Source organism: Ramlibacter ginsenosidimutans, assembly GCF_016654015.1.
Classification (GTDB): Bacteria; Pseudomonadota; Gammaproteobacteria; order Burkholderiales; family Burkholderiaceae_C; genus Ramlibacter; species Ramlibacter ginsenosidimutans.
This window is the reverse complement of record NZ_JAEPWM010000005.1, coordinates 167,474-222,130: the sequence shown is the minus strand read 5'-3', so window position 1 is coordinate 222,130 and position 54,657 is coordinate 167,474. Positions and strand designations below refer to the sequence as shown.

The 54,657-nt window shown below is 67.2% G+C and carries 56 protein-coding genes and 1 pseudogene (2 of these 57 only partly in view); 20 read left to right on the top strand and 37 right to left on the bottom strand.

The genetic code is table 11. From position 1 onward, the window contains the following. From JJB11_RS14120 to JJB11_RS14105, 4 genes are all read right to left on the bottom strand, one after another. Positions 1 to 318, bottom strand: the beginning of a protein-coding gene (locus JJB11_RS14120; RefSeq protein ID WP_201172172.1) for an SDR family NAD(P)-dependent oxidoreductase. It extends 402 nt beyond the left edge of the window; only the first 318 of its 720 coding nucleotides appear in the window; it begins with the start codon at positions 316 to 318; its stop codon lies beyond the left edge, outside the window. 10 nt (positions 319 to 328) lie between these two features. Next, on the bottom strand, positions 329 to 1,300 hold the full coding sequence (locus JJB11_RS14115) for a Bug family tripartite tricarboxylate transporter substrate binding protein (protein ID WP_201172169.1): 972 nt from the start codon (positions 1,298 to 1,300) through the stop codon (positions 329 to 331). A gap of 107 nt (positions 1,301 to 1,407) precedes the next feature. Then, positions 1,408 to 1,935, bottom strand: a complete 528-nt coding sequence (locus tag JJB11_RS14110) for a 2,4'-dihydroxyacetophenone dioxygenase family protein (protein WP_201172167.1) — start codon at positions 1,933 to 1,935, stop codon at positions 1,408 to 1,410. Between the two features lie 123 nt (positions 1,936 to 2,058). Further along, positions 2,059 to 2,958 (bottom strand): LysR family transcriptional regulator, encoded by a 900-nt coding sequence (locus JJB11_RS14105; RefSeq protein WP_201172164.1) that lies wholly within the window; start codon positions 2,956 to 2,958, stop codon positions 2,059 to 2,061. 113 nt (positions 2,959 to 3,071) lie between these two features. Between JJB11_RS14105 and JJB11_RS14100 the strand changes: the two genes are divergently transcribed. Continuing rightward, positions 3,072 to 4,208, top strand: coding sequence for a TauD/TfdA family dioxygenase (locus JJB11_RS14100; RefSeq protein WP_201172162.1), 1,137 nt, complete (start codon positions 3,072 to 3,074; stop codon positions 4,206 to 4,208). Between the two features lie 98 nt (positions 4,209 to 4,306). Here JJB11_RS14100 and JJB11_RS14095 read toward each other — a convergent pair whose 3' ends face one another. From JJB11_RS14095 to JJB11_RS14085, 3 genes are all read right to left on the bottom strand, one after another. Continuing rightward, positions 4,307 to 5,464, bottom strand: a complete 1,158-nt coding sequence (locus tag JJB11_RS14095; protein ID WP_201172159.1) for a CaiB/BaiF CoA transferase family protein — start codon at positions 5,462 to 5,464, stop codon at positions 4,307 to 4,309. After that, on the bottom strand, positions 5,461 to 6,441 hold the full coding sequence (locus JJB11_RS14090; protein ID WP_201172157.1) for a tripartite tricarboxylate transporter substrate binding protein: 981 nt from the start codon (positions 6,439 to 6,441) through the stop codon (positions 5,461 to 5,463). Before JJB11_RS14090 ends, JJB11_RS14095 begins: the two co-directional genes overlap by 4 nt. A 66-nt stretch (positions 6,442 to 6,507) precedes the next feature. After that, positions 6,508 to 7,371: an HpcH/HpaI aldolase/citrate lyase family protein gene (locus tag JJB11_RS14085; protein ID WP_201172155.1), complete on the bottom strand. Its 864-nt coding sequence runs from the start codon at positions 7,369 to 7,371 to the stop codon at positions 6,508 to 6,510. Positions 7,372 to 7,449: 78 nt separating this feature from the next. On the opposite strand from JJB11_RS14085, the gene JJB11_RS14080 reads away from it, so the two are divergent. The 4 genes from JJB11_RS14080 to JJB11_RS14065 all read left to right on the top strand — a co-directional run bounded on the left by JJB11_RS14080 (position 7,450) and on the right by JJB11_RS14065 (position 11,316). After that, positions 7,450 to 8,331, top strand: coding sequence for a LysR family transcriptional regulator (locus JJB11_RS14080; protein ID WP_201172153.1), 882 nt, complete (start codon positions 7,450 to 7,452; stop codon positions 8,329 to 8,331). Between the two features lie 207 nt (positions 8,332 to 8,538). Further along, positions 8,539 to 9,474 (top strand): tripartite tricarboxylate transporter substrate-binding protein, encoded by a 936-nt coding sequence (locus JJB11_RS14075; RefSeq protein WP_201172152.1) that lies wholly within the window; start codon positions 8,539 to 8,541, stop codon positions 9,472 to 9,474. After that, entirely contained in the window at positions 9,471 to 10,355 is an 885-nt protein-coding gene (locus JJB11_RS14070) for an isocitrate lyase/PEP mutase family protein (protein ID WP_201172151.1), read from the top strand. The genes JJB11_RS14075 and JJB11_RS14070 overlap by 4 nt, the downstream gene beginning before the upstream one ends. 100 nt (positions 10,356 to 10,455) lie before the next feature. Further along, positions 10,456 to 11,316: a helix-turn-helix domain-containing protein gene (locus JJB11_RS14065; protein ID WP_201964845.1), complete on the top strand. Its 861-nt coding sequence runs from the start codon at positions 10,456 to 10,458 to the stop codon at positions 11,314 to 11,316. A gap of 143 nt (positions 11,317 to 11,459) precedes the next feature. Here the strand turns inward: JJB11_RS14065 and JJB11_RS14060 are convergent, their stop codons facing one another. From JJB11_RS14060 to JJB11_RS26575, 8 genes and pseudogenes are all read right to left on the bottom strand, one after another. Continuing rightward, the gene (locus JJB11_RS14060) at positions 11,460 to 12,836 is read right to left on the bottom strand and encodes a TAXI family TRAP transporter solute-binding subunit (RefSeq protein ID WP_201172149.1); all 1,377 of its coding nucleotides are present in this window, start codon (positions 12,834 to 12,836) and stop codon (positions 11,460 to 11,462) included. A 346-nt stretch (positions 12,837 to 13,182) separates the two neighbouring features. After that, entirely contained in the window at positions 13,183 to 13,788 is a 606-nt protein-coding gene (locus tag JJB11_RS14055) for a nucleotidyltransferase family protein (protein WP_201172147.1), read from the bottom strand. 57 nt (positions 13,789 to 13,845) lie between these two features. Further along, positions 13,846 to 14,679, bottom strand: a complete 834-nt coding sequence (locus JJB11_RS14050) for a VOC family protein (RefSeq protein WP_201172145.1) — start codon at positions 14,677 to 14,679, stop codon at positions 13,846 to 13,848. Further along, positions 14,664 to 15,566, bottom strand: a complete 903-nt coding sequence (locus JJB11_RS14045) for an SMP-30/gluconolactonase/LRE family protein (RefSeq protein WP_201172144.1) — start codon at positions 15,564 to 15,566, stop codon at positions 14,664 to 14,666. Before JJB11_RS14045 ends, JJB11_RS14050 begins: the two co-directional genes overlap by 16 nt. A gap of 4 nt (positions 15,567 to 15,570) precedes the next feature. Continuing rightward, complete coding sequence (locus JJB11_RS14040) at positions 15,571 to 16,017, bottom strand: cupin domain-containing protein (protein ID WP_201172142.1); 447 nt, start codon at positions 16,015 to 16,017, stop codon at positions 15,571 to 15,573. Continuing rightward, complete coding sequence (locus JJB11_RS14035; protein ID WP_201172140.1) at positions 16,014 to 16,487, bottom strand: DoxX family membrane protein; 474 nt, start codon at positions 16,485 to 16,487, stop codon at positions 16,014 to 16,016. The genes JJB11_RS14040 and JJB11_RS14035 overlap by 4 nt, the downstream gene beginning before the upstream one ends. Further along, positions 16,484 to 17,728 (bottom strand): GMC oxidoreductase, encoded by a 1,245-nt coding sequence (locus JJB11_RS26025; RefSeq protein ID WP_201964843.1) that lies wholly within the window; start codon positions 17,726 to 17,728, stop codon positions 16,484 to 16,486. Before JJB11_RS26025 ends, JJB11_RS14035 begins: the two co-directional genes overlap by 4 nt. A 216-nt stretch (positions 17,729 to 17,944) precedes the next feature. After that, a pseudogene (locus JJB11_RS26575) lies at positions 17,945 to 18,019 on the bottom strand (NAD(P)-binding protein); the annotation flags it as partial. Between the two features lie 281 nt (positions 18,020 to 18,300). Between JJB11_RS26575 and JJB11_RS14025 the strand changes: the two are divergent. Beyond that, positions 18,301 to 18,816, top strand: coding sequence for a porin family protein (locus tag JJB11_RS14025; RefSeq protein ID WP_201172138.1), 516 nt, complete (start codon positions 18,301 to 18,303; stop codon positions 18,814 to 18,816). Positions 18,817 to 18,907: 91 nt separating this feature from the next. Here JJB11_RS14025 and JJB11_RS14020 read toward each other — a convergent pair whose 3' ends face one another. Continuing rightward, positions 18,908 to 20,524: an MFS transporter gene (locus tag JJB11_RS14020; RefSeq protein ID WP_377371079.1), complete on the bottom strand. Its 1,617-nt coding sequence runs from the start codon at positions 20,522 to 20,524 to the stop codon at positions 18,908 to 18,910. A gap of 279 nt (positions 20,525 to 20,803) precedes the next feature. Between JJB11_RS14020 and pal the strand changes: the two genes are divergently transcribed. Beyond that, complete coding sequence (gene pal / locus JJB11_RS14015; RefSeq protein WP_201964842.1) at positions 20,804 to 21,328, top strand: peptidoglycan-associated lipoprotein Pal; 525 nt, start codon at positions 20,804 to 20,806, stop codon at positions 21,326 to 21,328. Between the two features lie 112 nt (positions 21,329 to 21,440). On the opposite strand, the gene JJB11_RS14010 is transcribed toward pal, so the two are convergent. Further along, positions 21,441 to 22,142, bottom strand: coding sequence for a phosphatase PAP2 family protein (locus tag JJB11_RS14010; protein WP_201964841.1), 702 nt, complete (start codon positions 22,140 to 22,142; stop codon positions 21,441 to 21,443). 91 nt (positions 22,143 to 22,233) lie between these two features. Continuing rightward, on the bottom strand, positions 22,234 to 24,504 hold the full coding sequence (locus tag JJB11_RS14005; protein ID WP_201172135.1) for an ATP-dependent DNA helicase: 2,271 nt from the start codon (positions 24,502 to 24,504) through the stop codon (positions 22,234 to 22,236). A gap of 155 nt (positions 24,505 to 24,659) precedes the next feature. Here JJB11_RS14005 and JJB11_RS14000 point away from each other — a divergent pair, with 155 nt between their 5' ends. Both JJB11_RS14000 and JJB11_RS13995 read left to right on the top strand, forming a co-directional pair. Beyond that, positions 24,660 to 25,583 (top strand): Tim44 domain-containing protein, encoded by a 924-nt coding sequence (locus tag JJB11_RS14000; RefSeq protein ID WP_201172133.1) that lies wholly within the window; start codon positions 24,660 to 24,662, stop codon positions 25,581 to 25,583. Between the two features lie 66 nt (positions 25,584 to 25,649). Then, on the top strand, positions 25,650 to 26,543 hold the full coding sequence (locus JJB11_RS13995; RefSeq protein ID WP_201172132.1) for a LysR family transcriptional regulator: 894 nt from the start codon (positions 25,650 to 25,652) through the stop codon (positions 26,541 to 26,543). Between the two features lie 104 nt (positions 26,544 to 26,647). On the opposite strand, the gene JJB11_RS13990 is transcribed toward JJB11_RS13995, so the two are convergent. Beyond that, the gene (locus JJB11_RS13990; protein ID WP_201172131.1) at positions 26,648 to 26,854 is read right to left on the bottom strand and encodes a dodecin; all 207 of its coding nucleotides are present in this window, start codon (positions 26,852 to 26,854) and stop codon (positions 26,648 to 26,650) included. A 145-nt stretch (positions 26,855 to 26,999) separates the two neighbouring features. Then, positions 27,000 to 27,830: a mandelate racemase/muconate lactonizing enzyme family protein gene (locus JJB11_RS13985; RefSeq protein WP_277988827.1), complete on the bottom strand. Its 831-nt coding sequence runs from the start codon at positions 27,828 to 27,830 to the stop codon at positions 27,000 to 27,002. Between the two features lie 210 nt (positions 27,831 to 28,040). On the opposite strand from JJB11_RS13985, the gene JJB11_RS13980 reads away from it, so the two are divergent. Genes JJB11_RS13980 through JJB11_RS13970 form a run of 3 tightly spaced genes read left to right on the top strand, consistent with a single transcriptional unit; the run spans position 28,041 to position 29,779 of the window. Continuing rightward, positions 28,041 to 28,304, top strand: a complete 264-nt coding sequence (locus JJB11_RS13980) for a hypothetical protein (protein WP_207190009.1) — start codon at positions 28,041 to 28,043, stop codon at positions 28,302 to 28,304. 33 nt (positions 28,305 to 28,337) lie between these two features. Further along, positions 28,338 to 29,225 carry an MbnB/TglH/ChrH family RiPP precursor modification enzyme gene (locus JJB11_RS13975; protein WP_340643153.1) on the top strand — a complete coding sequence of 296 codons (888 nt, stop codon included), beginning with the start codon at positions 28,338 to 28,340 and terminating at the stop codon, positions 29,223 to 29,225. 14 nt (positions 29,226 to 29,239) lie between these two features. Further along, positions 29,240 to 29,779 carry a hypothetical protein gene (locus JJB11_RS13970; protein ID WP_201172128.1) on the top strand — a complete coding sequence of 180 codons (540 nt, stop codon included), beginning with the start codon at positions 29,240 to 29,242 and terminating at the stop codon, positions 29,777 to 29,779. A gap of 223 nt (positions 29,780 to 30,002) precedes the next feature. Here the strand turns inward: JJB11_RS13970 and JJB11_RS13965 are convergent, their stop codons facing one another. From JJB11_RS13965 to JJB11_RS13955, 3 genes are read right to left on the bottom strand one after another with little or no spacing between them, the layout of a single operon-like run. Continuing rightward, positions 30,003 to 31,871 carry a hypothetical protein gene (locus JJB11_RS13965; RefSeq protein ID WP_201172127.1) on the bottom strand — a complete coding sequence of 623 codons (1,869 nt, stop codon included), beginning with the start codon at positions 31,869 to 31,871 and terminating at the stop codon, positions 30,003 to 30,005. Then, positions 31,868 to 32,383, bottom strand: coding sequence for an ABC-three component system middle component 2 (locus JJB11_RS13960; protein ID WP_201172124.1), 516 nt, complete (start codon positions 32,381 to 32,383; stop codon positions 31,868 to 31,870). Before JJB11_RS13960 ends, JJB11_RS13965 begins: the two co-directional genes overlap by 4 nt. After that, positions 32,371 to 33,372: an ABC-three component system protein gene (locus JJB11_RS13955; protein ID WP_201172122.1), complete on the bottom strand. Its 1,002-nt coding sequence runs from the start codon at positions 33,370 to 33,372 to the stop codon at positions 32,371 to 32,373. Before JJB11_RS13955 ends, JJB11_RS13960 begins: the two co-directional genes overlap by 13 nt. A gap of 369 nt (positions 33,373 to 33,741) precedes the next feature. Here JJB11_RS13955 and JJB11_RS13950 point away from each other — a divergent pair, with 369 nt between their 5' ends. From JJB11_RS13950 to JJB11_RS13940, 3 genes are all read left to right on the top strand, one after another. Next, complete coding sequence (locus tag JJB11_RS13950) at positions 33,742 to 34,455, top strand: hypothetical protein (RefSeq protein ID WP_201172706.1); 714 nt, start codon at positions 33,742 to 33,744, stop codon at positions 34,453 to 34,455. 508 nt (positions 34,456 to 34,963) lie between these two features. Continuing rightward, positions 34,964 to 36,679 carry a dihydroxy-acid dehydratase gene (ilvD, locus tag JJB11_RS13945; RefSeq protein WP_201172120.1) on the top strand — a complete coding sequence of 572 codons (1,716 nt, stop codon included), beginning with the start codon at positions 34,964 to 34,966 and terminating at the stop codon, positions 36,677 to 36,679. Positions 36,680 to 36,704: 25 nt separating this feature from the next. Further along, on the top strand, positions 36,705 to 37,694 hold the full coding sequence (locus JJB11_RS13940) for a Bug family tripartite tricarboxylate transporter substrate binding protein (RefSeq protein WP_201172118.1): 990 nt from the start codon (positions 36,705 to 36,707) through the stop codon (positions 37,692 to 37,694). A 50-nt stretch (positions 37,695 to 37,744) separates the two neighbouring features. Here JJB11_RS13940 and JJB11_RS13935 read toward each other — a convergent pair whose 3' ends face one another. After that, a complete protein-coding gene (locus JJB11_RS13935) occupies positions 37,745 to 38,719 on the bottom strand; it encodes an SDR family oxidoreductase (RefSeq protein WP_201964838.1) in 975 nt (324 codons plus the stop codon). Between the two features lie 96 nt (positions 38,720 to 38,815). Here JJB11_RS13935 and JJB11_RS13930 point away from each other — a divergent pair, with 96 nt between their 5' ends. Further along, positions 38,816 to 39,037, top strand: a complete 222-nt coding sequence (locus tag JJB11_RS13930; protein WP_201172117.1) for a pentapeptide repeat-containing protein — start codon at positions 38,816 to 38,818, stop codon at positions 39,035 to 39,037. Positions 39,038 to 39,123: 86 nt separating this feature from the next. Next, entirely contained in the window at positions 39,124 to 39,948 is an 825-nt protein-coding gene (locus tag JJB11_RS13925; RefSeq protein ID WP_201172116.1) for an alpha/beta fold hydrolase, read from the top strand. A 109-nt stretch (positions 39,949 to 40,057) separates the two neighbouring features. On the opposite strand, the gene JJB11_RS13920 is transcribed toward JJB11_RS13925, so the two are convergent. The 3 genes from JJB11_RS13920 to JJB11_RS13910 are packed head-to-tail and all read right to left on the bottom strand — an operon-like array spanning position 40,058 to position 42,789. Then, positions 40,058 to 40,804, bottom strand: coding sequence for a class II aldolase/adducin family protein (locus tag JJB11_RS13920; protein WP_201172114.1), 747 nt, complete (start codon positions 40,802 to 40,804; stop codon positions 40,058 to 40,060). Positions 40,805 to 40,825: 21 nt separating this feature from the next. Beyond that, a complete protein-coding gene (locus JJB11_RS13915; protein WP_201172112.1) occupies positions 40,826 to 41,983 on the bottom strand; it encodes a M20 family metallopeptidase in 1,158 nt (385 codons plus the stop codon). Then, positions 41,980 to 42,789 carry a Bug family tripartite tricarboxylate transporter substrate binding protein gene (locus tag JJB11_RS13910; RefSeq protein ID WP_201172110.1) on the bottom strand — a complete coding sequence of 270 codons (810 nt, stop codon included), beginning with the start codon at positions 42,787 to 42,789 and terminating at the stop codon, positions 41,980 to 41,982. The genes JJB11_RS13915 and JJB11_RS13910 overlap by 4 nt, the downstream gene beginning before the upstream one ends. A 378-nt stretch (positions 42,790 to 43,167) precedes the next feature. Between JJB11_RS13910 and JJB11_RS13905 the strand changes: the two genes are divergently transcribed. Then, entirely contained in the window at positions 43,168 to 43,815 is a 648-nt protein-coding gene (locus JJB11_RS13905; protein WP_201172098.1) for a phosphatase PAP2 family protein, read from the top strand. Positions 43,816 to 43,896: 81 nt separating this feature from the next. Here the strand turns inward: JJB11_RS13905 and JJB11_RS26570 are convergent, their stop codons facing one another. Further along, the gene (locus JJB11_RS26570; RefSeq protein ID WP_201172094.1) at positions 43,897 to 44,958 is read right to left on the bottom strand and encodes a helicase C-terminal domain-containing protein; all 1,062 of its coding nucleotides are present in this window, start codon (positions 44,956 to 44,958) and stop codon (positions 43,897 to 43,899) included. Positions 44,959 to 45,322: 364 nt separating this feature from the next. Here JJB11_RS26570 and JJB11_RS13895 point away from each other — a divergent pair, with 364 nt between their 5' ends. Further along, entirely contained in the window at positions 45,323 to 45,634 is a 312-nt protein-coding gene (locus JJB11_RS13895; protein ID WP_201172092.1) for a hypothetical protein, read from the top strand. A 550-nt stretch (positions 45,635 to 46,184) separates the two neighbouring features. Here JJB11_RS13895 and JJB11_RS13890 read toward each other — a convergent pair. From JJB11_RS13890 to JJB11_RS13850, 9 genes are all read right to left on the bottom strand, one after another. Next, positions 46,185 to 47,468, bottom strand: coding sequence for a TRAP transporter large permease (locus tag JJB11_RS13890; protein ID WP_201172090.1), 1,284 nt, complete (start codon positions 47,466 to 47,468; stop codon positions 46,185 to 46,187). Further along, positions 47,465 to 47,914, bottom strand: coding sequence for a TRAP transporter small permease (locus JJB11_RS13885; RefSeq protein WP_201172087.1), 450 nt, complete (start codon positions 47,912 to 47,914; stop codon positions 47,465 to 47,467). Before JJB11_RS13885 ends, JJB11_RS13890 begins: the two co-directional genes overlap by 4 nt. A gap of 50 nt (positions 47,915 to 47,964) precedes the next feature. Further along, entirely contained in the window at positions 47,965 to 48,939 is a 975-nt protein-coding gene (locus tag JJB11_RS13880) for a TRAP transporter substrate-binding protein (RefSeq protein ID WP_201172084.1), read from the bottom strand. Between the two features lie 41 nt (positions 48,940 to 48,980). Then, entirely contained in the window at positions 48,981 to 49,958 is a 978-nt protein-coding gene (locus JJB11_RS13875) for an amidohydrolase family protein (protein WP_201964837.1), read from the bottom strand. Then, positions 49,955 to 50,722: an SDR family NAD(P)-dependent oxidoreductase gene (locus tag JJB11_RS13870; protein WP_201172082.1), complete on the bottom strand. Its 768-nt coding sequence runs from the start codon at positions 50,720 to 50,722 to the stop codon at positions 49,955 to 49,957. Before JJB11_RS13870 ends, JJB11_RS13875 begins: the two co-directional genes overlap by 4 nt. A gap of 16 nt (positions 50,723 to 50,738) precedes the next feature. Then, positions 50,739 to 51,245 (bottom strand): TRAP transporter small permease, encoded by a 507-nt coding sequence (locus JJB11_RS13865; RefSeq protein ID WP_201172079.1) that lies wholly within the window; start codon positions 51,243 to 51,245, stop codon positions 50,739 to 50,741. After that, on the bottom strand, positions 51,242 to 52,582 hold the full coding sequence (locus tag JJB11_RS13860) for a TRAP transporter large permease (RefSeq protein ID WP_201172076.1): 1,341 nt from the start codon (positions 52,580 to 52,582) through the stop codon (positions 51,242 to 51,244). The genes JJB11_RS13865 and JJB11_RS13860 overlap by 4 nt, the downstream gene beginning before the upstream one ends. After that, positions 52,540 to 53,541 carry a TRAP transporter substrate-binding protein gene (locus tag JJB11_RS13855; protein WP_201172074.1) on the bottom strand — a complete coding sequence of 334 codons (1,002 nt, stop codon included), beginning with the start codon at positions 53,539 to 53,541 and terminating at the stop codon, positions 52,540 to 52,542. Before JJB11_RS13855 ends, JJB11_RS13860 begins: the two co-directional genes overlap by 43 nt. Positions 53,542 to 53,645: 104 nt before the next feature. Then, positions 53,646 to 54,473, bottom strand: coding sequence for an FCD domain-containing protein (locus tag JJB11_RS13850; RefSeq protein ID WP_201172071.1), 828 nt, complete (start codon positions 54,471 to 54,473; stop codon positions 53,646 to 53,648). On the opposite strand from JJB11_RS13850, the gene JJB11_RS13845 reads away from it, so the two are divergent. After that, positions 54,450 to 54,657, top strand: the start of a protein-coding gene (locus tag JJB11_RS13845) for a hypothetical protein (protein ID WP_201172068.1). 1,172 nt of this gene lie beyond the right edge of the window; the window shows 208 of its 1,380 coding nt (coding positions 1-208); the start codon lies at positions 54,450 to 54,452; its stop codon lies beyond the right edge, outside the window. The genes JJB11_RS13850 and JJB11_RS13845 overlap by 24 nt on opposite strands.

Below are 54,657 nucleotides of genomic sequence, written 5' to 3'. Positions count from 1 at the left end.
GGTGAGGTTCACCTCCAGCACGCGGGCGAATACTTCGGGGTCGTGCTCGGCGCCGCGCTGGATGATGCCGGCGCAGTTGAACACGATGTCCAGGTCCCCTACGTCGGCCAGCGCGGCGGTCAGGCTCGCCGCGGAAGTCACGTCGGCCTGCCTGACCTCCACCGCATCGTGCAGCGTGCCATCGCCGGCACCGAGCCCGAGTGCCGTCACCCCGGCCCCAAGGGCCGCCAGGTGATTGGCGATGGTCGCGCCTATGCCCTGGGTCGCCCCGGCGACGATGGCTCGCTTGCCTGCGAACAGGCCGCTCTGGTACGTCATCGCCGCTCTCTCAGTTCGCCTTGATGCCCAGCTTCTCGACCAGGGCCTTGAAGGACGCGTTGTCCTTCGCGATGGCAGCCTTGAAGGCCACATCGTCGGCAAACGCGTAACCCAGGTTCTGCTTGTCCAGCATCTCGCGGAAGGCCGGCTCGTTGCCCGCTTCCTGCGCCACCTTCTTGAGGTACGCGATCACCTCCGGCGGGGTGTTCTTCGGCGCGGCCAGTCCGCGCCAGGTGCCGATGGACAGGTCGATGTTGCGCTCCTTCAGCGTGGGCACCTTCTCGAAGTTCTTCACGCGCTGGTCGGCCATCACGGCAAGCATCTTCAGCTTGCCGGCCTGCACATAGGTCGCCACTTCGGCGGGACTCACGGTGGCCGCGTCGATGTGTCCGCCGAGCAGGGCCAATACCGCCGGCGCGGCACCCTGGAAGGGCACGTGGCTGAATTTCGTCCCGGTCTTCTCCTCCAGCGCCGCCGCGGCGAGGTGCCAGATCGAGCCGGGGCCGGCGTTGCCCACGCCCAGCTTGCCGGGCTCCTTGCGCGCGGCGGCGAGGAATTCCTCCACCGTGTTCCACGGCGCGTCGCCGCGCACGGTGATCGCCGACGGATCGGCATTCAGGCGCGCGATCGGCTGCAGGTCGCTGGGGCTGAACTTCGCGACGCCGAGGTGCGGCAGGATCGCCATCTCCACGGTCACCACCGCGAGGCGGTAGCCGTCGGGCTTCGAATTGATCACGTCCTGCCAGCCGACGGCGCCGCTCGCACCGGCCTTGTTCAAGACGACGATGGGCTGGGGCATGTGCTTGCGGGCGGCCTCGGCGAACGAGCGCGCCAGCGCGTCGGTGCCGCCGCCGGCCTGGAAGGGCACGACGAGTTCGACCGGGTGGCTGGGATAAGCGGACTGCGCCTGCGCGGCGCCGATGCCGAGCGCGAGCAGCGCGCCGAATGCGGCCATGCCGCGACGGGTGATTCGAATGGACATGTTGTCTCCTCTGGGGTGTTTGGGGGAATCTGTGATCGCGCAGCACTGCGGACAGGCGCGGGAGCGCCGTGACGATGGCGATGCGCCCGGCGAAGCCGGGACGCGGGTCAGCGGATGAACTGCTTGACGAAGTCTTCGCCGAGGCCCACTTCCTTGAAGTGGCGGCGGCACATGTCGATCTTCGTGAACACGTCCTCGTAGCCCATGCCCTTGCCCCAGGGGTCGGTGTAGTACATGACACCGTTCACCTGGAAGTACGTGATCATCTCCTCGACGTCCTCGGGCACGTACAAGGTGTGCGTCTCACCCGGAGGCTCGAAGACGTAGCTGCCCTCGGTCGCCTCCCAGTCGTGCTCCAGGTACTTCCAGCGGCCCTTCAGCACGAAGCCATGGACCGCCTGCGGGTGACGGTGGCGGCTCAGGACCCCCGACTTGCGCACCTTCAGCAGGTTCATCCAGTAGCCCTGGCTGGCATTGAGGCACAACGGGCGGAACCACACGTTCTCCGCCTGCGGCACCCACAGGCGTTCATCGGTCGGGATCGCGTGCGGCACGACGATCTCGGGCAGCGCCTCCGGCGGATTGGGGTACTGGTAGGGCTGCAGCGGGTCGGTGTCAGGGCGATCTACGGGCATTTGCTTTGGCTCGTCCATAATGTGGACGCATGTCCATATTGTGATCGATCAAGGTTCGTTCGCGTTTCAGGGGAAACCCGATGGCCTTCCAGTTGGGTGAGCTCGATAGCGGTTCGCTTCGGCTCACCTTCCCGCGAGGTTGCGAAGCCGCAAGGTATTGGCGAGCACGGACGTCATCGCATCGCCCACTGCACGCAGCGGGCGGCTGTCGGCATCGGCCTTGCGGGTTGCGAGCGACAGCTGGATGGCCGGCGCGCCGCGGCCCACCCGGACGAAACGCACCGGGTACGACTGGCAGAGACCCGCATCGACCAGGTGCACGAGCGCGATCCCGAGCCCGGCGCTGACCATCGCGACGATGGCGGGAATGCTGTCGAGTTCGAGCGCACCATGCCGGGTGCGCACCTGGCCGCTGACGTAGCGCGCGGCCAGCATGCCTGAAGTCGTGTGCCGGTCGTAGCGGATCCAGTCGTATTGCTTGAAGAGCGCCGGCACCGAGGTCTCGGCCGCGTCCGGCGGCACGATCAGGCGCATCTCGCTGCGCAGCAACGGGCGCCAGTTCATGCGGGCGGAGCCGCCCCCTTCGGGCTCGGCGACCACCGCCGCATCGAGGTCGCCCGATTTCACCGCGTCGGTCAGGCCGATGCTTCGTCCGCGCATAGGGCGCAGGTCGAGCCGCGGGAAGCGCGCGCGCAGCTCCGTCACAGTGCCGGGCAGCAGCGACGGCAGCATCGATTCGATGATGCCCAAGCGCACGATGCCTCCGACCTCGACAGCGGTGCGACGGCGCAGCGACTGCAGGTGCTCCAGTCCGTCGCGCATGGAGGCGGCCACCTCGTGCGCCACCGCGGTCGGCCGGATGGCGTGGCCGGAGCGGTCGAACAGCGGCTGTCCCAGGTAGGCCTCGATCTGCTTCATCTGCATGCTCACGGCGCTTGCCGTGAGGTTCATCTCGCTTGCGGCGGCCGCCAGCGAGCCGCCGCGCAGGACGGCTTCGAGGGTTTGGAACATTTCGATCTTCATCAGATTTCCTTGAACTGCAAGCCAAATCTAGTCGCTTTTTCTTGGGGACCGGCCTGCCTAGACTCTCACCTACCCGCGAAACACTCAGTCAAGCCCCACTGGAGAGCAACCCGATGAACGACAACCAACCCCGCGCCTGGACCGCCGACGATGCGCAGCGCGACACGTCCTGGATCCAGCGCCTGAATGCCGAGGAGGTCGCCGGCTTCGACGCGGCGCTCGCCCATGCGAAGGCCGCAGGCAAGCCCTGGCTGCAGATGACCGCCGAGGACTTTCCCCTGCCCGAGCCGGCGTGCGCGGCTCTCAAGCGCGCCTTCGCGACGGCCCAGGGCCGCTGGGGCCTCTGCCTGCTCAAGGGCTTCCCGGTCGACCGCTGGAGCGAGGACGACACCAAGCTCGCCTACTGGGGCATGGGCCTGCACACCGGCGTCGCCCGCACGCAGAACCCCAAGAGCCAGTACATGAACGACGTGCGCGACGAGGGCGCGGTCTACAAGGCGGCCAATGGGCAGAGCCGCGGCTACAACACGAAGGCCGGCCTGGACTTCCACATGGACTCGGGCGACATCGTCGGGCTGCTGTGCCGGCGCACCGCGATGAACGGCGGCGAGAGCCTGGTCGCGAGCACCATTGCCGTTGCCGAGGAACTGGGGCGGCGGCGTCCCGACCTGCTGGAAGTGCTGAAGCAGCCCTTCTACCATCACTACCAGGGCTCGCAGGATCCGCTGCAGCCGCCCTACTACGCCTGCCCGATCATCGGCAGCGACCCCGCGCACTTCACGATGCGCGTGAACCGCAAGAACATCGTCGCCGCGCAGCGCGATTTCCCCGAGCTGCCGCGCGTGACCGAGCAGCAATGGGAGGCGATCGACCTGCTCGAGCAGATCATGGCCGATCCGCGCTGGAGCTATCGCATGCAGCTCGAACAGGGCGACCTCCAGCTGGTCAACAACTACGTGATCGTGCACTCGCGCACCCCCTTCGAGGATTTCCCGGAGGCTGACCGCAAGCGCCACCTGCTGCGCCTGTGGCTCGCCGTACCCGACTCGCAGCCGCTGCCTGCTGACTGGGCCGAATACTTCATCGACACGCGGCCCGGCTCGGTGCGCGGCGGCCTGCGCGGCTCGCAGTCGACCGCGGAATTCGCCGCCTACGAGCAGCGCCAGGCTGCGGCGCTGGGCATGGCCTGGCGCCCGTGGGCGCCGGTGAAGCGCCGCGCCGATGCGCCCGCCGCGATGCAGGCTGCCTGAGCGAGGTGCCTCGTGCGGCCTCCGTGCCGCACGAGGCACGAAGAATGAAGAAGGCCCGCGGTCGTCCCGCGGGCCTTTTTCCATGGGCCGACCGCGCTTCAGCGACCCGCCACCTCGCGGCGCACGTCGCCGTCATGCTGCCCGAGCGTGGGCGCGGCGAACGGCGCCGGGCCGGGCGTGCGGCCATACACCCACGGGTGGGTGAAGCCGCGGTAACTGCCGAGCGTGGGATGCGTCAGCGTCGCCACCATGTTCTCGGCCTGCACCTGCGGATCGTCGAACATGTCGGCGACGGTGCGCGCTGCGGCGCACGGCACGCTTTCCCCGAACTCCGCCTCCCACTCGAGCGCGGTGCGTTGCGCCAGGGCCGCGCGCAGGCGCGGCACGATCTCGTCGCGGTGTTCGGCCCGCTTCTTCACGCTGTCGTAGCGCGGATCGTCGTGCAGGGCCATGAGGCCGGTCTTCTCGCACAGCGCGCGCCAGAAATGCGGCGTGTTCGCCGAGAGGTAAAGGTAGCCCTCGCGGGTGGGGTGCAGGCCGGTGATGCCGCCCGAGCGCATGTCGCGCGGGACGTCGCGCGGCTCCCCCTCGGCCCAGACCAGGCGCGCCGACTGCATGGTCAGCGCTGCCCGCAGCAGCGACACGCCCACCTCTTGGCCGCGCCCGCTCTTCTCGCGCTCGTACAGGGCGGAGGCGACCCCACCCGCGACCAGCGACGACGCAAAGTAATCCACCACCGATCCGTAGAGGATCTCGGGCGGGCCGCCGCGCTGTCCCTGCTCGTCGCACATGCCGCTGTAGGTCTGCAGCACCTGGTCATAGCCGGCCTTGTCCTTGAGCGGGCCCGTCTCGCCGAAGCCGGTCACCGCGCAATAGATCAGGCGATCGTTCAGCGGCTGCAGCTGCCCGTACGCGATGCCCAGTCGCTCGGGCACGCCCGGGCGGAAGTTGTGCACCAGCACGTCCGCGCCGCGCACCAGCTGCAGCAGCACCTCGCGGTCGGCATCCTGCTTGAGGTCCAGGACCACGCCGCGCTTGCTGCGGTTGACGCCGAGGAAGGCCCGGCTCTCCCCCGGCAGCGTGGACGGGTAGTTGCGCAGGTTGTCGCCCGTGGGCGGCTCGATCTTCAGCACCTCGGCGCCCTGGTCGGCGAGCAGGGTGCAGCCGTAGGGACCGGCGATATAGGCGCTCAGGTCGAGCACGCGGACGCCGGACAGCGGCCCGCGCGCTGCGGGGGCGGGGTTGGCAGCGCTCATTCCGGCTTGATGTTCTGCTGCTGCGCCAGCTTCTTCCAGCGCGGGATGTCGGAGGCGATGGTCGCCGCGAACTGCGCCGGCGTCGTGGGCGCCGGCAGCGCGCCTTCCTTGAGCAGGTACTCCTTGTACTCCGGCGTCGCCAGGATCTTGTTCACCTCGGTGTTCAGCCGCGCGACGATCTCCGGCGGCGTGCCGGCCGGCGCCAGCAGGCCCCACCACGCTTCGAAGTTGTAGCCCGGCACCGCGCTCGACATCGCGGGGAGCTCCGGCGCGATCGGGCTCGGCTGGGCGCTGGTCACGGCGATGCCGCGCAGGCGTCCGCTGCGCACGAACGGCATGATCGACGGCCCGCTGGAAATCAGCACCTGCACCTGGTTGCCGATCAGGTCGGTGACCGCGGGGCCGATGCCCCGGTAAGGCACGTGCAGCAGGTAGGTGCCGCTCAACGCCTTGAGCTGCTCGGTCGCGAACTGGTTGGTGCTGGCGATGCCCGAGCTGGCATAGGCGTACTTGCCGGGAGCGGCCTTGAGCGCGGCGACCAGCTCCTTGGGCGTGTGCGCGGGGAACTGGTTGTTGACGGCGACGATGAAGGGTCCCTTGGCGAGCATCGCGATCGGGGCCAGGTCTTTCGCGGCGTCGAACGGCAGATGGGTCTGGATCGCGGCGTTGGTCACCAGGCTGGAGGACACGACCAGCAGCGTGTAGCCGTCGGGCGGGGCCTTGGCCACGAACGCCGTGCCCAGGTTGCCGCTGGCGCCCGGGCGGTTGTCGACGACCACAGGCTGGCCGAGGGCGGTACTCAGGCCCCTCCCCAGCACGCGCGCGAAGTTGTCGTTGGACCCGCCGGGCGCATAAGGCACGACGATGGTGATGGGCCTGGACGGGTAGTGGTCCTGGGCCTGCGCCAAGGGCGCGACTAGGGCGCAGATCGCGGCTGCAGCCAGCAAGCGACGGCGTGAGAAGGATGACTGGATCATTGGAACTCGGGTCCTCTTCGAAGTAATCCGGCGTCGAGGCCGGACGGGGTTGAAAGGGGCGCGGGCTCAGCCGATGCCCAGGCGTCTTGCAGTGGCGAGCACGGCGCGCGCGCGCTGGACGAAGGGCGCGTCCACCATCTGCCCGTCGACGGTGTAAGCGCCGATCCCCCGCGCCTCCGCCTCGGTGGCGGCCTCGTCCACCCGACGGGCATGCGCGATCTCCGCCTCGGTCGGCCGGAACACCTCGTTCGCGTACGCCACCTGGCTCGGATGGATGCAGCTCTTGCCGATGTAGCCCAGGCGCCGCGCGAGGGCGGCCTCCGCGCGGAAACCCTCCACGTCGCTGAAGCGGGCGTAAGCGGCGTCATAGGCGAACACGCCTGCTTCGCCAGCCGCGAGGCGCATCTGCAGCATCACCGCATGCAGTGCGGCCGGCTCGTGCCGCGCGATCTGCAACGGCTCGAACAAATCTCCCAGGCCCAGCTGCAGTCCCGCCACGCGCGCATGCGCTGAGGCCAGCTCGTGCGCCCGCCGCAAGCCGCGTGGCGACTCGATGTTGAGCAGCAGCCCTACCAGCTCGGTCACCCCGTTGGCGCGCTCGGCTGCTTCCACCGCGTCCACCGCGGCGAGCACTTCTTCCGGGGACTCCACCTTGGGCAGGTTCAGCAGCGCGAGCCCGGGGCGCACCACGGCGCGCACGTCGGCGTCGAAGTGTTCCGAGCCGAAGGGATTCACGCGCACGATCAAGGTCTTGCCGCTGTCGCGCGCGGCCGGGCCGGACAGCAGGTCCTGCAGCGCGGCGCGCGCTTCGACCTTGCGCTGCGGACTGACCGAATCCTCGAGGTCGAAGGACAATGCATCGGCCTCGCCTCGCAGGGCCTTGTCGAAGAGTTCGGGTCGCGATCCGGGAACAAACAGCTTGCTGCGCATAGGCTGGCAAGTGTGAGGCCGATGACCGCCTAGAAAAAGCACCAGAATCTTTGATCAGATCAAAGAAAATCTTGCTTCATGGAAACCGGCTACCTGCGCTCGTTCATGGTGGTGCTCGAGTCGGGCTCGATGTCCGAGGCGGCCCGCCAGCTCGACCTGACCCCCGCCGCTGTCGCCCAGCAGATGCGGGTGCTCGAACGCGAGTTCGGTGTGCCGCTGCTGCGGCGTGCCGGGCGCACCGTCGCCCCGACGGAAGCTGGCCACCGGCTGGCAGGGCGCGCCCAGTCCATGCTCGGCGAACTCGCCACGATGCGCACCATCGTTGCCGACGACGGTCGCTCCCTGGAACTGAGCGTCGGCGCGACCAACACCATGTTGAACGGGCCGCTGCCGATCGTGCTCGAAGCCGTGGTGCAGGCGCATCCGGCCGCGCGCATCAGCGTACGCACGGGCCTTACCTCCGAACTCTATGACATGGTCCTGCACGGCCGGCTGGACGCCGCGATCTGCCTGCACCCGACCTTCGTACTGCCCAAGACCTTGCACTGGGTGCCCTTGCGCGAGGAGCGGCTGGTGCTCCTGGCGCCGGAATCCTGGGCCCACCGCGAGCCGCACGAGATGCTGCGGACCGAGCCACTCATCCGCTATGACCGCAAGCTCGGCGGAGGCCAGGCGGCCGACCGCTACCTGCGGCGCGCCGGCATCGCGCCGCACGAGCGGTTCGAGATCAGTTCGCTGGCGGCGATCGCGATGCTGGTGGCGCGCGGCGTGGGGGTTTCGGTGGCGCCGGACGCCGCGACCGCCTGGTGGCCCACGCTGCCCGTGGTGCGGCTCACCCTGCCCAACCCCTCGCAAGCGCGGTGCTTCGGCATGGTGTGGCGGCGCGCGTCGCCGCGGGCGAGCGCCATCGAGGTGCTCGCGGATCACGCACGGCGGGTGATGGCGGAACACGCGGCCTGAGCGCGAGGCCGGTGCGGAGCCGTGGTCGGCTGCCGTGGTGCGTCGGCAGCGTCCGCACACCTGGGCCTTCGTCAAAAAGTCTTGAATCGCGAACGAAATGTTTGCGCTATTCCTGCACCTGGGTCGAGCCTAGACTCCGCCCCTCGCGCCGCCGTGCGGCGCTCCATCAATACGGCCGCCCCAGTGGCAGGCCCAGGAGACAAGACCATGCAACGACGCCACTTCCTGGCGGCCTCCGCCCTGCCCTTGCTGGCCGGGCGCGTGCTCGCTGCCGATTCCGCGCTGCGCATCCTGGTGGGCGCGCCCCCGGGCGGCGGAACGGACCTGGTCGCGCGCGCGGCGGCGCAGGAGCTGAGCGGGCGGCTGCATCGCACCATCACCGTCGAGAACCGGCCCGGCGCGGCCGGCAACATCGCGGCAGCCCAGGTGGCGAAGGACCCGGATGCGCTCCTGCTTTGCTACACCAGCCACGTCATCAACCCGTCGCTGTTCGCCTCCCTGCCCTTCGACCCGATCAAGGACTTCACGCCATTGAGCCTGGTCGCGCGATCGCCGCTGCTGCTGGTGGCCCGGCCCGACTTCCCGGCGTCGACCTTCCCCGAGCTGCAAGCGCTCGCGAAGAAGCGCTCGGTGAGCATCGGCATCGCCGGCATCGGCAGCGCCAACCACCTCGCCAGCGAGATGCTGAGGAAGCAGGGCGGCATGGAGCTGCTGTCCGTCTCGTACAAGGGTGCGGTGCCCGCGCTCACCGACGCGATGGGTGGCCAGATCGACCTTGTCCTGAGCAACGTCGCGTCGGCGCAGACGTTCGTCGCCGCCAGGAAATTGAAGGTGCTGGCCGTCAGCACGGCGCAGCGCGTGGCCGCCTACCCGGACGCGGCCCCCATCGCGGACGTCCTGCCCGGGTTCGACTACAGCTCGTGGTACGGCTTGCTCGGCGCCGCAGGCATGAAGCCGCAGGACGTCGAGGCCATCGGCGCGGCAACTGCGCTGGCCGTGCGCAGCGAAGCGATGCGCAGGCACCTGCAGTCCGAGGGGCTGGAGCCGGTCGGCAGCACGCCGGCGGAATTCGCGCGCTTCCTGCAGCAGGAGGTGGAGCGCTGGCGCAAGGTCGTGGCCCTCACCGGGACCAAGGTCGCATGACCGGCGTCGCCGTCCCGTCGCTGCGCGAGCGCCTCGCGCAACCCTGCCCCGTGCTGGCGCCGGGCGTGTACGACGCACTGACCGCACTGCTGGCCGAACAGGCCGGCTTCGAGGCGCTGTACCTCTCCGGCGGGGCTGTGGCGTACACGCTGCTGGGGCGCCCGGACATCGGCCTCACGAGCGCCAAGGAGGCAGTGGACGTGCTCGCGCGCATCACGGACCGGGTGCGCACGCCTGTGATCGTCGATGGCGACACCGGTTTCGGCAACGCGCTGAATGTGCAGCGCACGGTGCGCGACTTCGAGCGTGCAGGCGCCGCGATGATCCAGCTGGAGGACCAGGCCTTCCCGAAGCGCTGCGGCCACCTGGAAGGCAAGGCGCTGGTGTCCACCGCGGAAATGTGCGGCAAGGTCCGCGCCGCCGTCGATGCGCGACACAGTCCCGACACGCTGATCCTCGCGCGAACCGACGCCGTGGCAGTGGAGGGACTGGACGCCGCTATCGAGCGCGCCGAGCGCTACCTCGAATGCGGCGCCGACGCGCTCTTCATCGAGGCCGTGCGCTCGGCCGCCGACATGGACCGTGTCTGCGGCATCTTCGCCGGTCGCGCGCCGATGCTGGCCAACATGGTGGAAGGCGGCAAGACGCCCGTGCAGTCCGCGCAGGAACTGGGCGAGCGCGGCTACCGCATCGTGATCTTCCCCGGCGGCACCGCCCGCTTCGTCGCGCACCAGCTCGCCGGCTACTTCCAGAGCCTCAGGCAACACGGCACGACCGCCCCGCGCAAGGCCGACATGTTCGATTTCGACCAGCTCAATGGCCTGATCGGCACGCCCGGCATGCTGGAACTCGGACGCCAGTACGCGAGCAACGAAGGCTGAAGGCGGCGGACGCGCCGCTTCGGCCGCGAGGGCAATGGGCGCTCCTGGCCGGAAGCGGCCGTTTCAGTGCCCGCGAACCTGAGCCTACGCCCAAGGTCCAATGCGCGTCATCGCTCCCGCGGCTATCTTCTCGCCGCCAGTACCTCGCGTTTGCGGGGACGAAGGGGATGCCATGACAGCCGAGACGGAAGCGCCCTGCGGGCAGCATCGCCGCGGGAGCCGATCTGTGGAAGGGCACGATGTGCCGTCAGCAGAACACGCCCGGATTCGCCTTGCACAGTGTTCGCCCCTCCACGTGCGGGAGTCCTGCCTTGCCGGGGGCCTTTCGCAGCAGGACCTGGAGGCCCTGGATCGTCTGACGTTTTCGCGCAGGCGCGCGCACCTCGGGGAACCGCTCTACGAAGCCGGCCAGGCGTTCGGGCAACTGTATGCGGTGGGCAGCGGCACCTTCAAGTCCTGCGTGACCCTCGCGGATGGCCGGCAGCAGGTGACCGGATTCCACTTGCCCGGCGAGCTGCTGGGCCTGGACGGAGTCGGCACCGGCACTTACGCGAGCGGCGCCATCGCGTTGGAAGACAGTGAGGTCTGCGTCATTCCCTATGCGAACCTGCGGGATGCCTCCTCCGCCGGCGCGGAGGTGCAGGGCGCCATCGCCCGCCTCATGAGTCGCGAAATCGTGCGGGCGCACAGCCTCATGCTGATGCTCGGCAGCATGAACGCGGAGGAGCGCCTCGCCGCGTTCCTCCTGAGCTTCTCCAGCCGCATGAAGGCACGCGGCTTCTCGCCGACGGAGTTCCACCTGCGCATGTCGCGCGAGGAGATCGGCAGCTTCCTGGGCATGAAGCTGGAGACAGTGAGCCGAACTTTTTCCTCCTTGGTGCAGAAGCGCTTGCTCGATGTGAACAAGCGGCACGTGCGCATCGTCGACCTGCAGCAACTCCAGTCCGCGTTGGCGCGCTAGGGGACGCTACGCGCAGCCGCATTACCGGCACCAATGGGCTGGGAATTCGGCCGGGGGGCGGGAGCCGTTCTCGCGTCTGCGAGCGGCGCGTTCGTTGACGTGAACGCCGCATGCTGGCCCGAGGCATCGCCGCAGCGCGCGAGCTATGCCATCGGCAGCGCCTGCGAGGACTCGTGAGCGATCGCCATTCGCGCGCGCCGGCGCACGGCATCGATATTGTTGCGTAGATCGTAGAGCTCGTCGGCGTACGACAGCGGGACGGCAATGCGGTCGACTCGCTCGTCCAGTGCATCGAGTTCGCGCAGGACCTCCGGCGCGCGGCCGGGCTGTTCCTGCAGCGTCCTCTCAAGCTGGCGCAGGCGACCGTACCAGCGGAACACGCGCGAACGGACATGGAAGCGGTACAGCGGCGGGACGATGCGGGTGAAGGGAAGCACCAGCGCCAGCACGAGGCCCGCCACCACCCACATGCGCCCGACCAGGTTGGCGATCCAGAACGGCATCCAGCGCTGCAGGAAGGGCTGGCCCGTCCGGTAGGTGCGCTCCGCCTCCTGTGAAACCGGATAACCGCTGCGCTGGATGGCGGGGAACGCGCCGGCGCGGTGGAACCAGCCCGCATCGCCATGGATGTCCACGGCGGCTTGCGCGAACAGTTCCTGCAGCGCGGGATGCGTATCCTCGCGTGCAAGCAGCTCGGTCGTGGTCGCGACCAGCCGCACATCGGCGGGCGGCTGGCCAGACGCGAGGTCCACTACGCCTTGCGGCAGGACCACGGGCGTGAGGAAGGGAAAGCGGCGCGAGTAGGCTTCGCTTTCGCCGAAGTCCATCAGGCGGATGCCGGGCGTGGCCAGCAGCATCTGCACCATCAGGGCTTCGGGCGCCGAGGCGAACACCAGCGCATCGAGCTGTCCGTCCAGCAAGGCGGCCGTAGCGGGCGTTTCCTCGAGGCGTGTGATCTGGAGCGTCGCCGCATCCATGCGATTCGCCTCGAACAGCTTCTGCATCAGCACGGGCAGGCCCGACCCCGCATTGCCCACGTTGACGGCGAGTCCCTGCAGCTGCGGCAGGGAGGAGAGCTGCCGCAACCCGGGCGTGCGCTCCACTTCGTCCGGATAGACATCCTCGCGGTAGAACAGCCACAAGGGTTCGACGAACAGGCTGCCGAGCGTGACGAGTTCCTGCGCATCGCCCGGCTGCGGAGTGCCGATGCCGCCTTGCACGAAGGCCACGTCCGCACGGCCTTCGCGCAGGAGCTGCAGGTTTTCCAGCGAGCCTTGCGTGGGCCGCAGCGTCACGTCGATGCCGTAGCGGGCCAGCGCTGCGCGGTAACGCTGGCCGAAGGTATCGTAGGCGCTGCGCGCCGGCCCGGTGGCAAGCACGACGTGCTTCGGCGGGCTGGGGTCGAGCCACCAGTACGCCAGCACCAGCCCGCCGACCGCGAGCAGGACGAGCGGAACGGCGGGCAACAGCACTTCGCGCAGGGTGGCCAGGTGACCGTGCACCGCTTCGGCTGGCTTCATGCGCGCGATTTTCGCGCGCCGACGAACTGCCAGGTCTGGGATGCCCCGGCGGCAGGCGCAAGTCCCGCGGACGCAACGCACATCGTCCAGGCGAGACGGGAAAGGCTTCGCATGGTTTCCTCCCTGCAGATGCGTCATGCTTGCCGCTACCGCGAATCGCCGCCATTGGGGAAACGTGCAAGCGGCCGGGCACACGGTCGCGTCACTCTGGCACGAAGCCGATCGAACGCAGCCCCTTCACGTTTCCCTCCGGCCCTGCGCATGTCCAGCCAGAGGTCCTCGCTTCCAGGAGGCAGCGCGGCCTCGAGGCCCAGCTCCGCCCAGTGCGCCTGCGTTGATGCAGCCCTCACGCCGCTTCACGAACCTGCAGCCAGTTCCAGCGGCTTTGATAAGACGCGGCCTTTTCCCGAAAGAGCGTCAGATGGGGCGTCAGCGGATTGGGCGTGATGAGCCCGGCGTACAGGATCTCCAGTCCGTTGGGTGCGTAGAGCTCGTGACCGCTGGCCGTGCGACGCACGCCGACACAGGTCGAGGGAATCAGGAACCGGTCGATTCCCTCCCTCGCGGTGGCGAGCTGCGGATAAGGATGGCCGAAGTGCTCCTCGTACCAAAGGTGCACCCGCGCCTGGTTCTTGACCTCGATGGGAACACCGAGGAAACCGAGCAGCCGCTCGACGCGCGCCTGCACGCGCGCCTCGCCGGCCGCCGAAAAATCGTCCGCGTCGAAGTAGAAGATGTCGTAATCCTTGATCCCTTCGTGCGGCAAGCGGCCGGACTGGAGGTTCCACACGGTCTGGAAGAGGCATCCGGCCACCAGCCAACCGTCCGGCAATGCGAGATCGCTCCACGCATCCAGGATGGCGCGGTTGAAACGGTTACGGACGATCTCGGAAACGAAGCGTTCCGCTTGAAGGGATAGGGGACTCACTGCCGGATTAAGCCACGGCGCCATTGTTCGGATGCAGCAGCGCTGGCCGCCGATGGCAACGCTCAGCGGGTCACGTTGATCTCAGCCAGGAGGCGATCCTTTGTCAACTCTGGTGAGCAGATGGAGATGGCCATCGGGGTCGCGCAGCAATCCGTCGCGGTCAGCGCTCCACACGACGCGGGTGGCTGCCACGTCGTTCGCAGCCAGGTGCCCTGCCCTTCGAGGGGATGGCGAGCGGTAGCCGAGCAGCTCGAGGTGCGGCGTCCCGATCGCAGGCATCAGCGGCACGACATCCACTTCGGCGCCGGCGAGTGCATCGAGTGCGGCCTGGGTCGGACCGTGGTTCAGCATTCGACCTTGCGTGGACAGGCCCAGCGCTTCGTAGAAAGCGCGGGAGGCCTCCACGTCGGCGACCGAAATGGCGCTGTGATCGATGCCAAGCAGGCCGGCCTTGCGCGGTGAGCCGGCGAACTGCAGCAGCTCCAGCGGATGTCCCTCCGGATCGCGGAACTTGACGGCGGTCACGCCGCCCGAGGACTCCGGCAATGTCACGGGCCCGCCGACGGAAATCGTCGCTGCGCCCAGCGCGCGAGCGCGCGACCAGGCGGCGGCCGCATCGTCGGTGACGAGTGCCAGATGCTGGAAGCGGCTGTCCGCGCCCGTGACGTTCGACGGATAAGGCTGCCCCGGCGGGTCGAAATGATCCAGCTCGATGCGCTGATCGCCAAGCGACAGGGTTCGCCGCCAGCCGACGCCCTGCAACCCGAGCAGCGTCATTTCCGCGGCGGGGATCGCTTGCGGCTCGCCCGCGGCGAAACCGAGTCCCGTATAGAAGGCCACGAGCCGCGCCGGCTCGCGGGTCACCAGCCGGAACGCGAGGATGGCCGTGAGACTGGCCGTCACGGGCGAACGCATCCGCGCGCGTTGGTGTAGATCGCCATCAGCGTGTGCGAGGCGCAGACGAACAGGCGCGACCGGTTGCGGCCGCCGAAGCACACGTTGGCCACCGGCGATGGTGTGAGGATCTTGCCGAGCAACTCGCCCTGCGGGCTGATGCAGTGGACGCCATCGCCCGCGCTCGACCAGAGATTGCCCTGCTCGTCGACACGAAAGCCGTCGGCAGCGCCCGGCGTGACGCTGTAAAAACGTTCGCCGCCCGAAAGCTTGCCGTCTTCGCCAACTGCGAAGCGGCGGATGCAGCGCGGCGCTGCGTCGTCGAACTGGTCGCCGGTCTCGGCGACATAAAGCCAGCGCTCGTCCGGCGAGAAGGCCAGTCCGTTCGGGTTGACGAAATCGGCCGTAGCGATGCGCAGCTCTCCGCTGGCCGGATCGAGCCGGTAGAGCGTCGGCGGCAATTCCTGCTGCTGCTTGCCGCCTTCGTAGTCGGTGCTGATACCGTAGATCGGGTCGCTGAACCAGATCGTCCCGTCCGACTTGCAGACGATGTCATTGGGCGAATTGAGGCGCCTGCCGTCGCGATGGCTGGCGAGCACGGTCACGGTTCCATCGAACTCGATGCGCGTGACGTTGCGGTGGCGGTGCGAGCAGGTGAGCAGGCGTCCCTGGCGGTCGCGCGCGTGGCCGTTGGCGAAGCCGGAGGGCTGGCGGAATACCGAGATGCCGCCGTGTTCGCTCCAGCGCAGCACGCGGTCGTTGGGCAGGTCGCTGACGTACAGGCAGTCATGGTCCGCGAACCACACCGGTCCTTCCAGCCAGCGATAGCCGGTGCCGAGTGTCTCCAGCGGCGCATTGGCCAGCACCAGTGCGCGAAAACGCGGATCGCAGATCTCGATGCTGTCCATGCCGCTACCTCACGTGGCAAGGTGCGCGCACAGGATCGACATGGAGCTGCACCGTCATCAGACAGCACGGCTCGTTGCCGACGGTGCCGGAGCGGTGGCCCTTCCTGCCGCCCTGCTCGACGCAACCCTGGTCTTCGCCGAGCGAGAACTCGCCCGGCCCCTGCTCGATGCGCGTGCCATCCATGCTCTCGATGAACCAGCGTCCCGACAGGACCACGATCCATTGCGGCGCCGGATTCTCGTGCCACTCGCCCACCCAGCCGACCGGCTGGACGGTGAAGACGACGCTGGCCTCGGAGCGCGGCTGGGGATTGTTCCACTGTGCATCCGCATCGCCAACGCGGTGCGGACCGTAGTGGTCGAGACGGCACTGGCGCTGGTGGCTGACGCCTTCCTCGTCGACCCACAGATGCCAGTACGGAACGCTGGGGCGGGGACCGAGATCGCTCATGGCTTCTCCATGCGTGCGGCGTAGGGATGGCTGGATGCCAGCGGATGCGCGAGGAAAACGGCCAGCCCCGATCCGTCGGTGCCGACGGTCAGGAGCAGGAACCCGGCGGCGAGCGACAGGTTCTTCAGGAAATCCCAGAACAGCGTCCGGCCCCGGCCGCCTGCGTCGGACCAGAAGTCGCCCTGGGCCCAGAAGCGTTTCCACAGGATCGCGGTCGCGGCGCAATACGCCGCCATCGCCAGCGCACACGCCCGGTCCGCGACACCGGTGACGATGCCGAGCGACATGAACACTTCGATGCCGAGCCCGCAAAGGATCGCGGCGATCGCGAGTGGGCGCCAGGGGAACGTCTCGCTCGCCTGGCGGACCGCGCCCTCGAAGTTCAGCACCTTGTCCAGGGCGCTGAAGGGCAGGAACAGCAGGACCAGCCCACAGCGCACGGCCAAGGCCGCCATCGCAGCACTGCTCACAGCCGCTCCCTGATGCGGTCGGCGACCCGAAGTGCGTTGGCGATGATGGTCAGCGTGGGGTTCACCGCGCCGATCGACGGAAAGAAACTGGCATCGGCCAGGTACAGGTTGTCGACCTCGTGGGCGCGGCAGTCGAGGTCGAGCACCGACGTGGCGGGATCGGTTCCGAAGCGCGCCGTACCCGCCTGGTGGGCGGTGCCGTCCAGCAGGATGTCCTTGCCGAAATAGAGACTGCGTTCCAGCAGCACGTGCGGATGGCCGGCCTCGGTGAGCACCTGCTTGAGTTTGCGCTTGAGATGGTGCAGCGCCTGGGGATTGGTCTCGTGCTGATCCAGGTGGACCATGCCGTCCTTGTAGTAGATACGGTTGTCCGGATGCGGCAGGTCTTCGGCCTGCAGCCAGAAATCCATCGAGTGGCGCGCGATCTGTTCGAAGGGCATCCGGGGCAGCCATTCCAGCCATTCGGGCAGCACCTCGCCCCGGATCTGCGGAGCATGGCTGGTGGCGCACATCTGCACGAGTCCGAGCGGATGCGGCCAGTCGTCCGCGCCGAAATAGAAATCGCTGAACGCAAGCGTCTTCTGGAACACCGTGTCGTTGGCCTGCGGCATGACCGCCATCAGCACGCTCATGTGATGGCGCATGTAGTTGCGTCCCACCTGGCCAGAGCCGTTGGCAAGGCCGTCGGGATGCTGATCGTTGGCCGATCGCAGCAGCAGCAGCGCCGAGGAGAGCGCACCGCAGGCGACCACGACGATGTCGGCCGAATAGATCTCCTCGCCACCGTTGCGCGTCACATGCACGGCGTCGACCCGGCGGCCGGAAGCATCGGTGCCGAGGCGGGACACATAGGCGTTGGTCATCAAGGTGACGTTGTCGTGGGCGGCCAGCATCGGGTCCACGCAGATGACCTGGGCGTCCGCCTTGCCATTGAGCAGGCACGGGAAGCCGTCGAAGAAGCTGCAGCGCATGCAGACGCTGGTGGGCGTCGGAGTTCCATCGGGCTTCTCATCGAGAAGGATGCCAAGCGGCAGATGGAACGGGTGCAGCCCGATAGCACGCAGGTCCGCGTCCAGCTGGGCGATCCTGGGCTCGTGGCTCACCGGCGGGTGCGGATAAGGCGTGCTCGCCCACGGTTCGAGCGGATCCTCCCCGCGCTGCCCGTGGACGTGAAAGAGCCGCTCGGCCTGCGCGTAGTACGGCTCGAACACCGCGTAGTCCAGCGGCCACGCGGGAGACACCCCACCGGCGTGCAGAACCTCCCCGAAGTCGCGCTCGCGCAGGCGCAGGAGCGCACCGCCGTAGACCTTGCTGTTACCACCGACGAAGTAATGCAGGGCGGGGCTGAACGTCTTGCCCGTGGCGTTGGTCCAGGTCTCCCGCGCCTGATAGATGCCGTCGACGAAGACCGCCTGGCTGCTCCAGTTCTTTTCCGAGCGCGGCAGGTAATCGCCCCGTTCCAGGATCAGGATGCGCTTGCCCGTCGGTGCGAGGCGCTGCGCGAGCGATGCGCCACCCGGCCCGCTGCCGATGACGATCAGATCGTAGTGGTCGTGGATCAGACTGAGAACTCCCGCGGACGGACCCGAGCCCCTCCGGTTGCTTCGTCCATGATGGCACCGATCTGCCGCGCCGGGAGGCGAGATCCATGGCCAGGAGCGGCTCAGGAGTTACACGCGCGGCCTTCCGCTTGCACGCTGCACATGCTCTTTACCGGCGCTACATCCGCCGGTACCGAGCGGACAAGTGCGCCATGCAAACTGGCGCGGCCCGCAGCTGATGCGGGTCTTAGAACCAAAGTGAAAGAAGCAAGATGAAAGTTATCGCGATCGCGACTGCTGCAGCGAGCCTGCTGCTGGGCGTTGCCGCCCACGCGCAACAAGCCCCCGCTGCCGGACCCCTGTACGGCGAGCTCGGTTATTCCTGGACCCAGATCCACGGCAACGGCGTGAAGGCCACGCCGGGCGCCGTGCGCGGCATCATCGGCTATGACGTGCACCCCAACCTGGCTGTCGAAGGCATGCTGGAAGGCGGCACGGGCCATGACACCGACAACGGGATCACCGCCAAACTGAAGTCCAGCTATGGTGTCTTCGTCAAGCCCAAGTACGACTTCGGCAACACCGAAGTGTTCGCCCGAGTGGGCTTCGCCCGCACCAATGTTGGCCTGTCCACCGGTGACGTCTCGTCCAACGACTTCGCCTACGGCGTCGGCGCCAAGTACAACGTCACGCCCAGGGTGAATGTCGGCCTCGACTACACCCGTCTCGCCGACAAGGACGGCGTCAAGGTGGACGGCGTGACGCTGGGACTCGGCTACCGCTTCTGAAGGATTCGCAGCTGAGGGTGCATGCCCCAGGCTGCGAAGGACGCCCACCGCCGGTGGGCGTTTTGCTTTGTGCCACTGCGCAGATGCCCTCTCAGGGCTCGTGCAGGTAACCTTCCTCGACTCCCGCCTTCACGCTGGAAGTGCGGAAACTGATCCGCGGCATCGTGCGGGTGCTCAGGAAACTGGCGAGACCCACCGCGATGGTCAGCCAGAAGCCGACGTGGATCGCATGCACCAGCGCCTCATGCGCCATCCCGATCAACGCCGCGCCGTTGTAACCCGTTGCGGTAAGCTGGCCGAGAAGTGTGGCCTGGCGCTCCTGGCTCAGAAGGATCTCGGGATTCGCGAGTTGCTGCTGCCAAGTGGCGCCGCCGGACTCGCGCGCGAATGCATCGGCGACCGTGCGGCGGTAGACCCAGTTCACCGTCGCGCCCGTCAACGCCGTTCCCAGCATCGCGCCCACCATGCGCTGGCTTTGCAGGAGCGCGATGCCGATACCGACGTCCTTGCGCGGTGCAGCCTGCTGCATCGTGATCGTGAGGTTCGGCATCGTCAGGCCCATGCCGATGCCGCCGATCATCATCACGGCCACCAGGAAGGCATGTGACGAGTGCGCGTTGGCAAGCAGCATGCAGGCCGTGCACAGGGTCGTGAGTGCGAAACCCAGGTTCACCATCAGCGCGGCGTGCGGGATGCGCGGCAGGATGCGCGCGTTGCATACGTTCGACACCATGATGAAGGCCACCAGTGGCGTGACCAGCATGCCGGCCGTGCGCGCGGAGAGATCAAAGCCACCCTGGAACATGAGCGGCACATACACCAGCAGCGAGAACTGCATGAACCCGTTGGTGGCGGCCAGGAGAAACATGCTGCGCAGGGACGCATTGCGCAGCAGCGCGCCCGGGATCAGGGGATGCGCGACCCGGCGCTCCCAGTGGAACAGCGCCGCGAATGCAATGACGCAGAGCACCGCGATCGCCACCATGCCGGTCGTGAAGCCGTGCTGCGGCGCAAGTTCCACCAGCAGCTGCAGGCTGCCCAGCCCGGCCGCGATCATCGCGGCACCCGGCCAGTCGATTCGCGTCTTCTCGCCGGACGTGCCGTGGCGCACGTGCGGCAGGAAGCGCCAGACCGCGGCCAGTGCAACCAAGCCTATCGGCAGGTTGATGTAGAAGATCCACCGCCAGCCAGGGGACTGCGTCAGCGCGCCGCCCAGCGATGGACCGAGCGTGTTCGCCAGGCCGAAGGCGGACGCCATCATCATCTGCCAGCGCAGGCGAACGTGCGCATCGGGAAAGAGGTCCACGATCGACGCGAAGGCGCTACCCACCAGCATGCCACCGCCGACGCCCTGCAGCGCGCGCGCCGCAACCAGCGCGTGCATGTTGCTCGCGTAACCGCAAAATGCCGACGCCGCGCAGAAGATGACGATGGAGGCGAGCACGAAGGGCCTGCGTCCGAACTGGTCACCCAGGCGCCCGACGACGGGCACGGTGATCACCGAGGTCAGGAGATAGGACGTCGCGACCCACGCATAGAGATCGAAACCATGAAGTTCGGTGACGATGGCGGGGAGCGCGGTACTGACCACCGTCTGGTCCAGCGCCACCAGCGTTGCAACGCAGCACAGGCCCAGCATGGCCATGAGGGAGTCCCGGTTGGAGAGCGTCTGTCTGCTCGAACGGGACGGTTCTTGGTGAGAAATCAATGGCGGCGGGCAGTAGCAATACTCGCTGGGGATCATGCCTCCGGTTCGGTGGCTCAACAGGTCGGTAACGAAAAAAAACGCGGGCCACGGCACCGCGCGCGCGAGCTTCCTTCGGAAGCGGTGCGTCAGGTGCAGCTCAGCGCATTCCCGCTAGGATGAATCGCGGAGCGATCCGCTCCCGCGCTGCCAGCGGCAAGCCCGAGACGCCGATGCCTTCTTCTCCATTGGATTTGCACAAATTCTGTTGTAGAGTTGCGCGTCAAATTTCGGGAGCCTCCCTTGCGTTTTCCGCTGATCCTCATCACCGCCTCCCTGGGCCTTGCTGCCTGTTCGACGCCGCCGAAGCCCGCGCCGGTGACATCGGCACCCGGTGTCGCTGCGGCTTCACCGGCGGCCTCGGTCGCGCAACCGGCTGCCGCAGCGCCTGGGACGCTCAGGCCCGAATACCTGGACCCGAGCAGCGCGATTGCCAAGCGCCGCAGCGTGTATTTCGGTTTTGACGACAACGCGATTCGCCAGCAGGACCGCGATGTGATCGAGCTGCAAGGCCGCTATCTGGCCTCGCACCCGGGCGTGTCGGTACGCGTGGAGGGCAACACGGACGAACGCGGCAGCGCCGAATACAACCTGGCGCTTGGCCAGCGCCGGGCCGACGCCACCGCGAAAGCCCTGGAGGTGTTCGGCGCGCGTTCCTCGCAGCTGGATGCCACGAGCTGGGGCGCGGAAAAGCCGGTTGCGGCCGGCCATGACGAGGCGGCGTGGGCGCAGAACCGGCGCGCCGACGTCGTCTACCCGAGCAAGTAAGCGCCTTCGGCGGCGCGGTTCAGGTGCTCCTGCCCTCGCCGCCGTTGTCCGCGCCGAGGCTTCCCACCGCCCGCGACGTGCCGGCGCGAGCCGCGCACGGCTGCAACTCTCGCTAGCTCGCCTGCGTCCCCGAATCCGCGCGGATGAGCCGCGTCATGGCGCGGCTGCCGCAGGCGAGCAGCGCCACCGCCGCCACCACGAGGCCGCCGGCGACGTCGATCGCGACGTGCTGGCGTGTCGCCAGCGTGGAATAGACGATCGCGGCGCACCACAGCCAGCTGGCGCCGCGCACCCATGGCGGCGCGGAAATGCTGCGCAGCTCGCCCGCGATGATGGCGCCGCTGTACACCGCGAACGCGACATGAAGGGAAGGAAAGGCATTCCCGCCCCGGTCCGCGGTCTTCAGCACCTGCAGCGCCGGGTAATCCGACCAGTGCACGCCGAACGCCGGCGTGGTCGTGGGAAAGAACCAGTAGGTCGCGAGCCCCAGGAAAGCCATGATCAAGGCGCCGCTCACGTACTTGCGCACTCCCGCCAGGTCGCGCGCGAGGGCAGGTGCGAGCGCGACGTACACCCACAGCGAGGCATACGGAAGCAACGCCGACTGGCTCACGCCGACCCAGTGGTCGACGGCCGTCATCGGCACGGTGACGGCGTGCGTCGCCCGGCTTTCCTGCGTCCAGAAATACAGCAGGAAGAAGCCCCAGATTCCCCCGATGGTGCCCGTCATCTTCAGCAGCCACAGCGTCTGGAGACGGTGGAGCAGCGACCCGGTCCAGGACAGGGCCAGCGGACTCGCGTTGTTTGACTTCATTCTTCCTTCGTCGGTGCCACGGCGGCGACCTGCACGCTGCATTGTGGCAAACGGCGGGCCCGCACGGTGCAATCGCCTCGTTCGACGCGGATCACGCCAGGCGCCCCGGCGCGATCCGCCACCACTGCGGCAGCAAGCCGCGCACCGCCGGACGTGCGAAGCGGTCGTCGATCAGGTAGACCACCCCCTGGTCCTCCTGGGTGCGGATCACGCGGCCGGCAGCCTGCACGACCTTCTGCAGGCCCGGATACAGGTACGTGTAGTCGTAGCCGGCCCCGAACACCGCATCCAGGCAGGCCTTGAGCTGCTCGTTGCGGGGGTTCACCTGCGGCAGGCCCAGTGTCGCGACGAATGCTCCCACCAGGCGGTCGCCGCGCAGGTCGATCCCCTCGCCGAAACTTCCGCCCAACACGGCGAAGCCGATCCCCGCGCCTGCGGGAACGAAGCGGTCCAGGAAGGCGCTGCGCTGGCCTTCGTCCATGCCACGCGCCTGCACCCACATGGGGATGTCGGCATGGCACCGGCTGAAATCCGCAGCGACCATGTCGAGGTACTGGAAGCTGCTGAAGAAGGCGAGATAGTTGCCGGGCCGACGCGTGAACTGGTCGGTGATCAGCCGCACGATCGGCGCGATGGAGCGATGCCGATCGGGATAGCGCGTGGAGATGGTGCTGACCAGGTGCACTTCCAGCTGCTCGGGCCGGAACGGGGATTCCACATCGATCCAGGCCGCGTCGGCGGGCAGGCCCAGCATGTCCATGTGGTAGCGCGGCGGGTTCAGGGTGGCGGAAAACAGAGTGACCGCGCGCGCTGCCGCAAAGCGCGGTTTCAGGAAGGACGCCGGGACCATGTTCTGGATGCGCACGGTGGTGGCGTCACGCCCGGCGGCCTTGGCGTGCGTGACCTCGAGCGAGGAGTGCGACCCGAATGTCTCGGCGAGGCGCGTGAACCCCAGGATGTCGAAGTAGGCCTGCTGCAAGCCGGCGTCCGCCGCACCGGGTGCGGACTCCGCGAGTTGCGCCTCGATCGCGAGCGTCGCCTGCTTGAGTGCGACCAGGAAGCCGCCAGGCAGCGATGCGAGCTTCCCCTCCGCTTGCGTATCCGCCTTGCGCAACGCACTCCACTGGCGCCCGAGCTTCGCCAGGGCCTGGCGCACCGGTGCCGCCGCCGTCGACCGCACGGTGCGCAAGGAAGCCTGCTGAAGCGACGCCGAGTACATGGACCGCGCACGCTCCACGAGGTTGTGGGCTTCGTCCGCGAGCACGCCGACGCGCCAGTCGCCGGCGACCGTCATCGCGTACAGCATCGCGCTGCCGTCGAACCAGTAGTTGTAGTCGGCCACCATCAGGTCGGCCCAGCGGACCAACTCCTGCGAAAGGTAGTAGGGGCAAACGTGGTGCCGCAGCGCGACGTCGCGAAGCGTCGCGCCGTCGAGGAAGCGTTCGTCGAGTGCTGCGTCGCGTGCGGCGGGTAGACGGTCGTAGAAGCCACGCGCCAGCGGACAGGCGTCGCCGTGGCAGGCCTTGTCGGGATGTTCGCACGCCTTGTCACGCGCGGTCAGTTCCAGCACGCGCAACGGCATCGCAGGCGCACTTCGTCCCAGCAGCGCTGCAGCATCCAGCGCCAGCCGCCTGCCGGTCGTCTTCGCCGTGAGGTAGAAGACTTTGTCCACGCCGTGTGCAGGTGCAGCCTTCAACATGGAGAAGACCGTGGCGATGGTCTTGCCGATGCCGGTGGGCGCCTGCGCCAGCAGGCAGCGACCGGCCGTCACGCCGCGGTACACGGCGGCCGCGAGCTCCCGCTGCCCGGGACGAAAGCCCGCATGCGGAAAGGCCAGCGCCGCCAGCGCGAGGTCGCGTTGCCGGCGATGCTCCAGTTCTCGTTCGGCCCACGCCAGGAACTCGCGGCAGCGGTCCTCGTAGAACACGCGCAGCGATTCGGCGGAGTGCGTTTCGACGAAGCAGGTTTCCTGCTGTGTCGTCACGTCGAAGTACACGAGGGCGAGGTCGATCTGGTCCAGGCCGCGTTCCTGGCAGAACAGCCATCCGTAGACCTTGGCCTGCGCCCAGTGCAGGAGGCGGTGGTTGCCCGGCTGCCGGCGCAGGTCGCCGCGATGGGTCTTGATCTCTTCCAGCCGATTCGCGTGGGGGTCGTAGCCGTCGGCGCGACCGCGCACGACGAGCGGCCCGAATTCGCCGCGCAGGCTGATCTCCGTCTCGTAGCCGGGGCCGCGGCGGCCGGCAACCAGCTGGTGCCCGGCCATCCCTTCCTGCGCGCTGGGCGAGGGCGTGAACCGCAGGTCCAGGTCGCCCCGCTTCGCGGTGAATTCGCACAGCGCGCGAACGGCGACCGAGTACTGCATGGGCGGATGGTAATGCGGCCGGAGGCCAGGGTCGCCCATGCGGCGGCGCCGGACTTCGGTTTTTCGGGAAGGACCGGCAGGAATCCTCTGCTTTTTCGCGGCGCTTGCAGGGGCTACCCTGCGCTGCCTGACCCCACACCTCTCGAAGGAGCACCATGAAACGAGCACTCGCCCTCCTCGCCGTCGTCCTGACGCTGGGGATGGCCGTGAGCCTGGACGCCGAAGCCCGGCGCCTGGGCGGCGGCAAATCCAGCGGGATGCAACGGCAGAACGTGACCGCGCCGGCCGCCACCCCCGGCGGCAGCCCGGCGCACGCGCCGACGCAGGCCGCGCCCGCCACGGCCCCCACTGCCGCCGGCGCTGCCGCCGCCGCCGCACCCAGGCGCAGCTGGATGGGCCCCCTCGCGGGCCTCGCCGCCGGCCTGGGCATCGCCGCCCTCGCGTCGCACTTCGGCTTCGGCGAAGCGCTGTCCAACGTGCTCACCATGGCACTCGTGGCCATGGCCGTCCTGGCGCTGATCGGCTTCGTGATGCGCAAGCGCGCGGCCCCGCAGGGTCCGGCGCTGGCCGGGGCCGAGATGCCCCGCGCCGCCCAGGAACCGGGCGTGTTCCGCAATCCGCTGCAACAGGCGCCGCAGGGCGGCTCGCTGATCGGCTCGCGCATCGGCGCCAGCAGCGCGCCTGCGACGGCGGCCGTGGGCACCATCCCTGCGGACTTCGACATTGCGGCCTTCGTGCGCAACGCCAAGGCGCAGTTCATGGCGCTGCAAGCGGCCAATGACGCGCGCGACCTCGAGCGCCTGCGCGACTTCCTCACCCCGGCCATGTTCGAGGTGGTGCGAGCCGATCTCGTGGAGCGCGGCGACGCCCCGCAGCACACGGAGGTATTCGGCCTGGAGGCGCAGGTGCTGGACGTGGCGCAGGAAGACAGCCGCTACATCGTCAGCGTGCGCTTCACCGGCAGCATCCGCGAGCAGGCAGGCACCCTGCCCGAGGACCTGCACGAGGTGTGGCACCTGGAAAAACCGCGCACGGGCTTCGGCGGCTGGGTGGTCGCCGGCATCCAGCAAGCGGCCTGAGCGCGATGCACGCCTGTGAGCGCTGCCCCCGCCAGGGACGCGCCCGGCTGAGGGCACACTCGGGCCATGGCAGCTCCCATCAACTACCGCCACCTCTACTACTTCTGGGTCGTGGCCAAGGAAGGCGGCATGGGCCGTGCCGCCACGCGGCTGGGCATGGCGGTGCAGACGGTGAGCGCGCAGGTGCGCGCGCTGGAGCAGTCGCTGGGCCACGCCCTGTTCCGCCCGGCCGGTCGCGGCATGGCGCTCACCGAGGCGGGCGTGGCCGCGATGACGCACGCCGACCAGATCTTCCAGCTCGGTGAGCAACTTCCTGCCGCCGTGCGCGAAGCGGCGACCGGGCAAGGCAGGCGCCTCGCGGTCGGGATCCCCGACGGCCTGCCGAAGCTGGTGGTGCCCCACCTGCTGCAGCCGGCCGTGGACGGCACCGGCGTGCGGCTCCTGTGCCACGAGGACGAGTTCGACCGCCTGCTGGGCGACCTCGCGCTGCACCGGCTGGACGCCGTGCTCTCCGACCGCGCCGCTCCGCCCAATCCCAACCTGCGCCTGTACAGCCATGCCCTGGGCGAAGCGTCGCTCGCGTGGTTCGCGCCGGCGGCGCTGGTGAAGAAAGGGGGCAAGCGCTTTCCCGAGTGCCTGGCGGACATGCCCCTGCTGCTGCCCACCGGCCACGCCGCCGTGCGCCCGCGCCTGGACCAATGGTTCGAGCGCCACGGCTTCCGCCCGCACGTGGCCGGCGAGTTCGAGGACAGCGCCTTGCTCGCCACCTTCGGCCGCAGCGGCATGGGCGCGTTTCCCGCCTCGCGCTGGTCGCGCGCCGAACTGCTCGCCGACAAGGGGCTGCGGCTGCTGGGCGACACGCCCGAGCTCGTCGAGCACTTCTTCCTGATCTCGGCGGAGCGGCGCATCCAGCACCCGTTGGTACAGAAGCTGGTACAGGGCGGGCGGGAAGTCATGTAGCAGGCGCGCATGAGCGCGACATCCTGTTCGCCCATCCGCGCAACAAGCCGTCCGCGAGCCTGCAAGGGCCGGGTCTGGCGCCGGCCCGAATTCGGTCCCTCAGCTCACTCGAGCGTGAACCCGACCTTCATCGTCACTTGCCAGTGGGCGACCTTGCCGTCTTCGATGTGGCCTCGGGTCTCCACGACCTCGAACCAGTGCATATTGCGGACGGTTTCGCTGGCCTTGGCGATGGCCGTGTTGACGGCATCTTCGATCCCCGAGGGCGAGGATCCGGTGAGTTCCAGGATCTTGTACACGTGGTGTGGCATGGCACCTCCTGACGGTCGACTGATCGTCCAGCCCGCCCCGTGGGAAGGGCACGAACGGAGGCTAAGTATGTCCGCTTTCGACCCTTGGCAGCCGCCCCCCCTCGACAGGTCTGGCTCTGGCGGATCCGGGAGCGGTGCGAGCGGCTTACTGGTCGACCACGAATCCGTCGTAGTGGGGCCGCATGCTGATCGGCTTGACCAGCGGCGGGCGGATCTTCTGCGCGTCCGGGAGCAGGTTCATGCCCAGGCCCGGTCCGGACGGGATGTCGACGAATCCCATGTTCGGCCGCGGTACGTGGTCGACGATGTCGCTGCCCAGGTGCTCGGGCCGCGATTCAAAGATGCCGGCTTCGAAACCCGTCGCGTACTCCTGGATCGCGAAGTTCGGAATCGCCGCGTCCAGCTGCAGGCAGGCCGCCAGGCCAATCGGGGACAGCGGGTTGTGCGGCACCACCTGCACGTGATGGGCCTCGGCCATGGCCGCGACCTTCTTCGCGCCGGTAATGCCGCCACACAGACACAGGTCCACCCGCGCGTACTCCACGCCACCGCGCGCCATCAGCGCCTGGAATTCGTAGATGTTGGCGAAGCGCTCGCCGGTCGCGATCGGGATGCCGATCTTCTCGGCCACGCGCGCCATGGCGTCCGGGCCTTCGGGGCGGATCGGGTCCTCGATGAACATCGGATGGGTGTCCTCGATGCCGCGCGCGAACACGATCGCCTCCGCGGGCGTGAGACGCCGGTGGATCTCGATCAGCAGGTCCACACGGTCGCCGACCACGTCGCGCATGCGGCGGGTGTTGTCGATCGCGTCGCGCATCTTCTTGATGTGCGTCTTGAAGCACCCTTGTTTTCGGCAACTGCCGATCCCAGAGCGGACAGGGCGAGAGTACCAGGCAAGCGCATTTGTGGCGCTTCCGCTGGCGTGCTGCACATATCCCTTACCGCTCGTCGCGGTGCACGCCGTCTCTCCCATCTGGCATATACGGAGCGAGAAGCCGCTGCCTAAATTGACTTATGGCTTCTTGATCTCACCTGCGGCGAGGACCCGATGCAGTAGGCACAAAACCATATGGCCGCACTGAAGCGGACGGAGTACGGCGCCTGTCTCAATGCCGGTCCCCAGGCGCCAGCCATGCGAACTGGACCGGCGATCACCAGGGCCCTAGCGGCCGGGAGTTGCAACATGGAAACTCAATCCAAAGCTGCTGTATCCAGCGCGAAATTAACCGGTAACAATCACGTGAAGATCGTCGTCAGCGAAGGGCGTGTGACCCTCGACGATTTGCATCGGGCGCTGGATCTGGCGATCAAGCAGTTCGTGCCACATGGCGGCTGCAACTGCGGCCTTACCGGCTTCGATCTCAGCTTCCTGCGCGGAGACCCCGGTCTTGCGCATGAGCTGACGCAAGTGCCCAACATCCAGGGGGGCTTCGTCGAGCGCTTCTGAGAATGCCGTTCGACCAGCTTACAGAGATCCGCGATGTACGCAGCTACGTCTCCGATTGCCGCGGCACGCCCAGGCCGCGTGCCCGCTCTCGGCGTCAGCTACGAAGGGCGTGACCCCGAGTTGTTGTCCATGATGCTTGCACACGTGGACTACCTCGAGGTCACGCCTGAGACGATCGCCGAGGTACGCGGCGAGCAGATCGTACTCAGTCCCGAAATCGTGACCGAGCTGAAGAACGCCGGGCGCGATGTGAAGATCGTGGTGCATGGCGTCAGCCTGTCCATCGGTTCGCACAACGGTTGGCAGTCCACCTACCTGCGATTGTTGGACAAATTGATGTCGCAGGTGAATGTGAGCTGGCACAGCGAGCACCTTGGGTACACGCGGGTGGATGACCAGCATCTGGGCATCATGCTGGCGCTGCCGCGGACCGAGCAGGTGCTGGACCTGGTATGCGAACGCGTACTGCGCCTGAACTCCACGTTCGGCATTCCGTTCCTGTTGGAGAACATCGTGCACGTGCTCCCGCCCTATCCGCAGGGGTACTCGCCCGCGGCGTTTCTCAATGCGATCGCCGCGCGCACAGGGTGTGGACTGCTGCTGGACATATACAACCTGGAGTGCGATGCGCATAACCACGGGCTGGACATACCAGCCTTCCTGGCAGAATTGAACGGGCGCGCGGTACGCGAGCTTCATCTGGCCTGCGGCGTCGAACACAACGGCTTTCTGTTGGATGTGCACTCGAAGCTGGTGCGGCCGTGCACGGTGGCGCTGGCGCAGCAGGTCCTCACGGGGGTGGCGCCGCAGGCCGAACTGGTGGTCTACGAATTCATGCCCGAGGCCGTGCCGGGACTGGGCCGCGAGGCCATCGGGTGCGAGCTGGCGCGGCTGCGCGATTCGTTAGGCGGGGCCTGTTGAAACCATTAGCGCCCATGAAAGACCTTGCTCGCCACCAGCGCGCGCTCCTGGCCCTGCTGCGCAGGGGTACGCCCCCGGACCCCGAAGATGATCCCTATCTGCACCGCGTCGCAGCATCGCCAGATCTGGCGGAGGCCCGCGGAAACATCTTGTTCTGGCGCATCTACGTCCTGGAGCGTACATGCGTTCTTACCGTAGCGCTTTTGCGCGGGCGACGAACGCTGACCGCGACATTGCACGACTTCATTGCCGGCCACAACCTGTCTCCCTTCCGCGAATTCCAGCCGAGAGCCTTTCTCGCGTGGCTCTCGGTGTCCGGCGATCCAGTCCTGGCGGCCGTGGCTAGTTTCGAGATGGCCCTTACTGCGGTGCGCGAAGGCGACACCACGGCCTACGAGGTGCATTGGCCAGTCGACCCACATCTGGTGTTAGACGCACTGACGCGTGGCAGCCCACTTACGGAGCCGCTGCCGCAAACCGCGTGGGTGGCCCGTGTGTGCCACGCAATACCTGGTGGCTTCTCCCTGGACCCATCCGGAAACGCTGGAACTTGAATGGCTGCTTCGGCCGAAAGCGGACTTCTGCTCGGTCGCAACTGGGGCGGCAACGTCCTTTGGCTGCCACTCCGAGCGGCAGGCAAGAACGACTGCTTTGCAGCGGGAGCGGTCACCGGCCCTGAAACCGCGAGCGGCGGCTATGCGCCGTTTCCGGGTCTTCGACCACCGTTGTTGAACTCATGCGGTCAATCGCTGAGTGACGGGACGGTCGCCGTACACGTCAACCGGTATGGCGGGCAAGAAGCCCACTGCGTCCGTCGCCGTCCAGACCGGTGAAGAGCTCGACGTACGCCAAGCCGTCGATCGCGGCCGGCGGGTCGGAGTTTTCGATGACGATCACCTGCAATTTCTCCTCCAGCGTGGCGAGATGCTTGTAGAACTTCTCGGCGAGGCTTGTTGCCTTCAGCGCCTTCTCGTCATCCGACAGATCGCCATGCTTTGACATCAGCGGCTCACGGTACGTCAGCAGCGGGGTGTCGAGCACCAGGAATCCGGGATGTGGCAGGCCCCTGTCAATGCAGTGCACGGCCACGGCCACGTTGAAGGCCGCATGCAGCACGGCGCGGACCCCCTTGCCGTTAGCGTCTCTGGACTTACCGGCGACGGTGATGTCGTTACCCTTTGCGTCGAACTGGATCTTGTCGGCATCCGGAAAGCCCCACTCGGTCAGGACCGCTTTGACGGTCTCGCCGAACTCGAAGAGCACGGTGGATTCGGGACCAACTGGAAGAGGGTCACGCTCGCTCTTTGTGGATACCGCGTCGATCTCTGCCCGGAGGGCAACTAGCTTTTCTCGCCGTATGTGCAGATCAATCAGTTTGCCCAGATCTGCGCGCTGGGTGCTGTAGTCGTCGAAGCTGTTCCGCAGCGACGCTTCCGTCGGACGTAGGTCCAGGGCGCGCTGATCGAACTGTCTGATTTGCTCCTCGAGCAACGCGATGGAGTTCGCGAGCTCCACTGCCTCGGTGTGCAGCGAAGCGACGACGTGCGCCAGTTCGCGCTGCTCACGCTCAATCTTGCGTGCCTCGGCTGCCGCAGCCGTGTGCGCCATCGAAATCTCTTCGGCAGCGTGTTGGTGCTTCTGCGCGCCGGGCGGGGCGCCGCAAACCGGGCAATCACGGCCAGCCGCGGCCGCCAGCAGGCTGCCGCCCTCCTCGATGGAATGCAGCCGGTCCAAATCGGAGCTGTAAACCGCCTGCAACTTGGCGAAGCGCTCCAGGGTGATGTCGAGTTCTGCAGCTCGCGCGGTGAGTTCCTGGCGGCGGTCAGCCGCGGCACGCCGCTCGGTCGCGTTGTCATCAAGCATCGCCTGCACAGCCTGCAGCTCGGCAGTGGTCATAGCGCCACTGGCTTCAAGTTCCGCGAGCTGAGCGTCCGCCTGCGCCCGGTCTGCCGGCGCGTCGCCGAGATCTTTGTCGAACTGCGCCAGCATCTCGTCGACGAGCTCAAGTTTGGCCGCCTTAGCGGCAGTCCGCGCGGGTTCGGTGGGGACAGTCACCGTAGCCGCGTCGTCCTGACCGGTGAGGAGCAGCTTGAAAACGTTTTGATCAAGGGTGCGCTCTGTATAACTGTTCGACACGTGTACCGGGCTGCGCTTGGACATGATGTCCTCCTCGCCAACCACCGCGAATTTCGCCAGTACGCGGAAGGCGAGCTGTTCCTTCTCACCGCTAGCGTTTCGCACGATCCACCGGTCCTGCAGGCCCAAAGTCTCGAGGATCCGGTAGGAGACAGAGTCGGTTGCCTTCGCACTGTGCTTCCCCGACAGTGTCTCGCCCTTGCCGGTCGGGTGCGAGGTAATGAGACCCGGGAAGAGCTTAAGTTTTCCACCCCTGGTCGCGCGATACAGGGTGAACTCGCCTTGATCGCCAAGGGTCAGGCCGAGCCAGCCCGCGTCGTAGGCCTTGATCTCGTCGATCTTTGGAAGTTTGGAAACCGCGCCGAGCATGAAGAGCACCGCTTCCAATGCGAACGACTTGCCGGTGTTGGACGCGCCGTAGACGATGTTCAGGCCGTCGGCAAATTGAAGTTTGGCAGGCTCAATGTTGGGGCCGGTGAAGGCCAGGTGGCGCAGCCGGATACCGTTCATGCGCGTGTTCCGGCAAACGTCTCTTCAACGCGAAAGTCGGCGGTCCACCGCCCGATTCGCTTCTCCATTTGTTCGCGCATCTCTCCGGCGGGATTGTTAACGAAGCGCTCGGCTATCCACAGGGCGCGCTCCTTAAGCGCGAGGGAATAAGGCGCCTGCAGCAGGTCGAGGTAAATTGGGGCCTCGTCGCTCGCACCGAATGTGATGCCGTCTTCAGTCTCGAAGACGTCGACGAGGTGCAGCTGCTGCATTAGCCGAAGGCTCTTCTCTACCAGCGGACGTCTCACGACGAGCTCGGCCGCGCGGTTGGGCAGGTCCGGGTGCAGGCTGCTTGGGGCATCTGGGTCGTCCAGATCCCCGGTGTGCACGACCACGTGATCGAGCCAAGTCATCTCCAGCAGATCGCAACGCCGCGGATGAAAGGCCTCCAGCACGACCAGCGCGCGGATGCCCGTCTCCAGCGTGCTGTTGAACGGGTGCGTGCTGGGCGCCTGTCTGTCTACCGATCCCATGGCATGACCCCTTCGTTGGCAAGCAGGTGGCAGGTGCCCTGCTTGACCTGCGGCCCGGCATGCCGGCCTAGCACGCCGGAAGCTTGCAGCAGGGCGGCCTGCTGCATGACCTTGTTCAGGCGGGCAAACTTGTTGGTGTGATCGGCCTCGTGGACGTCGATGACGCCGTGGTGGATCTCGTCACGAAACGTCTGGACGAACTCCTCCGGGGTCGAGTCTCGGTAGAAGCGGTCAAACGCCGTGGCGTCGAAGAAGCGCGTGCGCTGGATCTTCAGATGCGGCCCCACATCGGGGCAGGCCAGCGCGGCCTTGGGGTCCGGGTAGGTGCCCGGCCCCCGCTCTTCGTACACCCTCAGCAGTTGGCCGAGGTAGGCCGACTCGGCGGCTTGGATCGCGGTGGGCACGACGCCCCTGGGGCTCTGGCCGGGATCGGCATCGAACCATTTGACCAGCGCCGGCATGCATGCCGGATCTTTGGCCAGCAGCCTGGCGTCCAGCCAGTGGACGTTTGCGAAATCGAACGCCCTGATCTTGGCCTGGATCTCCGGCGTCAGCTTCACCGTCGCTTTCTCCACCAGATCACCCGCGAGGTACGTGTCCCAGCGATCCAGAAACTCCTGCTTTAGCCGGCTTGGGTGCGCGACGAACTCGCGGACCTTGCGCACGACGCCCAGGGGAGCCACGAAGGTGTAGGCCCGCGGCAGCTCGTAGGCGCCTGCCGCCGAGTGCATGAAGATCTTGCCCAACTCTATGAACAGCGCCTTCTCGGACAATGGCTTGCTGAGCTGCTTGCATTGGAAGTTGTCCCATGGCCCGTCCATCCGACGGTCGTTGACGTAGCCCGTGACGTCGCGGCCAAGGTCGCCCGTACCGCTCCACCGCTCGTGCGAGTGGTATTCCCTGCAACGCTGGTGCAACCAGTCGTCGACGAAGTCCTCGAGCTCCGCCGCGGTCAGCACGGAAATCAGTCCGGGGTAGTTCTTGTGCAATGGGACTCCTCCCAGGTCTAGTTCTAGATTGGTCTCGATCTGGTGGACCAATGGTAGCGAAACTTGAAGCGGTCCTCGGCTTCAGTGCGGCGCCGGCCCCGGCCGGTCGCCGATGCGCGGGGCTCATACGAGCCGCTGCGCATCGAATGTCGGGTGACGAACGCAGCGGTCGCTTGGGCGTCTGCCCTGAATGACTCTGACCAGTCTCAAGCGGTCGCACAGCGACGTGCCGACGCGATGGCGGTCGGCCGGAGTGGAAGCCACTTCGCGGTTTCCGCTCCAAGGCAGTCATTGAATTAACCCGGGCTGTAGAAGCGCCACCGACGACAACGGGTCGGAAGCAGACCCTTGGATAATCCGGCGGTGGCGATGCCGTTCTACGAAGACTACTTCGACCTGCAGCTGCGTTTCGCGGCGCGCTACGCGGAGCTCGTCGGCCTGTCGCTGACCGAAGCGATCGACAGGTGCACCAATCTGCGCCGCCGGTTTGGTCTGTGGGGTGCTGCAGGCGACGAGCGATGGAACGGGTTTTTGCGCCGGGTCGCAGGTCACGCCACACACCAGGACATCCTGCGGGTGGCGATCACCATGCACGAATGTCGCTCGTCGTCGATGCCCTCTCCCTTCGGATGCTTCACGTATGAATCGCCCGATTCGCAGGGCATCCTGCGCCTGCACTTCATGCCTGACGAGCGCCATCGGCAGGCAAGCCCTCTCGCCGAGAGCTGCCTGCCGGAACGACGCGCCGAGCTGAGGGCGCTGGTCATGGAGGTGCGGCGGCTCCACCCCGGCTTGCGGCGAGTGCGAGGCATTTCGTGGCTCTATCACGTCCAGGCATACAGGAATCTGTTTCCGCCCACGTATGCGGCGTCCGTGCAGCCGACGACGGAGGCTTTGAAGTTGACCGGCAGTTCCACATGGGGACAGGTCCTCGACTATCGGCATCGACTGAGGCCAGGCATCGCGGATCGTGTGCTGTCCGTGCTTGGCCCCTCTACGGCACATGCGCCGTGGCTCGCTTTTCCGTGCCAGCCGCTGTCCGCAGTGGGACCGGCAGAAGACTTCTTCGCTTGGTTCGCCTAGCGCTGGCGTCGCTTCATGTCCGGCTTCCGGCCAATCGAGATCCATCAACTCGGACGTCGGCCAATGTCAGGTATCCGCACCAGCGGTCATCGGGCGGCCAAACCTGACCGACCGCCCCCAGTCTGAAGCGGTCATTCACCGTCGCAGCGCACGGCCGGAAAAGATCCACCGGCGCGGTAGCAGCCTGACGGCTGCTACCGGCGCATGGCAGACACTCCCCAGTACACGCGAAGGCGGCATCTTTCTCGCGGCCGCAAAGCGAGCCGCCTTCTACGCCAACGAGGGCTCCTGGTCTCCGGAGATAATGAAACCAGGAAAGTCCTGCTGCCGATCCAGACTGTGGGCGACGCCGTCCCCCGTATCACGCTCGACGAGGAACTCGCCAGGAACCACAGATGGGCCAGCTTCATCGCCGTGGGCAGCGCTGCAACTGCATGCTGACGTTCACGGGCGCGCGAAGTTCAAAGGCGCGCGGCGGCGCCCCGGCAAAATCCACAACTGAAACTCCATGACCGACAACACCAAGCGCCGCTTCCGCTCGGCCACCATCTACGACGGACTGGTGCGCGCCACCACGCGCAGCTTCCTGCTGGGGCTGGGCATGGACGACGACGAGATCCAGCGCCCGCACATTGGCGTGTTCCACACGGGCGGAGAGATGAGCCCGTGCAACGCGAACCTGCGCGAACAGGCGCAGCACGCCAAGACCGGCATCTACGCTGGCGGCGGCATGCCGCACGAGTGCCCCGTGGTGTCGATCTCCGATGGCCTGACCATGGCGCATTCGGGCATGCGCTTTTCGCTGATCTCGCGCGAGCTGATCGCAGACAGCGTGGAAGCTTCCACGCGCGGTCACCAGTGGGACGGCATCTTCGCCATCGGCGCCTGCGACAAGAACCTGCCCGGCCTGATGATGGGCATCGTGCGCTGCAACGTGCCGGGCGTCTTCGTGCACGGCGGCGCTGCGATCCCCGGCCAGGTGGAAGGGCGCGACGTGAACGTCGTGAACACCTACGAGACCATCGGCAAGGTGCTGGCGGGGGCGGCGTCGCGCGAGGACCTGGACACGATGAGCCATCACTGCCTGCCCACCGCCGGGTCGTGCGCGGGCCAGTTCACGGCCAACACGATGGGCATGGTGTCGGAAGCGCTGGGGCTCGCGCCCATCGGCTCGTCGATGGTGCCGGCGGTGTTCGCCGAGCGTGCGCCGCTCATGCGCCGGGCGGCGCAGCAGCTGATGGCCGCCGTGATGGGCGACTCGCCCCTGCCGCGCGACATCGTCACCCGCCAGGCGCTGGAGAACGCGTGCGCCGTCGTGTCCGCCACTGGCGGCTCCACCAACGCGGCCCTGCACCTGCCCGCCATCGCGCATGAGGCCGGGATCCGCTTCCACCTCGACGACGTCGCCGAGGTGTTCGCGCGCACGCCGCTGATCGGCAACCTCAGCCCGGGCGGCAAGTACCTCGCCCGGGACGTCTACTACGCGGGTGGCGCGCAAGTCATCCTGCGCGAGCTGCTGGCGCACGGCTATTTGCACGGGGGCGCGCTCACCTGGACTGGCCGCACGCTGGCCGAGGAACTCGAAGGCGCGGCGGCGCCGGACGGCGAAGTGGTCAAGCGCGTCGAGGACGCGATCTCGCGCGACGGTGGCCTTGCGGTGCTGAAAGGCAACCTCTGCCCCGACGGCGCACTGCTGAAGATCGCCGGCCTCAATACGCTGGTGCACAGCGGCCCCGCGCGCGTCTTCGAGAACGAGGAAGAAGCGCAGGCCGCGGTGCAGAACCGCCGCTACGAGGCCGGCGACGTCATCGTGATCCGCAACGAAGGCCCGAAGGGCAGCCCCGGCATGCGCGAGATGCTGGGCATCACGGCGCTGCTTTACGGGCAAGGCATGGGCGACAAGGTCGCCCTGCTCACCGACGGCCGCTTCTCCGGCGCGACGCGCGGACTGTGCATCGGCTATGCGGGACCCGAGGCTGCGGCCGGCGGCCCGATCGCCGCGCTGCGCAATGGCGACCGCATCCACATCGACGCCCGGCCCGAGGCCCGCAGCATCCGCGTCGACCTCACCCCGGAGGAGATGGCGGAGCGCCTGGCGCAGCGGGCATTCCCCAAGGCACCCCAGGGCGGATTGCTGGAAAAATACGCGGCAAGCGTGCGCCCGGCCTGCCAGGGCGCCGTCACCCATTCCGGCGCAGTCACGTGGCTGCGCGATGAATCCTGAACCCATCCCATCCCAAGGAGACACCATGAGTTTCACCCGCCGCCAAGCCCTGCAATCCAGCGGCGCCGCCGCGCTGCTTGCCGCCGTCGGCCGCAGCGCGTTCGCCCAGGCGCAGCCCGAGACGCTGCGCATCATCACGGGCTTCGCGCCCGGGGGCACGTCGGACACGATCTGCCGCCGCGTGGCGACGCACATGGCCGGCACCTACGCCCGCACCGCCGTGGTGGACAACCGCACCGGCGCCGGCGGCCAGATCGCCATCCAGTACGTGAAGGCGGCGGCCCCGGACGGCACCACCCTGCTGCAGACGCCGACCTCGATGCTGACGATCTACCCGCACATCTACAGGAAGCTGCCGTACGACCCGCAGACGGACCTGAGCCCTGTGAGCCTGGGCTGCCAGTTCGACTTCGGCTTTGCGGTCGGCCCTGCCGTGCCCGCGAGCGTGAAGAACATCGCCGATTTCCTGGCGTGGGTGAAGGCTGATCCGCAGCGCGCGAACTTCGGGTCGCCCGCCGCCGGTTCCACGCCGCACTTCCTGGGCGCCCTGGTGGGCAAGAGCGCCGGCATCGACCTGAAGCACGTCGCCTATCGCGGCACGCAACCCGCGATGCTGGACCTCCTGGGCGGGAACATCTCCGCCGTATCGGGCCCCATCGGCGACATCACGCAGCACCTGCCCACGGGCAAGGTGCGCATCCTGGCCACCTCCGGTGCCAAGCGCAGCCGCTTCGCCCCGGACGTGCCCACCTTCACCGAGCAGGGCTTGAAGGACATGGTGCACAGCGAGTGGTTCGCCTTCTACCTTCCCGCGAAGGCCAGCCCCGAAATCGTGGGCCGCATGAACGCAGCGCTCAAGGCCACGCTTGCCCAGAAGGACGTCATCGACGGCCTGGCCACCTTCGGCCTGGAAGCGATGTCCTCGACGCCCACCGAACTGGCTGACCTGATCAAGCGCGACACGGCCAAGTGGGCACCCATCGTCAAGCAGGTGGGCTTCACCGCCGACACCTGAACGCGGAGCACCGCCTGCACGAACGCCGTCCCGGCGCCGTGCAGGCTGCGTCAGGACGCCGTCTGCGCGTCGTTGTCGATCGGAAGGACCTGGCCGGAAATGGACTTGCCCGCTTCCGACGTGATCAAGAGGATGAGCGCGGCGATTTCCCTGGGGTCGACGAAGCGCTTGAGCGACTGGATGCGCATGGCATCCGACCGGACTTCCTCGAGTGTCTTGCGTTCCGCGTCGGCGCGGCCCTGCAGGACCCTCTCGATCCGCTCTCCTGCCACCGCACCGGGTGCGATGGCGTTGACGCGGATGCCGTCTGCGCCGAGCTCGCGGGAGAGAGTCTTCGCGAATCCGATCAAGCCCATCTTCGAAGTGCAATAGGCGCTGCGGTTAGGGTAGCCGAACCGGCCCCCCAGGGACGACATGACGACGATGCTGCCGGCGGGGGACTTCTTCAGGTGGGGGATGGCCAGGCGGGTGACGTGGAACGTCCCCATCACGTTGACTGTCATGACTTCTTCCCACTGTTCGGGATCGGCCTCCTCCACGGGGGCCGTGGGACCAGCGATGCCTGCGTTGTTCACCAGCACGTCGAGGCCGCCCAACGCCTCCACTGCGGCACTGACCATGCGCTCGATGTCCGCGCGTTTCGAAACGTCGCAAACGACGGTGTGCAGGCCGGGAATCTCGCTCGCAGCAGTATCCAACGCTCTCGCGTCAATGTCGCACACGCACACCCGCGCGCCGCTGGACGCGAAAGCCTTCGCCACTTCCTTGCCGATGCCGGAACCGCCGGCGGTGATCAAGACACGCTGAACCATGTGCACCTCCCGATAGAGTCCACCTTCGCTCACGCACCAGCCTGGAATCTCATGCAGTTTCGTGAGTACATCGTCAAGACCTTGTTGCGAGTCGAGTTGCAGGATCCGACCGATCGGCTCGCTTGGACGCTGCAGCCTAACATGGCGGCTTTTGCCGGAAGCAGACCTCACGCCGCTGCACGAACCTGCAGCCAGTTCCAGCGGCTTTGACAAGACGCGGCCTTTTCCCGAAAGAGCGGCAGAGCCGCTTCATCGCATCCCAGTCGAAAGACTTCCGCGCTCGGTTGTTGTCGACTCAAAACTGCCGTCATGATCAGCAGTGCGCAAGTACTCACGGAGACCGTGACTTCGACGCCTTGCGAGAGCCTTGCCGGCTGCAACTTGAACAAACTCAACCTGACCAAGGCGGAGCTGACAGGGGCGAGTCTGACTGGCAGCAACCTCAATGGCGTGACCGCGATCCATGCGACGTTCGTCAACGTCAACCTGAGCATGGCAAACCTGAACGGAGCGGACCTCACCGTGGCCTGAACCTTCGCTGCCAAGAGGACATCTATCGCCCCCTGAACCGCGTCTATGTTTCAATCGCCGCGTTCCCTCTTCGTGCAGGAATTCGAATGAGCACCACCACGGGAGAAGCCTTGCCGTTCGTTCGCGTCGACGCTGGCGGCCGATCGCTTGCCGCATGCATCCAGGGCACGGGTGAACCTGTGGTGATCCTCGAGGTCGGGCTGGGCGCCGATGCCGCCTCGTGGGCACGCGTCGCCCAGGGAATTGCGCAGTTCACCCGGGTGTGCTGGTACGACCGTGCGGGGCGATCCGCAAGCGACCCTGCCCCAAAGCCGCGGCAACCAGGTGATCTGGTAGAAGACGCCCGCCGAATCGCCCGGCATGTTTCCCCCTCGCGGCCCGTGGTGCTGGTAGGCCAGTCGCTGGGAGGCTTGATCGCCCGCCTCCATGCATACCGGTTTCCGCACGAAGTTGCGGCACTCGTGCTGGTCGATTCACTCCACGAAGACCAATTCGATGCATGCGGACCACTTTTCCCTGCCCCTGATGGCGAGTCGCCGGTACTGACCTCCATGAGGGCCTTCTGGTCCGGGCGCTGGCGCGACCCCGCCAGCAATCCGGAGGCCATCGACCTGGTGGCATGCCAAGTTGCGGCACGATCGATCACGGGGCTGGGCAGCCTGCCGCTGCGAGTCATCACGGCCAGCGGTTTCACCATCGCGGGTGCGCCATTCGGTGCTGCAGGACCCGCACTGCAGGAGCAGTGGAATCACCTGCAGGCGCGCCTGGCGATGCTCTCGACCGATTCAGCGCACGAAGTCGTCGCCGACAGCGGGCACTTCATCCAGTCGGACCGCCCGGATGTGATCGTGCAAACCGTTCGCGATGTCATCACGAAGCTGGGGAAATCGCAGTTCGCCGGTCCGGACTAGCCCCTACCCGTTCCGCGAGAGGACGACATGCGGCTTCTCGCTGCGTCGGAGCAAATGCGCCGACGGAGCCGCCCGAGGAAATGCCGCTACGAAGATCGGCCGTTTTCTTTCAGTCCGCGTAGCCCGGCATCTCCCGATCCAGCACACGCATCATGGCGGCGAAATAGAGCGCCTCGCGCTCCGCCTGCGAGTGGCTGTTGCGCGGATTCGGCGTCTCCACCCTCCTCACCATCGCATCGTCCAGCAGGGCGAGCGGCCGGCCCGTCGACATCGCGAGCACCTGCGCGCGGCAGACACGTTCCAGCTTGTACAGGCGCCGGTACGCCTGCGCGACGGTGTCGCCCACGACCAGGACACCATGGTTCTTCATGAACATGATCTGCTTCGTGCCCAGGACCGATGCGAGGCGTTCCCCTTCGCTCAGGGAATCGGCGAGTCCGGTATAGCCGTCGTCGTAGGCAATGCTCCGCGTGAGGAAGGCGGCTGTCTGGCTGCCGGGCAGCAGGCGGTTGTCCTCCAGCATGTTCAACGCCAGGGCCCAGGTCTGGTGGGTGTGGAGTATGACGTTCACGCCGGTGATCCTGTGCAGCGGGGCGTGGATGCTCAGGGCGCTCAGCTCCAGGCTGCCGCTGCCTTCCAGCACCTCACCCGCCTCGTTGAAGACGATCATGTCGCTCGCCCTCGCCTCGGACCAGTGCAGGCCGAAGGGCAGAACCAGATAGCGGTCCTTCTGGCCGGGCACGCGCATCGTGAAATGGTTGTCGATTCCTTCTTCCAGGTCGTCGTAGACGGCGAGCCGGTTCGCCGCAGCCAGATGGACGCGCGCGCGCCAGGTTTCGTCGCTTGTGGGGTTCATCGCCCGTGCTCCTTTGGTGATTCAGCGCAGCATCCGCAGCGCCGTCAACGCGATCGCCTGCGCGCGGGGGACCATGGTGCTCACCTTCAGCCACTCGTCCGCGGTGTGCACCTTGCCGCCCACGGGGCCGGTGCCGCACAGGGTGGGAATACCTGCGGCGGCCGTGAAGCCCGAGTCCGCGGAGCCCCCGCTGTATTCGCCGGCAGCGCCGAAGCCTATCGTCGCGGCGGAGTCGAGATAGGCATCGAACAGGTCCTTGCTGGCGGCGGATTGCACCAGCGGCAGGAAGTAGCGCTGCTGCGTCACATGGGCGCACGTGCCCTGCACTTCCACCTCGCGCATGATGGCCGCCAGCTTCGCCTTGACGTCGTCCATTGCCTGTGCGGTCTTGAAGCGGACGTCGACGGAGGCGCTCGCGTGCGGCGCCACCGTGTTCACTGAACTGCCGCCCTTGATGAGCCCGACGTTGACGGTGGTGCCGGACTCGTAGTCGGTCAACGCATGCATCCGCACCACCTTGCGGCAAAGCGCCTCGATCGCGCTCGCGCCCTCGTGGTGATTGCCACCCGAATGCGCCGGAATCCCCGTCACCTCGCAGTCCACGAACATCGCCCCCTTCCGCCCGGTGACCACGTTCCCGCTCGGGCGGCCGGGCTCCGAGTTGAACACCGCGCGCGCATTCGCGGCATTGGCTTCGATGAAGGGTCGCGACGCGGGCGAAGCAATTTCCTCGTCGGCGGTATAGAGACCCAGCATGGGCGCCTCGATGCCGGCGCGTGCGAAGGCGCACAGCACGAAGGAGTTGATCACCAGGCCGGCCTTCATGTCGGCCACCCCTGGCCCGTAGGCCAGGTCGCCGTCGATGCGGAAGGGCCGCTGGGCGGCGGTACCGGGCGCGAACACCGTGTCGCAATGGCCCATGAGGACCACCGGCTTGCCCGCGCCCGCGAGGCTCGCGCGCATGCAGTTGCCGGCCTCGGCGTTGCGATGGATGTCGCACGTGACGCCGTGCTCTTCGAGGTATGCGCGCAGCTGGCCGATCACCGCGTCCACACCCGCCTTCTGGTAGCTGCCGGAATCGATGTCGACGATGCGCCGCAGCAGATCCAGCATCCGGGGTTGCGCGGCAGCCAGCCAGTCCAGCACCTGCCGTTCGCGTTGGGAGCTGGATCCGGTCATGCCTTGATTCCTGCTTCGTCGATCACCTTCGAGTAGCGGGCGTACTGGTCCTGGATATGCGCGGCGAAATGCGCCGGGTCCATCGTATAAGGTTCCAGCCCGAGCGAGATGAGCCTCTTGCGGATCTCGGGATCGTCCACCGCGCTCGTCGCGGCGTGGGCGATCTTCGCCACGACATCCTTGGGCGTGCCGGCCGGCGCGCACAGGCCGAACCACGCGGCGGCTTCGTAGCCGGGCAGCCCTGATTCGGCGACCGTCGGCACGTTGGGCAGCGACGCGAGTCGCTGCGGTGTCGCCACCGCCAGTGCGCGCAGCTTGCCGGCCTCCATGAAGGGCTGGATCTCGTTGACGTTGGCCAGCACCGCGTCCGCATGGCCACCCAGCACCGCGTTCACGGCCGGCGCGCCGCCCGAGAAGGGCACGTAGATCATGTGCAGCCCGGCCTGTCGCACCAGCATTTCGGCGGCGATGTGCTGCGTGGTCGCTGGCCCGAACGTCGCGTAGGAGAGGGTGTCGGGCTTCGCCTTGGCGGCCTCCACCCATTCCCGGAAGGTCTGCCACGGACGGCCGCTGTTCACCGCGATCATCTGCGGCGAGTTGGTCAGGCAGGCCACCGGGTCGAAGGCCTGCAGGCCCTTGTACGGCAGCGTGGCGCCGCGCAGCTTGGCGTTGATGACGAAGCTGTTGGACATGAGCAGCAGCGTGTGGCCGTCGGCCGGAGCCTGCGCGACCTGGGTCGAGCCGATGATGGTGCCGGCGCCCGGTTTGTTTTCCACCACCACCGGCTGCCCCAGGGTGCGCGCCATGTGTTCGCCGATCAACCGGGCCTGAACGTCGCCGGACCCGCCCGGCGGGAATGGCACGATCAGGTGCAGCGGCCGCGAGGGGAACGTTTGCGCCAGCGCACTTCCGGCGAAGGAAGCGGTAGTTGCGGCCGCGGCCGCAGCGAGAAGATCACGACGGGTGAGCATGTAATTCGGGTCCTGTGCTGATCCGGCCCCATTCTGGGCATGCCCTCTCGCCCTCGCCAATGGCGTTTATGCCGAGTGCTTCGCGCCGCGAGAGAACTTTGGTTTTTGGAGCGGCTACTTTTGGCGAGGCCTAGCGATGCGGGAAGGTGCCTGGATTTGTGATCCGCAGCTTTTGGCCGGAAGCTGACCTGCTGCGCGGCACAATTCCGGCCCATGTTCATCAGTGATCTCCCGGGCATTTGGCATGTGTGGCACGTGGTCACCAGGCTAGGAGAAGCGCAGGTTGTGCTGCCGCTCTTCCTGCTCGCGGCCGCGACTCGGGCGCAGGGTCCCGAGGGCAGATCGGACGCGCTGCGCTGGATCGCCCTGCTCGGGATCGCCGTGGTCCTTACCGCCGCGAGCAAGGTGGCCTTCATCGGCTGGGGAATCGGATCGGCCGCACTGAACTTCACCGGAATCTCGGGGCACACGATGTTCGCGGCCGCGGTCTATCCGCCGCTGCTGTCGGTGATCGGCAGCGGAACGTCGCCCCGCGCCCATCGCTCGGCTGTCGCGGTTGGCTGCGTGCTGGCTCTCATCGTGGGCGTCTCACGCTTCGTGCTCAGAGCCCACTCGGAAAGCGAAGTCCTCGCTGGATGGCTGGTGGGCGGCCTCGTCTCCTGTGCCGTATTGGCGAGGGGAACGCCGGTGCCTTTGCAGCTTCGCGCCACGATGTTCGTGACGGGAGCGCTCTGGCTCACACTGACGCCTGCCACCGTGGCCGCCGTCGAGACGCATTCGATGGTGACGCGCCTCGCACTGAAGCTATCGGGCCACGAGCGACCGTACACTCGCACTGACCTGCTGAGCAACCACAAATGAAGCGACGCGGCGCCCGTCGCGACGGCTGCTCACGACCCGAAGCAGCCGTTGCATCACACCCGTTGATCCTCGCGCGGTGCCCTACACCGACGCAACCTTCCACCACGCGGGCAACAGCGCCCGCACTGCCGGGCGTGCGAAACGATCGTCGATCAGGTACACGATGCCGCGGTCTTCGTGAGTTCGGATGACGCGGCCGGCGGCCCGCACCACCTTCTGCAGTCCCGGATACAGGTACGTGTAGTCGTACCCTGCACCGAAGGTGGCCTCCAGCCGATGCTTGAGCTGTTCATCGCGCTCGATGAACTCGCTGCGCTGCATTTCGTCCATGCCGCGCACCTGGACCCACATCGGAATGCCGGGATGGCTGCCGGCGACTTCCGCCGCGACGAGGCCTGGGTATTCGAAGCTGCTGAAGAACGCCAGGTAGTTGCCGGGCTGCTCGGTGAACTGCTGCGCCATCAGCGAGGCGATCGGCGCGGCGGAGCGTTGCCGGTCGGCGTAGCGCGTGGAGATGCCGCGCACGGCGCGCACCTCGAGTTGTTCCTGCTTGAAAGGCGAGGCCACGTCGATCCAGGCTGTGTCTTGCGGCATGCCGAGCATGTCCATCGGATAGCGGGGCGGGTTGAGCGTCGCCGAAAACAGCGTGACCGTGCGCGCCGCGGCGAAGCGGGGCTTCAGGAAAGGCGCGGGCACGAGGTTCTGGATACGCAGCGTGATGACGCTGCGCCTTCCCCTCGCCGGCTCGTCGTGCGTCTCGAGCACCGAGTGCGTCCCGAACGACTCCACCAGCCGCAGGAACGCCAGCATGTCGAAGTACGCCTGCTGCAGCTCGTTCCCCGCGGCAGCAGGCGCGTCTTGCACCAGCTCCGCTTCGATGGCGGCCACGGCGTCTCGCAGCGCAGTGAGGAAGGAAACGGGCAGGTCCTGCAGGCCACCTTCCGCGGCTGCATGGGCCTTGCGCACGCGGCCGAGTGCCCTGTGGACCTTCTCCAGCGCCTTGCGTACGTCGCCGGATGCGCAGGCGCGGGCCGCTTGCAGCGAGCCCTGCGTGACCGACGCCGAATACATGTCACGGGCGCGCTCCACGAGGTTGTGCGCTTCGAGAACCCGCGCGCCAGCGGGCACGACTCGCCGTGGCACGCCTTGTCCGGGTGCTCGCAGGCCTTGTCGCGCGCCGTCAATTCCAGCACGCGCAAGGGTGGCGCGCTTTCGGCTTCCCGCAGCCGTGCGGCAGCGTCCAGGGCCATTCGGCGGCCGGTGGACTTCGCGGTGAGATAGAAGACCCTGTCCAAGCCGTGCGAGGGTGCCGCCTTGAGCATCGCGAACGTGGTCGCGATGGTCTTGCCGATGCCGGTGGGCGCTTGCGCCAGGACGCAGCGACCCCTTGCCGCCCCGCGCCACACGGTTTCGGCGAGTTCCCGCTGGCCGGAGCGAAACTGCGGATGTGGAAAGGTGAGTGCACCCAGCGCGTCGTCGCGCCGCGTACGGTGGGCCAGTTCCTGGCTTGCCCAGGCATCCGCCGCCCGGCGCACCGGGGCCCTTCGCGCTGTCGGACAAGGACGCGCTGACGGCGTTCGTCGAGGGCTCCGGGCTGCGGCCCCTGGAGATCCAGGACGTGGAGTGCGTCTGGCGGTACCCCGACCTGATGACGGGGCTGCGTGGCCTAGCGGCCGCGGGCGTCGCGGTCCGCGCTGCTGAAAACAGTTCGGACGCCGACGTCGACCGGGTGCACGACGCGGCGCTGGCGCCCTTTGCAAAGGCGGACGGCAGCTACGAGATCCGGGCGGTGTTCCGGTGGATGACCGCAGCGGTCTGACCTAGGGACCTGTCTTCGGTCGCAGCCAAGATTCACGGCAGATTGCAGCAAGAACGCTCTTGCAACGTCATTTCAGCCGGAATGTGCTCTCGCCGAATTCTGCGACTCGAAGACCAAGCAGCAACCAGATGGGATTTGTTATGCCGAAAGCAGAGGGTCTGTTCACCGACGGGGCAGCGTACGAGCGCCTCATGGGCCGCTGGAGCCGCCTCGCAGGTGAATCGTTCATCGATTGGCTCGAGGTGCAAGATGGGCGCGTGAGCCCTTCTCCATGCGCGTTCTGGCAATGTGGCGCACACCGCGCGCTCAAACGGGCATAAGAGCGATCTGTCGATGCTGGATGGCTCCGGCGCTCTAAAGCTGCCAGACCTAGCACGTGCTGCCTCGCTCACAGCTGTTTCACACAGCCTAATTCCCGCCATGAACTCAGCTGCGCGCGCAGAGTTCCGTGTTGATGGATGCTCCGCTGGCCCCGCCTAAACAGTGCTGGCGCGGAACGATCGCGGATCGGCCGGACGGCTCGGGGGACGGCCTGGCGAGCTTCTAGCCCTCACCCAAGCAGCAGACGCGGCAGACCGAGCGCCAATGCGGGGACATAGGTCACCGCGAGCAGCACGGCCAGCAGGATGCCCAGCAGCGGGAGCGATTCCCGGATGACTTCCTTCGGGGGCTCTCCGGCAATGGCGGCGAGCAGGTAGATCAGATAGCCCACCGGCGGCGTACACAGCCCGATCATGAGGTTGATGACGACGATCAGGCCGAAATGGATCGGGTCTATGCCGAGCCCCGTGGCTGAGGGCAGCAGGATCGGCACGAAGACGATCAGCGCCGCCAGCGGATCCATGAACAGCCCCACGATCAGGAAGAAGACGTTGATGATCGCGAGGAACACCAGTGGGTTGCGCGTCATCGAGAAGATCAGCTCGGACATCTGCCGGCTGATGCCCAGGTCGGCGATCAACCATCCCATCAGCGCGGAGGCACCGACAATCACCATCACGGAGGCCGTGCCGTTGGCGGCACCAACCAGGGCACGTCCCGTGTCGCGCCAGCCAAGTTCGCGATAGACGAAGGCGCCGACGCCAAGGCAGTACACGCAGGCGACCGCCGCGGATTCCGTCGCCGTGAACACGCCGCCGAGAATGCCGCCAAGAATGATCAACGGCGTCAGCAATGCCGCGAAGGCCGCGGTGAATGCGCGTCCCACCGCAGCGAAGCCGCCCCACGAGCCGCGCGGGTAGCCGCGGGCACGGCTCATCACGTAGACGCCGATCATCATCAAGACGCCGATCAACACCCCCGGCAGCAAGCCGGCAAGGAACATCCGCCCGACCGAAACCTCGGCCAGGATCGCGTAGATCACCATCGGGATCGAGGGCGGGATGATCGGCCCCATGACCGCGGCCGTCTCGCACAACGCCGCCGCGAACGCCGCCGGATAGTTGGCGCGCTTCATGGCCGGCACCATCACGGAACCGATGGCCGCGCCGTCGGCCACCGCCGAGCCGGAAATGCCGGAAATGATCATGCTGGCCACGATGCACACATGGCCCAGGCCGCCACGGATATGACCCACTAGGGCGGAGGCAAAGTCGACGATCCGCTTGGTGATGCCGCCGGAGTTCATCAACTCGCCGGCGAACAGGAACAGCCCGATGGCGATCAGCGAGAAGCTGTCGATCCCCTTGATCATCTGCTGCGCCGCCAGTTCCACCGGCAGCGACGGCCTGAACAGCACGATCGTGGCGAGGCACGCGCCAAGAATCGAGAACGCCAGCGGCACGGCGAGCGCGCTGAGCAGGACTAGAACGGTAAGCAGGACGACGAGGCTCATACGAACAGAACTCGCGCGCAGCGGGTGATGTCAGCCGCGGCGCGAACGAGCCACAGCAACCCGGCGACCAGCAGGGCGCAGTACAGCCAGCGCAGCGAAATGCCCAGCGCCATGTAGCTGTCGGACTGCGTCAGGTCCATCATCCACCAGGCACCCACCACCAGATAGACGGTGAGCGCGGCCACGAGGCAGGTTCCGATCCCACTGACCAATGCCGCCAACCGCGGCGGCATTGCATCGAGCAGCATGTCGACGCGCATCGGCTGCGCCCGGCTGGCGGCGACCAGCACCATCCAGACGAACAGAAGCCGCGTCAGTTCCTCGCTCCAGACCAGCGAGCCGCCCAGCACGTAGCGCACGACCACTTGCGCCACCACGAGCGCCGCGGTCAGCGCCAGCAGCGCTGCCGAGATGACGTCCGGGATCCGGGCGAGCCAGCGCATCATCGACGCGGGTTGCCTTCGCGGCTGCTTGGGTGGCGGAGCACGCATTGAACCTACTTCACCTGCAGGATGCGATCGACGATGTCGTGGCCGAATTGATCGGTGTAGGCCTTCGTCACCGGCTCATAGGCGATCTTGCGGAATGGCTCGGTGTCGACCTTGTCGATCACCTGGACGCCGGCAGCCTTCATCTTCGCGAGGTTCTCCCCCTCCTGCTTCGCGTTCAGTTCGCGCTGGAAGAGTCCCGCTTCCCGGGCGGCCTCGAGCACCGCCTTCTGCTGCTCCGGCGGCAGCGCGTTGAACTTGCCGAGGTTCATCGCGACGATCGACGCCGTGTACGCGTGACCCGTGAGCGAGAGGTACTTCTGCACTTCATACATCCGGTTCGCGTAGATATTGTTGATCGGATTCTCCTGCGCATCCACGGTCCCGGTCTGCAATGCCAGGTACAGCTCGGTGAAAGCCATCGGGACCGGATTGGCGCCCCACAGCTTGAACGCCTGCAGGTGCGCTTTGTTGGGGGTGGTCCGTATCTTGAGGCCGCTCAGATCCGCCGGCGTGCGTATCGGCAGCTTCGAATTGGTGACGTGGCGGAATCCGATCTCCCAGTACGCGAGCCCCTTCATCCGGCTGCGCTCGAGATCCTTGAGCAGTTCCGTGCCGATCGGGCCGTCCATCACCTTGTGCGCGTGGTTCGCGTCGCGGAATAGGTACGGCAGGTCCATCACATTGAGCCGCGGCGCAAATTGCGTGAAGAACGGATTGCCGGTGAGCGCGATGTCGATCGAGCCGAGCCGCACCCCTTCGAGGATGGCGCCGTCGTTTCCAAGTTCGCCGGCCGGGTGCACGGCCATGGTCAGCTTGCCGCCGGTCTTTTCCCTGAGGAGCTCGGCCATGCGCCTTGCCGCCTCGTTGTGCGTGTCGTTGACGGCGAGCGTGTCGGCAAAACGCAGGTTGGTCTGTGCGTGCACAGCGCCCACGGTCATCAGCATGGCGGCCGCGATCAGGAATGCGAATCGTGTCTTCATGGTGGTCTGCCTCAGAATGTGCCTGGCGAGGTTACGGTGATTCACGGTTGGCGCTCATTCGTGGAAACACCTGCGAGCCGATAGAACGCCGCGGCGTTGTCCACGAAGAAGCGCCGGCGCTCGCGCTCCGAGAAGCCCTCCAGCATGCGTGCGACGGAGCGCACCAGCGTGTCGTAATCGATGCGCAGTCCCGCCACCGGGAAGTTGCTGGCGAACATGCAGCGCTCGATGCCGAAGATGCCGATGGCGCGCAGCACGACCTGCCGGTTGGACTCGAAGTCCCAGGGCCGGTCCTTGAGCCCGAACTCCGATACCTTCAGGTGCACGTTGGGTTCGCGGGCGATCGCCTCCATCGCTTTCTGCCACGCCGCCAGGCCCTGCGGGCTGCGGTCCCACGGAAAGCCCGTGTGGTTCAGCACGATCGGCGTGCGCGGGAAGGCGCGCGCCACCTCCGCCGCTTCATACAGGTGCCAGTACGGCACGCGCAGGTCCCACGACAGGCTGTGCTTCTCCAGCCGGGCGAAGCCTTCGAGCCAGCGCGGATCCTGCATCGTGCCCGGGGCGCCAGGCGTCATGCGGTCCGGCGACAGCGAAGTCACCGGCTTGGAACGGATGCCGCGCACGAGCGGGAAGGCAGCCTGCCGGGCCAGCACCTCCTCGCCTTCGGGCGTGTGGAACCAGGCATGGGCGACGATGGCAGTGGGCATGCCCTCCCGCTCGTGCACCCCGGTGAGCCAGCGCGTCTCCCCGACCTGGTCCGCGCGGTCCCATTCGGCTTCGCAGTGGACCGTGGCCAGCACGTTGTGCCGGCGCGCGTCGCGCCGGTAGTCCGCGGGCAGATAGTTGCGCTTCAGGGGCGTGTAGTCACCCATGAAGAAATGGGCCTCCGGCTGGTCGGAGAGCCAGGGATAGTAGTTCGCCCCCAGATCCCACAGGTGGTGGTGCGCGTCCACGAGCGTCACCGCACCGGGCTCGTCCACCCAGCGGCCGTGGATGTTCGGGGCGGGCGGCGCGCTCACACGTGCTGCCCACCGTCCACCATGATGGTGGAGGCGGTGATGAACGATGCTTCGTCGCTGGCGAGCCACAGGATCGGGTACGCCACCTCGCGCGGATCGGCCCAGCGTTCCTGCAGGTTGTACTTCGACTTTTCCGAGAGCAGGTCCTCGCGCGTGCGGCCCAGGCGCTTGACGTGGAAGGGCGTCAGCGTGAGGCCCGGGCACACCGTGTTCACGCGCACCTTGTGCCGCGCTTCCTCGAAGGCGAGCGTGCGCGTCATCGAGACGATGCCGGCCTTGGTGACGTCGTACTGGCCCATGCCGGCGCGCGGATTCAGCGCATGGGTGGACGACACGTTGACGATGGAGCCGTGTCCGGAGCGCCGCAAGGCCGGCAGCGCCTCGCGCGCGAGGAAGGCGTAGCTGAGGAGGTTCGCCTTCAGGATGCGGTCCCAGGTCTCGGCCTTCGCTTCCGCGAGCGGCTCGTAGGAGCGAATGCCGGCCAGGTTCACTAGCACGTCGATCGCCTGGAAGCAGCCCAGCGCCTCCTCCACGATGGCGCGCGCGGCCTGCTCCTGGCCGACGTCGGTGCGGATCTCCAGCACCTGTGCGCCGGGCACCTGCGCCCGAATCTCCGCGGCCACCTCGCCCAGCGGCGAACCTTCCAGGTCCACCAGCGCGACGCGCGCTCCTTCTTCGGCGAACAACTGGCCCGTCGCGGCGCCGATGCCGCCCGCGCCACCGGTGATGATGGCCGTGCGGCCCTCGAGTCTGCGTTGCTTCATGTCGCTTGCGTGTCCTTCAGCTGAGCGTGACGAGTTCGCGCGGGATCTCCACCTGACCGCGCACGGCGCGCCAGATCCCTGCCACGCTGTAGACGGCCATCACCGTGCCGCACGCCGGGATCGCCGCGTACCACCACATCTTGTCGACCTGCAGGAACGGCGTGGTCTCCCCGGACTGGCGCAGGAAGTCCCAGCCTGCCCAGGAGAGGATCGCGGCGATGGCGAGCATGCACAGGTGGATCAATGCCTCCAGCACGCGCCGGGCGGTGGCGTTCAGCATGCGATCAAGCAGGTCCACCTTGTACAGCGTGCCTTCCCGCCATAGCGCGAGCGCGCCCAGGAAAGTCATCCAGATGAACAGCAGCTCCACGAGTTCGTCGTAGCCAGGCACCTTGAAGACAGGCGCCATGCGCTGCACGATGCCGAGCGACAGCAGCACGAACAGCCCGAGGAAACAGCCGCAGACGCCCCAGCGGCAGCCGTCGGCGATGGCGCGGTCCACGCGCGCGAGCACGGCATTCATCGAACGACTCCCAGTCCGAAGACGTGCGGCAACCAGGTGGAGACCGCCGGAACGTAGGTGACGATCGCCAGCACCACCAACAGCGCGAGAAGGTACGGAGCCAGCTCGCGCACCACGTCGGCGATCGGCACCTTGGCGATGCCGGACACCACGTAGAGGCACAGCCCAACCGGCGGTGTGACCAGGCCAATCATCAGGTTGAGGACCATGATCACGCCGAAGTGCACGGGGTCAACGCCGATCGCCGCCATGACTGGGGCGAGGATGGGATACGCGATGATCATGATCGCGATCGCCTCGAGGAACATGCCCAGGATCAGCAGCACCACGTTCACGAGCAGCAGGATGATCCAGGGCTCGGTGGACAGCGCCAGCAGGGCCTTGAGGATCGCATTGGGCACCTGCTGCTGGATCAGCACCCAGCTGAAGGGCGCGGCCATCGCGATGATCAGCATCACCTGCGCGGTCTGTCGCCCGGTTTCCCACAGCGTGTCCCAGAAATCGCGCATGCGCAGTTCGCGATAGAAGAAGCGCCCGAGCACGAAGGCGAGTGCCGCCGCAATCACCGCCGCCTCGGTGGGTGTCGCCACGCCCGTGAAGATGACCGCCAGGATGGCCGGCGGCAGCGCCAATGCCGGGGCCGCCTGCTTGAAGATCCGCAGGGCCTGTGCGAGCCCTGGCCAGCCCGCCGAGCGCGGCAGGTTGCGCTGCACGGAGACGATCGCGATCGCAACCATCAAGCCCAGCCCCATGAGCAGCCCCGGCACCACGCCCGCGAGGAACAGCGCGCCCACGGAGACGTTGGCCAGGCTGCCGAAGATCACGAAGGGGATGCTAGGCGGGATGATCGGGCCGATCGTCGCCGATACCGCGCTGATGGTCGCCGAATAGCGGGGCGTGTAGCCCTCCTTCACCATCGCGCGGATCTCGATCGTGCCCAGCCCCGCGGCGTCCGCGACGGCGGAGCCGGACATCCCCGCGAAGATCATGCTGCCGAGCACGTTCACCTGCGCCAGGCCGCCGCGGATCTTGCCCACCAGCAGGTTGGCCACGCCGAAGATGCGCTCCGTCGTGCCGCCCACGTTCATCAGGTTGCCGGCGAGGATGAAAAAGGGAATCGCCAGCAGCGGGAACGAGGTAGTCGCCGCATAGGTGCGCTGCACGAAGATCACCAGCAGGTCGGGCCCGGCGGTGATCAGCATGGTGCCGACCGCGACCAGCGCGAGCCCTCCCGCGATGGGGATGCCCGCGAGGATGACGAGGCAGACGGAGAGGAGGATGCCCCAGATCAGCATCAGGCGCGCGCCGCGGCGACCATCTTGCTCCAGGCGTTCCATGTGTCGTCGCCCAGGCTCTTGCGCAGCGTGTCGTAGGCCGGGCCCATCTTCGCGCGGAACGGCACGACGTCCGGCCGGCTGATGCTCACGCCGGCCTTCTGCATCTGGGCCAGGAACTCCTCCTCGCGATCGCGGACGCCCTTGCGCGCGGCCGCGCCGGCGATGCGAGCCTCCTCCGCGATGATGCGGCGCTGGGCTTCATCGAGCTTGCCCGTCCAGGCCCGCGGATTCGCCGCGAACATGATGGTGGCGTAGATGTGCTTGGTGAGCGCCACGTGGCTCTGCACCTCGAAGAACTTCGCCGCGAAGGTAGTGCCGATCGGGTTGTCCTGGCCGTCCACCGTCTTGTTGGCGAGCGCGAGGTAGACCTCCTGGAAGGCCACCGTCTGCGTGTTGGCGCCGAGGGCCTCGAACGCCGCCTTGATGGCGAGCTCGGGCGGCACGCGGATCTTCAGGCCGCGCACGTCATCCGGCGTGTTCACCGCCTTGCGGCTGTTGGACAGCGCCCGGAAACCCCACTCGAAATTCGCGATCCAGGTGAAGCCCGCCGCGGCCAGCTGCTGCGTGAGCCACTCCCTTGCCGTCACATCCAGCGTCCTGTAGGCGTGTTCGTAGCTGTCGAACTGGTAGGGGATGTTGATGACGCCCACCGACTTCGAGATCGCCTCGATGTTCGCGGGGTTCATCAAGATCATGTCAATGGCGCCGAGCCGTGTTTGCTGCGCGGTCTCCACCGGGGAGCCGAGCGCGTTGTTCGGGAACAGCGTGATCTTCACCGCACCCGAGGTGCGGTCGAACACCTTCTTCGCCATCTTCTCGGCCTCGATGTGCACGGGGTGGCCGAGGTCTGCGGGGTGCGTGAGCTTGAGCTCCACGGCGGCGCGCACGGTCAGCGCGGACGAAGCGACGGCTGCGGCGGCGCCCTTGAGAACGGCGCGGCGGCTGAACGGGGTCTGCATGCGTTTGTCTCCTGTCTCTGGCTCGAGCGCGCCCATTGCGGGGTGCGGAGCGCATCTTGCATACAAGGTTTCCCGGGTGTCAAGCGAGCAAACCCCGCGCGCCGCTATGCCGTGGGAGGCGCCGGCAGCGAGGCCACGACCACGGACAAGCCCTTGCGCACGTGCTCGCGCATGGCCTGCCCGACGCCGGCCGCATCGCGTGCAGTGAAAAGTTCAAGAATCCGCGCATGCTCGGCGGTGGCTTCCTGCCAGCGCTCCGGCCACTGGTTGGAGGCGTAGCGCGCGCGGTCGACCCGCAGCGACAGCAGGTCCCAGACCCACAGCAGCACCGGATTGCCGGCGTACTCCACGATGCGCCGGTGGAAGGCCTTGTTCGCGGCGAAGTAGCCGGACATCTCCTGGCGCGCGTGGTGCGCCAGCATGGTGTAGTGCAGGATCCCGAGTTCGGCGACCTGCGCCTCACTGACGCTTGCGGCGGCGAGCTCACCGGCCAGCGCTTCGATAGCGGACACGACTTGGATAAGGTCCCTCGTGTCGGCCGCGTCGAGAGGCGCGACCACAGGCGAGCGGTTGGGATGCGCCTGCAGCAGCCCCTCCTGCGTGAGCGCCTTGAGGGCCTCGCGTACCGGCGTGCGCGATATCGCGAGCTGCTCGCACAGCTGCCGCTCGTTCAGGCGTTGTCCAGGCGCGAGCTCACCGCTGACGATCATTTCGCGCAGGGCGGCCAGCGCATTTCCGTTCAGGTCCCCCTTGCGGGGAGCATCGGCTGCTGCCGGCGGACGCGGGGACTTCGCCGCCGGCGCAGCCTTGGCCGCCGTCGCCTTGCGGGCGCTCGGACGCAGAGGGGGCGCCGGGGGGCGGGAAACGGAGCTCTTCACTTTTCTGCGTCTTGTATGCAAGATTTGATTATGAACCTCCAGCAGATTTTCCACCGCTTTTCCCGCACGCCCGGTGCCGAACTGCCTGTCGGCCTCGTGGGCGCGGGCGAATTCGGCGCCACCTTCGTCGCGCAGGCGGCGCGCATGCCAGGCCTGAAGGTGGTCGCCGTGTGCGACCGCGACGTGGAGCGGGCACGCCGCGCGGTGGCGGCCGCGGGACATCCGAAGGAACGCATCC

Excerpts from the sequence above, each read along its gene's own strand:
- JJB11_RS14115 (WP_201172169.1), bottom strand. The coding sequence starts at position 1,300 with ATGTCCATTCGAATCACCCGTCGCGGCATGGCCGCATTCGGCGCGCTG.
- JJB11_RS14110 (WP_201172167.1), bottom strand. The coding sequence starts at position 1,935 with ATGCCCGTAGATCGCCCTGACACCGACCCGCTGCAGCCCTACCAGTAC.
- JJB11_RS14105 (WP_201172164.1), bottom strand. The coding sequence starts at position 2,958 with ATGAAGATCGAAATGTTCCAAACCCTCGAAGCCGTCCTGCGCGGCGGC.
- JJB11_RS14100 (WP_201172162.1), top strand. The coding sequence starts at position 3,072 with ATGAACGACAACCAACCCCGCGCCTGGACCGCCGACGATGCGCAGCGC.
- JJB11_RS14095 (WP_201172159.1), bottom strand. The coding sequence starts at position 5,464 with ATGAGCGCTGCCAACCCCGCCCCCGCAGCGCGCGGGCCGCTGTCCGGC.
- JJB11_RS14090 (WP_201172157.1), bottom strand. The coding sequence starts at position 6,441 with ATGATCCAGTCATCCTTCTCACGCCGTCGCTTGCTGGCTGCAGCCGCG.
- JJB11_RS14085 (WP_201172155.1), bottom strand. The coding sequence starts at position 7,371 with ATGCGCAGCAAGCTGTTTGTTCCCGGATCGCGACCCGAACTCTTCGAC.
- JJB11_RS14080 (WP_201172153.1), top strand. The coding sequence starts at position 7,450 with ATGGAAACCGGCTACCTGCGCTCGTTCATGGTGGTGCTCGAGTCGGGC.
- JJB11_RS14075 (WP_201172152.1), top strand. The coding sequence starts at position 8,539 with ATGCAACGACGCCACTTCCTGGCGGCCTCCGCCCTGCCCTTGCTGGCC.
- JJB11_RS14070 (WP_201172151.1), top strand. The coding sequence starts at position 9,471 with ATGACCGGCGTCGCCGTCCCGTCGCTGCGCGAGCGCCTCGCGCAACCC.
- JJB11_RS14065 (WP_201964845.1), top strand. The coding sequence starts at position 10,456 with ATGCGCGTCATCGCTCCCGCGGCTATCTTCTCGCCGCCAGTACCTCGC.
- JJB11_RS14060 (WP_201172149.1), bottom strand. The coding sequence starts at position 12,836 with ATGAAGCCAGCCGAAGCGGTGCACGGTCACCTGGCCACCCTGCGCGAA.
- JJB11_RS14055 (WP_201172147.1), bottom strand. The coding sequence starts at position 13,788 with ATGGCGCCGTGGCTTAATCCGGCAGTGAGTCCCCTATCCCTTCAAGCG.
- JJB11_RS14050 (WP_201172145.1), bottom strand. The coding sequence starts at position 14,679 with ATGCGTTCGCCCGTGACGGCCAGTCTCACGGCCATCCTCGCGTTCCGG.
- JJB11_RS14045 (WP_201172144.1), bottom strand. The coding sequence starts at position 15,566 with ATGGACAGCATCGAGATCTGCGATCCGCGTTTTCGCGCACTGGTGCTG.
- JJB11_RS14040 (WP_201172142.1), bottom strand. The coding sequence starts at position 16,017 with ATGAGCGATCTCGGTCCCCGCCCCAGCGTTCCGTACTGGCATCTGTGG.
- JJB11_RS14025 (WP_201172138.1), top strand. The coding sequence starts at position 18,301 with ATGAAAGTTATCGCGATCGCGACTGCTGCAGCGAGCCTGCTGCTGGGC.
- JJB11_RS14010 (WP_201964841.1), bottom strand. The coding sequence starts at position 22,142 with ATGAAGTCAAACAACGCGAGTCCGCTGGCCCTGTCCTGGACCGGGTCG.
- JJB11_RS14005 (WP_201172135.1), bottom strand. The coding sequence starts at position 24,504 with ATGCAGTACTCGGTCGCCGTTCGCGCGCTGTGCGAATTCACCGCGAAG.
- JJB11_RS14000 (WP_201172133.1), top strand. The coding sequence starts at position 24,660 with ATGAAACGAGCACTCGCCCTCCTCGCCGTCGTCCTGACGCTGGGGATG.
- JJB11_RS13995 (WP_201172132.1), top strand. The coding sequence starts at position 25,650 with ATGGCAGCTCCCATCAACTACCGCCACCTCTACTACTTCTGGGTCGTG.
- JJB11_RS13990 (WP_201172131.1), bottom strand. The coding sequence starts at position 26,854 with ATGCCACACCACGTGTACAAGATCCTGGAACTCACCGGATCCTCGCCC.
- JJB11_RS13985 (WP_277988827.1), bottom strand. The coding sequence starts at position 27,830 with ATGGGAGAGACGGCGTGCACCGCGACGAGCGGTAAGGGATATGTGCAG.
- JJB11_RS13980 (WP_207190009.1), top strand. The coding sequence starts at position 28,041 with ATGGAAACTCAATCCAAAGCTGCTGTATCCAGCGCGAAATTAACCGGT.
- JJB11_RS13975 (WP_340643153.1), top strand. The coding sequence starts at position 28,338 with ATGTACGCAGCTACGTCTCCGATTGCCGCGGCACGCCCAGGCCGCGTG.
- JJB11_RS13970 (WP_201172128.1), top strand. The coding sequence starts at position 29,240 with ATGAAAGACCTTGCTCGCCACCAGCGCGCGCTCCTGGCCCTGCTGCGC.
- JJB11_RS13965 (WP_201172127.1), bottom strand. The coding sequence starts at position 31,871 with ATGAACGGTATCCGGCTGCGCCACCTGGCCTTCACCGGCCCCAACATT.
- JJB11_RS13960 (WP_201172124.1), bottom strand. The coding sequence starts at position 32,383 with ATGGGATCGGTAGACAGACAGGCGCCCAGCACGCACCCGTTCAACAGC.
- JJB11_RS13950 (WP_201172706.1), top strand. The coding sequence starts at position 33,742 with ATGCCGTTCTACGAAGACTACTTCGACCTGCAGCTGCGTTTCGCGGCG.
- ilvD (WP_201172120.1), top strand. The coding sequence starts at position 34,964 with ATGACCGACAACACCAAGCGCCGCTTCCGCTCGGCCACCATCTACGAC.
- JJB11_RS13940 (WP_201172118.1), top strand. The coding sequence starts at position 36,705 with ATGAGTTTCACCCGCCGCCAAGCCCTGCAATCCAGCGGCGCCGCCGCG.
- JJB11_RS13930 (WP_201172117.1), top strand. The coding sequence starts at position 38,816 with ATGATCAGCAGTGCGCAAGTACTCACGGAGACCGTGACTTCGACGCCT.
- JJB11_RS13925 (WP_201172116.1), top strand. The coding sequence starts at position 39,124 with ATGAGCACCACCACGGGAGAAGCCTTGCCGTTCGTTCGCGTCGACGCT.
- JJB11_RS13920 (WP_201172114.1), bottom strand. The coding sequence starts at position 40,804 with ATGAACCCCACAAGCGACGAAACCTGGCGCGCGCGCGTCCATCTGGCT.
- JJB11_RS13915 (WP_201172112.1), bottom strand. The coding sequence starts at position 41,983 with ATGACCGGATCCAGCTCCCAACGCGAACGGCAGGTGCTGGACTGGCTG.
- JJB11_RS13910 (WP_201172110.1), bottom strand. The coding sequence starts at position 42,789 with ATGGCGCGCACCCTGGGGCAGCCGGTGGTGGTGGAAAACAAACCGGGC.
- JJB11_RS13905 (WP_201172098.1), top strand. The coding sequence starts at position 43,168 with ATGTTCATCAGTGATCTCCCGGGCATTTGGCATGTGTGGCACGTGGTC.
- JJB11_RS13890 (WP_201172090.1), bottom strand. The coding sequence starts at position 47,468 with ATGAGCCTCGTCGTCCTGCTTACCGTTCTAGTCCTGCTCAGCGCGCTC.
- JJB11_RS13885 (WP_201172087.1), bottom strand. The coding sequence starts at position 47,914 with ATGATGCGCTGGCTCGCCCGGATCCCGGACGTCATCTCGGCAGCGCTG.
- JJB11_RS13880 (WP_201172084.1), bottom strand. The coding sequence starts at position 48,939 with ATGAAGACACGATTCGCATTCCTGATCGCGGCCGCCATGCTGATGACC.
- JJB11_RS13870 (WP_201172082.1), bottom strand. The coding sequence starts at position 50,722 with ATGAAGCAACGCAGACTCGAGGGCCGCACGGCCATCATCACCGGTGGC.
- JJB11_RS13865 (WP_201172079.1), bottom strand. The coding sequence starts at position 51,245 with ATGAATGCCGTGCTCGCGCGCGTGGACCGCGCCATCGCCGACGGCTGC.
- JJB11_RS13860 (WP_201172076.1), bottom strand. The coding sequence starts at position 52,582 with ATGGAACGCCTGGAGCAAGATGGTCGCCGCGGCGCGCGCCTGATGCTG.
- JJB11_RS13855 (WP_201172074.1), bottom strand. The coding sequence starts at position 53,541 with ATGCAGACCCCGTTCAGCCGCCGCGCCGTTCTCAAGGGCGCCGCCGCA.